The sequence below is a fragment of the Leptolyngbya sp. Heron Island J genome, assembly GCF_000482245.1.
GTDB lineage: Bacteria > Cyanobacteriota > Cyanobacteriia > Phormidesmidales > Phormidesmidaceae > Leptothoe.
Genome location: NZ_AWNH01000013.1, coordinates 1 through 57,671, shown reverse-complemented (window position 1 = coordinate 57,671; position 57,671 = coordinate 1). Strand labels below are relative to the sequence as shown.

The following is a 57,671-nucleotide window of genomic DNA, read 5'->3' as shown; positions in this document are numbered from 1 at the left end:
GGTTACATCGAGGACAGCTGGGCATAATCCTTGGCGATTACACTAACATCTTGAAATTTTTATTTAGCAGGTACGTTAAACTCTCTAGATTCCAACATCTCATAGTCAAATCCCAGGGCAGCATCAAAACGCTGGTTGATTTGCTCTAGATCAGCTTCAGGAATCGCTTTCCATTGCTCACGGGTAGCCCAAGCAATTACAAAAATGACCTCATCGTCATGATTTGGATCTAGCCAGGTAGTTTTATCCAAAAAGCCAGGATAAGACTCCAGAGCCGATGTCCAAATTTCATCATCAACTGCTAGATAACGATCACGTTGAGCAGGCTCTACCCTAAATTTTAGCCATTCAATCACCATAGAGGGCTGAGGATTACGAGTTGCTTCGGCATTGACGGGTGTGCTTGCCCAAACAACAGTCATCCATACCGCTAGCAAACACCACAGAAGTCTCTGAACCATACGGTTAACCGCCCGTCGAATATGTCAATAGTTTGCCAGAATAAGTCTATTGAGACTTGTAATGTTTTGTAGGTAGAATCTAGAACTTTCAGCCTACAGTCGGTTTAGTCGTCTTCAACTATTCACCCATTAAGTAAGCTATGGACTCATCCAATTTATTCCGGCAGCTTTTAATGCTGGGCATTGGCACTACGTCGCTGGTCGCCGAACAACTACGGCAGGTGAGCGAAGATTGGGTGAAGGATGGCAAGCTTAATCCAGAGCAAGCTAAGGGATTTGTAGATGACTTTATGGCGCAATTCAATATTGATCAAGCCGCTATAGACGAACAGCTGCAGCGTCAAATCCGCAATATTATGCAGGACCTGGGGGTTCCCAGACAGACTGAAATGGATGAGCTGCGGGGGCGATTAGACCGACTGGAGCGACAACTGCGGGACTTAGAAAACAAACAGTGGCGCTAAGTAAATGTACGGCCTTCCAGAAAAAGCCTTGAATAATCCGTGTCAGCCTGACAATATGCCACGTATTCCAGCTAATTTTTATGATTCGTAACGTACAATTTTGATGCAGGTTGCGAGTTCATACGTCAGCGCTTGCGTGTCGCACTGGGAGAACGAACTGTGAAAGAAGTTTTGATTAGTCTGGGGGTTTTCACCCTTTGCTGTGTAATAGCACTTGCTACCCAATTGAGAGGTGGTGAAGCTGTTGCCGGTAATTTGACCGCAGACATGGCTACGACCGACACTGCAAAGTCTACGCTAGTGGCTCAAGCAGCGTCTGACTTATCACCCGAGGAAACTACTACTGAAGAACCTACGATTGATATGCCCGACAATATGACGACAACGGACTCTGGCCTCATGTATGAAGACCTTGAGGTTGGAACTGGAGCTCTACCGACCCCTGGTCAGGCAGTCACAGTGCATTACACTGGCACTCTAGAAAACGGTGAGAAGTTTGACAGCAGCCGCGATCGCAACCGTCCCTTTTCCTTTACCATTGGCGTCGGTCAGGTCATCAAAGGCTGGGACGAAGGCGTTGCTACTATGCGTGTGGGTGGGCGTCGTAAGCTGGTTATCCCACCTGAACTAGGCTATGGCACTCGTGGCGCAGGCGGTGTTATTCCTCCAAACGCTACACTCATCTTTGATGTAGAGCTAATTCGCGTCGGCGGCTAGAAGCAGTAGCCCTCAAAACGCCAAATTTAATGAAAGCGGTGTGTTCTGAATCGAGCCCACCGCTTTGTTTTGTGATGACATTGCTATGACAAACCTGTTGTCAACACAACAACCTCAACTACTCCCAACCTCTCTCACTAACTATCAGCCACGGCAACCGTAAGTTCTCCTACCATGCCAGCTTCAGCGTGGCCCGCGATAGAACAATGCAACTCATAGGTTCCTGGCTTTTGAGGAACAAATACCCACTCAGCCTCAGCACCGGGTTTTAGTTCTAACTCATGAATAGCCCCCTTGACTTCCACGTTGCCCGCTTCCACCTTTTGGGTCCAAATCACATCGGCAAAATCCTTAGCGGTGAAATAGTGCTTCACCGGACTGGGGTTATCCAGTAGCAACTTGTAGCGTTTCCCAGCCTCAAAGGTTAAGTTGTCTGGTTCAAACACCAGGGCACCAGAGTTATTGCCCAGGTGTACCTGTTGGATTTCTATGGACTGCTGACTGGGAGCAACCGCCGCCAGAGCCACATCCTCTATCCCCAGACAGATGCCGCAACCCATGAAAAGACTAACGAAAATCGTGGCCAGAGTACTTCTGATCGGCACTACAGTAAATACAGAAGCCAGGTAAACGCACAAGTTTGTCATTATTTCATTACTCCACTGTCTACCTACCTTAGTAACGAGTAATCGTATCCCAAGAGTGTGGCCAAAGTTACATTTCAGCAACCAATGTTATGGGTTATTGATTAATAGGTCAGGCACCTTTCTCGACTGACCTTATACATACGTTTAAGGCCGCCCGGCTGCTGGTTAAGCCATGCTTCAACGGTTGGTACCATTCTCTAGTACACCTTTTGCATTTCAAAAACTTCAAGCCAATTTTCAACCCAAGGTACTGATTGCAAGTGCATCTGCTGGACTAGTCACTGGTATCATCGGCACGATTCGGGCCATCTCCTATGCCAGTCTGATCTTTTCTGGGGCTCTAGCGCTCCAATTACCCATTGGTCTTGGAATCACCATTTTTAGCACGGCCATTACGCTGGCTGTTGTGGCGCTGACGAGCACCCTCCCAGGCATTATCGCCACCCCCCTGGCCGCTCCAACAGCCATCTTAGCAATCATGGCAGCCGGGATTGCTGAGGAGCTTCCTCAGGTAACCACCCAGGAGTTACTGGCCACAGTTCTGGTGATGATCGCCTTGAGTGCTTTGCTGACAGGTGGGCTGTTGCTGTTGTTAGGACTCTATAAACAGGGAGAACGGCTCCGCGTCATTCCTTACCCTGTCATTGGTGGGTTTATGGCCGGAACAGGCTGGTTATTAACCCGAGGATTTGTACAAATCACCACCGATATCCCGCTGACCTGGTCTTCGTTAGACCTCTTGGCAGCTCCCTCGATGCTTTGGTGTTGGTTGCCAGGTGTGGGGTTTGCGATCGCACTGCTGATTGCCTCTCGGCTATGGCAGCAATTTTGGGTCATGCCCATCACCTTGATGGCTTGTGCTGGCGCGTTTTACCTAATGCTAGGGGTAACTGGCATTTCCATGGGTACAGCACGAACCGCCGGTTGGCTATTGGGTCCCTTTCCCCAGGGCGATCAGCTGTGGCAGCCCGTAACTCTAGAGCTTTTTTATCAGGTCCATTGGCTAGCGATTCTGCACCAGAGCGGGGGTATTCTCACCGTTATGCTGATTAGCTTGATCTCACTGATGCTGAGCAATAGCAGTATTGAACTAGTTATAGGACAAGACCTAAATCTAAGCCATGAACTCAAAGCCATCGGGTTGGCCAATGTGGTGTCTAGTCTAGGCGGCGGCATGATGGGGAATCAGGCCTTTCCCAGTACACTACTGGTTCATAATATTGGCGCAACCTATCGACTCACTGGTCTTTTCGCCACGATTCCAGCAATTGCTGTCCTGGCACTGGGTTCTAGCTTTCTCTCCTACTTGCCCAAGGCACTATTGGGTAGCGTCATTTTATATTTAGGCCTTTCACTACTCTGGAAATGGCTATATCAGGCGTACTTTAAGCTACCTCTGTGGGACTACCTGATCGTATGGGTCACCCTAATCGTGATTAATACCCTGGGCTTTTTACAAGGTATCCTCACTGGCTTTGTAATTACAGTCATTCTATTTATGGTTACCTACAGCCAGGTAGATGTAGCCCGTCAGGTGTTCTCAGGTAGCAATACCCGCAGTAACGTTGATCGTAGCCCTGAGGCCCAGGGTATCCTTTCGCAACAAGGTGATCAAATTTACGTTTTAGAACTGCAGGGGTTTTTATTCTTTGGTACAGCAAATTATTTGCTCAACAAAGTTCGCAATCGCGCAAAAGCTCAGTCAGATCAGATCGATACGTCTCAGGCCTTACGATATGTAATCATTGACTTTCGGCAGGTGCACGGTCTAGATTCCTCTGCTGTTTTGACTTTTGACAAGATTTTGAAACTCGCCCATCAACAACACTTTTCATTAGTCCTGACCAATCTTTTACCTGAGTTACAACAAGGGCTAAATCGCGGAATTAATCTTGATTCAGAACTGTGTCACGTATTTACAGACATTGATCGGGGATTGGAATGGTGCGAGCAACAAATTCTATCAGAGGCCATTGACTCAATCCCATCACCTGAGTCCGTTCCTCTTGCCGATCAGCTCATCCAGCTTTTTCTCACAGCAAACCAGGCCAGCCACTTTATCACCTATCTCAGTCCTCAAGCCTACCCTGCCGGACATTACATTTTTCGGCAGGGGGAAGTCCATACCGGTCTCTATTTCATCGAGTCCGGCCAGGTAAGTGTCTTATTAGAGCAAGCGAATGGCCGTCATAAACGACTGCAGACCTGCACCAGTGGACATCTGCTTGGAGAAATGCGTTTTTACAGTAAAGCACCCCTATCAACATCCGTCGTCACCGATATGCCCAGTCAGCTCTATTACCTATCTCAAGAGGCCTTTGAACGTATGCAACAAGACGCTCCCGATCTGGTACATGCACTTGAAGCTTACATTGTCAGAATACTCTGCGACAGCCTACTCCGCCGAGAACAACAGCTCCAGGTCATGCAGTAGAGTTTCACACTCTGCTCAATCTCCCCATTAACAACTTTTTTTACCCACCCCCTTTTTTACCAAACTCCTTTTTACTAACCCCTGATTGATGACCGTTCTCTCTCCTAAGCCTTCTATTGGGGCTCTTCGACTTTCCTCCTGGATACAAGAATTACAACCAGACAGTATTTTTTCTAGTTTCGTTGCAGGCAGTATTACGGGCATCATTGGTGTCATTCGGGCGATTTCATATGCTGCCTTGATTTTCTCCGGTAGCCTGTCCGTTCATCTCAATGTGGGGGTAGGGATTGCCATCTTTAGCTCAGCAGCCATCAGCATTGTGGTGGCTCTGATGAGTTCACTCCCTGGGATGATCGCCACCCCCCTGGCAGCCCCCACCGCAGTTCTGGCGATTCTAGCGGCACAAATAGCCAATAGCCTGGCTGCCGCCGATTCCACAGACCTATTGATGACAGTCGTGACCGCTATTGCCCTAGGTTCTTTGATCACGGGAGCCACCCTTTGGGTATTAGGTGCTGTCCGGGGAGGCAATGCGCTGCAGTTTATCCCATATCCAGTGGTAGGTGGGTTTATGGCTGCCACCGGTTGGCTGCTGGTACGGGGAGCTGTTCAGGTGATGACTGGAGAGCCGCTGACGTTTAGCCATCTGGCGTGGTTTATCAAAGTTGACTCGGCAACGCATTGGGGAGCTGGGTTAGTCATTGCTATTGTTCTGCTAGCAATGACCAAGCGCTTCCAACATTCGCTGATTATGCCGGGTATTTTAATCGCTGCCATCGTTCTCTTTTATGGGGCTGTGTGGCAATCTCACTTACCATTGACAACTGTCCGTGAACAGGGGTGGTTATTGGGGCCTTTTCCGGATGGAAATCTATGGCAGCCGCTAACCCGCGCTAGTTTTGGCTATGTGCATTGGGATGTGATTGCCCAGCACAGTAGCACCCTGGGGTTACTGGTATTTGTGAGTCTGTTGTCACTGGTATTGACGAATGGAGGCATTGAACTCGCCCTGGGTCGAGATCTGGATCTAAACCGAGAGCTACGCACGATTGGTATGGCTAATTTTGTGGCTGGATTAGGCAGTACCATGGCAGGTAATCAGGCACTGCCAAGTACCCTCTTAGTCCATAAGATGGGTGCGGCCAGTCGATTGACTGGCCTGTTTAAGGCTTTACCATGCATCACGGTTTTATTCCTGGGTCCAGCATTTTTGGTCTACTTCCCAAAACCGATCTTGGGGAGCCTCTTGCTGTATTTGGGATTAGATCTACTGTGGCAATGGCTCTACAAGATTTGGTTTCAGCTATCCTGGTACGACTATTTGACCATTGTTGTGGTTTTGGTAGCGATTAACTGGCTAGGGTTTATTTTGGGTATTGCCATTGGTCTGGGTATAACAGCACTGCAGTTTCTTTACACGTGTACTCAGACGAGCCCGATTGAATCGGTTGGATCACTCTACACCTGTGACCCTGATGCCAGGGTGAATTCTGATGTTGTTACGCCTGCTACCTGGCTCGATCAAACCCAAGGTACAGTTGACTGGATTGATTTAAGAGGTTTTTTATTTTTTGGCAATGCAGCCAATTTATTTCAACAACTTCGAGCCCGAATTATACATCCCCCTACTGGTCAAACACCTGATTATTTGGTCTTAAGTTTTCAGTCAGTGCTTGGTCTAGATGCTTCAGCTGTTCTGTGCTTTAGTAAGTTACTGAAGCTGGCTAATGATCAACAGTTAACATTGGTGTTTAGTCAGGTCTCTAAACCTTTTCAACAACAATTGAGCCGTGGCCAGGGAATGAATCTGGATAGCGACTACTGCATGCTGTGCGATACTCAAGTCCAGACGGTTACCTGGTGTTGTGAGCAAAGTAATTTGAGTCCGGCAACCGTCAAATCGGCAATGTCCTAGAAGAGGCGAAGAAGTATCGTCTCATCAGGCAGAGCCAGTGCCCAATCACAATTCTGGAAAAATATCTAAACGCTCTGTCCAGTACTCTAATTGGGGGCTCTCTGGATCAAACTTGGCCCACATTTGCAGCCACATTTTGGCAGCCTTGCGATCTTTTTTCGCCATAGCCAGTTCAACTTGGGATCCCATCAAAGCCCTAAATTCTGAATAGTGGAATCGGTTATGGTCTAAGAGAGGCTGAAGTAAGGCTTCGGCCGCCTCAAAGTTGCGATCGCGAATTTCAAATCGTGCCAGCGATGTACACCCAAACAAATAATCAGGAAACCGCTGATGAACATCGCGAATCAGCGCTTCCCCTTCCTGTTTACGATCCATCAACAGGTAAGCCGCCGCTAAATTATGTAACAAATCTGGAGCATCAGGTTCTACCGCCAGAGCTTTTTGCAACAGTTCTTCTGCCTCCAGCGCGGCTTCTTTAGAGTATTCATGGAGAAGATGTGTGGCCTCAGCCAGCCAAGCAGTAACCTTCTTCGAATGTTTGCCTTCATCCGGCTCATCATAGAGTTCGTAGCCGAGCAATTTAATCTCTTGCCATTCTCCTGTCAGCCACATGCGGATATTTTTTTGACCTAGCAAACCCGCTTTATGCAGACTCATAATTGCCTGGTTGCGTAGCTGATCGGTTCCGTTTTGCCCTAGAGCAAAATCTTGGATAGTGGCGACAAACTCAGAATCCTGACAAACTTCAGCTAGCGCAACCATAAACGGCTGTCCTTCTGGGCCGCCCCGCTCCAGGATCCGGGGTATTTGCTTCATGAACTTAGGATGCTGGTCAAAAAACGTTTGCAGTGTTTTCTGTAATTTCCCTGATTTCTGGGTACGAGTAAGTGAACCAAGAACCTCCTGAAAGTCTTTGACGGCTTGGGGTGGGAGCCAATCGGTAAAGCTAAATGGCCAGGCTCCATGCTGATGGCTAACGGGCAACATTAACTCATTGAGATTTTGCTCAGCAATAGTCATACCAGGGCTGAGTTCCAGGGCAATTTTCCACTGAGCACGGGCGGCTTTGGGTTGATCGAGACGGGCCAGGGCAACAGCGACTAAATGATGAAAGAGGGCATCAATAATTTCGTTATCAGGGTCAGAGGCCTGCCATTGTTCGTAAATCTCTACGACCCCAGCATCATCGCCAAGATAGCTGAGAGCTTCTACTTTTTTAGTCCAAGGATTCCAGGCGTCTGGGTCATCAATGGTTTTAAGCCGATCGGCATAGGATTGGGCAGCGACATTATCACCCAACTGGGCCAGAAATCGCACCAGGTTTGCTAGGGCGTGGATGTTGCCCGGGTCAGTTTCTAGAATGGATTTAGCGGTTGCGATCGCGCGCGCTGCATCGCCCTCAACCCAGTAGTTGAGGCTGAGATTATTGCGAGATGGCAGAAATTCAGGTCGACGTTCTAGCACCTGCAGCTCTGCATCGCGGGCCTTAGCGTATTCTCCCTCCTCCAGATAGGCCTGGGCTTGTTCGTGGAGTATGGCCAGATCCCACCAGTCATCCGGTGCGGGTTCAAAATTAGCTTTTATTTCCTCAGCAAACGTTTCCAGTGCAGGGATAGTCTTTTTAGCTTCTTCGCTATATTCATGATCAGGCTGACAGGCCAGGGCGCGACGAAATGCACGCAGGGCTAGCAGCGGATGGTGATTGACCATATAGGAAGAACCCAACGCATACAAGACATCACTATTGTTGGGTTCAAGTTCTAACCAATGTTCACAGGCACGCTGGTAACCCTGAATATTATCCAGCTCTAAACATACCTCGGTCAGGTAGGCCCAGATACGCTTTTCTTTGGGATAGTCTTGAGCTAACCCGGTCAAAATTTGATAGGCTTCACCCCAGCACTCGTGGACAATGCGTGATTCTGCTTTGCGGAGTTCAGAATCTAAATTTTTGCTGCCAAAGCCTCGAGGAGCAACCGTCAGGGTTTTCTTCTTCTTCTTTTTAGCCATGGTCCTAAAGTGGATGCAATGTTACTGATACAGTAGCGTCCCCCGATGATGAAACTGCACGGTGGTTACTTTTAGCACGCTTTCCAATGAGATTCAAGCAACAGAAATGTTCTATACACACTAAGGTCTGGGAGTCCACACTTGGCGCCGTAACGAAGGCCAAAAACCATATCAGCCATTTCAACGATTTGCCGTTGCGATCATCAGTCCAACTATCCAAAACCCCACATTTTCGTAGGAATACCCTGTTGGTCGAAAACTTAACCTACACTTTACTCACCAAAGGTAGCCTGAGACCAAACTTACTTAACGACTGAGATACTTATGAAGCGCGTCATGTTTGTTTGCAAGAAAAATTCTGCTCGCTCTCAAATGGCCGAAGGTTTTGCCAAAACAATGGGAGCAAGCAAAATCGAAGTTACCAGTTCTGGGTTGGAAGCAAGTCAAGTTCGGCCTGAAGCAATTGCTGCTATGAAAGAAATTGGCATTGACATCAGCAATCAAACCTCCGACGCCCTGGCTGATTTTAAACCTGGAGACTTTGATATTGTCATTTCCCTCTGTGGCTGCGGTATCAGTTTGCCCCCAGAGTGGTTAACTCGTGAATACTTTGATGATTGGCAGTTAGATGACCCTGCCGAACAACCTGACATCTTTCCCCGTGTAAGGGATGAGATTAAAGAGCGAGTGGAGACACTGCTTACAAAGCTAAGTGCCGAAGCGGCTTCCGTGTAAGCCCAATACTAGATTAGCTGCTAGGAGCGCCGTAGTCCCATGCTGATCCAAGCTTTCAAAAGCACGGGTTTCTGTGCAACGCCTCCGCTGATGGCTATTGCAAAAATGGTCGTAGATAGACAAGCAACAAATCTCTCACGTTAGTAGTAAGGCAAACAAACCACACAACGCAATTCCGTCAAACACGCCTGCTCCGCCAATGCTTAAAACGCCTGCTGCCATTCGTTCAATTTTGCGCAGTGCAATAAGTCGGCTCCAATTAAAACGCCTAATATCCCTCCAGAAAACGCCACAGCAGGCGCTTCATTACCGGCAATCAATACCGCACTTAAAGCAGCCGTTAACGGCCCCACTAATGGACTCATCTGAATACCAATGCCAGGAACCACTTGAGCTGAAAAATAGCTGACAATGGTAACAATGACGGTTACAAGTGCGATCTCAACCAAATCAGCCCGCGTTAACTGATAGAGTGCAAGCAAAACTGGAATCAACCCACCACCCACATTCAGAGCCACCACTATCTCCTGTTGTATCCGGTGCAGCGGAATGCCCCAAAATTGTTGTAACCAAAAGTCAGCAAAATCAGAAACTACGGTGATCTCAGTTTTTCGTCTGTAGAGCGGAATATTAATCGTGCTGCCGACGATGACCGCAAAAAATAGCCAAAATGCCGCCGTAGACGAAAACCCCAACTTGGCCACCGCCACTTCCACAATGTCAATCGCTATCCCTAGAAAGATAAGGGGTAAGAGTAGCAAGATAGCCAGAAACAGTACTAATGTGACCGGTAGGTAAACCATTGTTACAGATAGCCTTATAGTCCTGACAAGCTTATGCCCCATTTTTAACCAAGTTGGGGGCCATGCACCACTCAAGCCAGAATTCGCTCCTAGATGCGATGACAGTATGCTGATGGGAGCAGGATTCAGAAGATAGAGTGACAATGATAATTTTGAAGCATTTTCGAGCTATTCTTCTCTTACCGGCAATGGTATTGATTGTGATACCAGCCGGACTACTGTTCTTGAGTCGATCCACAGGGACATTATCGATTGCGTATCTGGCTACCCACCCTTTTTCACTCGTATTGGGTCTAGTGTTCGCTTTTATGGGTAGCGGGTTGGTAATCAGCACGGTTCGCCTGTTCATCAGACATGGAGAAGGAACACTTGCTCCCTGGGATCCTACTCAGAAGTTAGTCAATAGTGGTCCCTATCTGTTTGTGCGTAATCCCATGATCAGCGGCGTTGGTTTAATGCTTTTGGGAGAAGCCTTGATTTTTCGCATCCCTGCGTTGGGATTGTGGACCCTGATATTTTGCATAGCAAATGTTATTTACATTCCACTGTTCGAAGAATCCAGACTCAAACAACAATTTGGTCAAGCTTATCTGGACTACCAGCAAAATGTTCCACGCTGGCTACCATGGTTAACACCCTGGATACCGCCAGTTACAGACCGTGAAACATCATCTTGAAAATCGGTAACTGTCCCACCGATACCGTCCCCTGAGCGAAGTCGAAGCCAACACTCCCAGCCAGCATCTCCTTCGACCTCGCTCAGGGGACACTTACAGATATCGGAATATAGCAATCAACTCTGCCTATAATCTCAAAGCCATTCAAAGGTCTATTTCACAATGACTTCAAACCCCTGATTTTTCAAAGACTCCATCATCTGATCTGATTGCAGAATCTCAGTAGACTCTTTATCAATTACTTCCAGCAGTTCTTGCTTATTATCTATGATGTTTTCTCCCTGGATATTCACGCGATAGCGAATAGGGGAGAGAAAACTCTGAATCCCCAACTTCTGGCATTTCATATGTAATATACTCAATCCCACATGGGGATCAAAGGCCATCTTCGGATTGTCATCCAATGTTTTCAGGTACCCTGTAAACCCAAGAAATGCAATGCGGTAGATCATTTCTTGGGTGAATTTCCCTTGAAAATAGCCACCGTGTACATCGCGTTTCCCGAGCATGCCATCGACAATAAGTAATAGATAGTCCCACCAATTCAACGCTTTTCTACGATTAGCGCGGGTCAACAATCCTTTCGACTCTTGCCCCGTTAGCTGTTCTTTGACTGAGAAGGTCACATCTTTGTAGTCGGTACAGTCAAAGTAGGTAAAGAAATCAGCGATTGTAATCTGAGGAGACTGCTGTGCTTGAGTATTGTCCGTTGCTTGGGGCTGACGAGTCTGTGGACGATCTTGAGACAACTGGGCCAGGGTGTTATACCCTCGCTTTTTGCACCAACTATAGGTAAGGAATAGATGCTCCATCACCTTATAGGGATTACGGGCAATAGCCTCTGCTAGGGGAGAACCCGGAAAAAAATGTTCATCTAAAGCCGTGAGATTAACAATGCCGTAGTCTTTAGGATCGTTGTAGGTGGTCTTGAGAGAAACATTACCTAGCCGATAACCCATGGCTTCTGTGCTGCTTGGAAAGGTGAAATAATTGGCTGTCGCTGATGCAACCCGCAGTGCTAAATCACCTTCACTACTAAAGAGATAGGACTCAGCAAACCGACGTAGGGAAGACGAGAGAAAATTAGCTCGACTGGACACAATGGCCAGAATGGGAATGTCGGGCGAGGTTAAGATTAGCCGCTCTAACCGGAAAACAGACCCAATATCGGCTGGAGGTTTATTGCTAATGGAGCGGGTGTCAAACACATCAGACAAAATACGTACCACATTAGTCACCACAAAGCCTCCCATGCTGTGACCTAGAAATGAGAGTTTTACCTTACGGTGGGTTTGTTTCCAGAATTGAGCAGCTTTTTCAAGTGGGCTGCTTTCATCAGGGTTTTGCTGTTTAATATCAGCAGCTTTTAGGTTTACTAATTCGCGATCAATTTGCCGCAGTAACTCCACTAAATCTAGGACACCAAAATTTTGAGCACGGTAGCGATCGCGAAAATAGACCACCATTCGCAAAATCACCAGAGTAGCAATAATGGCCGCTATCCCTAAAAACAGAGTTAATACTGGCAACAGCAACAGACCCACCAGAGTTTTATCCCAGGTCATCACTTCAAACAGCAATAAAATAAGCGCACCAAAAAAGCCAATAAACATTAGGCCACGAGGCAGGGGAGGCAGAGCTTTACACGCTTCCCCCAGACGTTGAAACTCGATATTTTCGGACGGCCAACGATAGCCAATAAACACCTGGTTACCTTGTCGAGGAATCGCCTGATCGTGCTGGTTAATGTACTGAAAAATATTTTTGTACCAATCCCGTACAGAGCTACGTCCACTGTTGTATCCATGTACAGCAATCATCAACTCAGGGGCAGGGCTCTTGTTTTGAGTGTAGGTATCGTAGAGCGAGCGGGCAATTTCCTGCGCACCTCGCGCCGCATCTTGTAGCTCTGACTCCTGCATCTCTTTGGCAGTTTCAATATTGGGAGGAGCGCTACTCATCACAAAATAGCCCGGAATCGAAGCCTTTTTGCGTTCAGGGGTACCAATCTTAGCCAACCTAACCTGGGCAGCAGCTTGACCGGCATCAATGTCTTGATCCAGGTAGGATTCATGCTCTTGCGATAACGCCTCGCGAAAGATAAATTTCCGCAGGATTACGGGCAATGGCTTAGATTCCATGATGTTCCTCCCTGAACAGGGTTCTAGATATCTAGATAATTTTCGGCTCTCTAATGACAACCATGGAGTTTCGCAGGTATGTTTTGAGGGCCGTTGCTAGATTGATCGATAGGCCATGGCAAGCGCAGACCTTATCTATCAACTACAAATCCCATTTGATATTTTCCGTAGTGCTATGGGTGGGAGCACTGTGCGCTATCAAAATTGCCCTACGCCATAGTCAATTGTGAGAGGGAATTGCGGCCATAAGCAACACCACTGTTAGCCGTTTTTAGAGACGGTCAGTCAATGCAAGCGATCATTCACTGCACTATTGCAACCAAATTTCGTAGATCGACAATAGAATTTCCACCACAATTAAAATTACGATATACCATTCCACCCGGTGGCTGCTGCCTTGCTGCAAAATACCCAAAGCGGTTTCTACACTACGGGAAATCAGGGTGAGTTTTTGCTCCAGAATCAAGAGTCGCTCTCGCAGTTCATACTCATCCTCCAGACGTAAATAAAGGCGGTTCAAATCCGGGAAATCCCAAATTGGGTCGGGTTTGTCCCCCACTTCCACAATGCCCAACATTTTTTGCTGAATTAGTAGCGTCCCACCGATATAACGCAGCAGTTCCTTTTCCTTGGGTGGACGCTCCTTGGGATTTTGGATTGCGGTGGTAAATGGCTTAATTTGAGCAAATAGGTCAGACACCTTCTGCTCGTAATAGTCCAGGACAACGCTTTTGGCTAAAGCTTCCGCCACAATCTGTAAGCGCTCTGCATTGCAGTCCTTAAGCCATAGGGTATTTTGCTCTAAACGCTCTTTGGTCGTGGGATGAAACGCCAACAGCAAATCCTCATATATGTTTTCTGCCGATGGCTCTTTGACCAGAGGTTTTAGCGAGTCCAAATAGGCAACTTCCTCAGCGGCATCTAAGTTGAACACTACGACCACACCGTAGCGCAGCAGCACAGCACAGCCAGATTTACCGGCTCTGACGATCAACGGATTTGTCGACAGTGCCGCTGTTGTCTCCAGGGTTTTCAGAATCAGACGTTCACCCACCAGGTGGGCGCGGGCCATGATCTGATCTTCCGGTGACCAACCTAACGGTACAGGAGATAGCTGAAGTAACGAGTCTGACTGTTGTGAAGTATCGAAATCGGTTGCTGACGTGCTCAGGGAAACCATACAAGGTCCAAGCTTTGAGTAGATACACAGCTTTTATAATACGCCTGGCCAACTATTTCAGCCGCATCCTGTTCCTTGCTCCAACGCCAGCTTCGACCTCTCAGTTAGCTAATAGACACCACAACGCTCCTATCCATCAATACGGTCCAAACATAAAATTTGCGGGGGCAGAAGGCTCATTGATATAGAAAAAATCATGGATCAGTGTCAGCACTTCATCTTGACTCAGAACACCGTCCTGATTGACGTCTAAATTAAGAAATATGGACGATGCATAGATAGGCAGCACATTGAACAATGACAGTAGATGGATCCACTCTCGTTCGCTAATCTGACCATCGTTATCTTGGTCAAAGGCCGCAAAAAGCAGTGTCACTAGGGCAATGACTCGACTGGCATATTGCTTAATATCATCCAAAATTTGCTCGTAGTAAGTGAGCCATTCCTTGAGGGTAATTCGAGCATCATAGTTTTGATCAGCAGCCTTACACAGACAGAGCCAGTCTTGCTGTAAGTGGGTCAAAATTTGCTCGTAATGAGGTGAGGCTTGCAGCCCTTGTCGCAAGTTCGCCAGACGCGTGGCCAGGGCAATAAAATCCCGCTGCTCTAAGATGCCATCGGCGTTGGCATCATACAGGCGAAAGAGCTTGGTTAACTTACGCGTCTGAATATCGGTCAGCATGGGCCAGTGAGCATCAGTCAGTTGATTTTAGACGGCTGAAGCTCATTTGTGGATTTTCCTGGATATCTTAGCGATCGCACCTGGGCAAGCATCATAAGATGAATCAGAGTCCCCACGATTCTAATGCCCCATGACCGCATCCGCATCTAAAACCACTACCAGTCAGCCAGCTGGTGATAATATCACCATTGGCATTCCAGAACGGTTGCTGAAGCATGCAGTGCAGTATACCGACTACAGCGAGGTGAAACGGGATGACCTCACGCCCATGATGCGTCACTATGCTGAGGTTAAAGATGACTATCCCTATGCCTTATTGCTATATCGCGTTGGGGACTTTTTTGAAACATTTTTTCAAGATGCGATCGCAATCGCCCGTGAGCTAGAGCTAGTCCTGACTAGCAAGGATGCCGGTAAAGCCGTCGGTAAAGTTCCCCTAGCTGGCATCCCGCACCATGCCCTGGATCGTTACTGTGCTCTGTTGGTGGAAAAGGGATTTGCGATCGCCATTTGTGACCAGGTGGAAGATCCAGCTCAGGCCCAGGGATTGGTTAAACGAGAAGTCACCCGTGTGATTACCCCCGGCACCATTCTGGCAGAGGGCATGCTGACGGCAAAGCGCAACAACTTTTTAGCCGCTCTGGTGATTGCTGATAAACATTGGGGACTCGCCCATGCGGATGTCTCGACGGGAGAGTTTTTTACGACCCAGGGCACAGCTGTCGATCAGTTAGCCCAGGAACTGATGCGGCTACAGCCTGCCGAGGTGCTAATACCCACCAACGCACCGGATTTAGGAGCTCTGTTGCGACCTGGAGAAACCTCCGACAAACTACCGGAAGGTTTACCTGCACAATTTTGTTATACCTTTCGATCACAAACACCCTTCACCCATGCTGAAGCCAAACAGCGTCTGCTTCAAAGCTATCGCGTACGTTCTTTAGAAGGCTTTGGTTGTGCGCATCTACCTCTGGCCATCAGGGCTGCAGGCGGTCTGTTGAATTATCTCGAAGATACTCAAAAAGAGAGTTTGGCTCCGCTTCAGCCTCTATCTACTTACACTACAACAGAATTTTTGGTCATTGATAACCAGACCCGGCGGAATTTAGAAATCACTCAAACCGTACGGGACGGCATCTTTCACGGCTCACTGCTGTGGGCATTAGATAAAACTACAACCGCCATGGGCAGTCGAGCCCTGCGACGTTGGTTATTACAGCCACTACTGAGCATTGAAAAAATTCAGGAACGCCAGGACACAATTCGTGAACTGGTCGACAACGGTACCCTACGTCAGCAGCTGCAGCTCATCCTGAAACAAATTTATGATTTAGAGCGGCTGGCTGGGCGGGCGGGTTCTGGTACCGCTAACGGTCGCGATCTGGTGGCCATGGCCGAATCCTTTGAAAAGCTGCCAGACCTAGCCACGTTGATGGCCCATGCCCAGTCTCCCCATTTGATCAAGCTACAGGTTGTACCGCCAGAACTAGAGCAAATGGGTCGGAAGCTGCGATCGCACCTGGTCGACAGCCCGCCGCTCTATCTGACCGAAGGTGGCCTGATTCGCGAAGGCGTTAATGCTCACCTCGATGGTTTACGAGACCAGGTCAGCAGCGACCAGCGCTGGATTGCCAGTTTGGAGGTGAGCGAGCGGGAACGGACTGGGATTTCCAACCTGAAGGTGGGCTTTAATAAAGCCTTTGGCTATTACATCAGTATTTCTCGGGCCAAGAGCGCTCAGGCTCCAGATAACTATATTCGCAAGCAAACCCTCACCAACGAAGAGCGCTACATCACACCTGAACTCAAGGAACGAGAGGCTCGCATCCTCAATGCGAAGGATGAGATTAACCAAATAGAGTATGAAATTTTTCTAGAACTCCGTGAGGACGTGGGTCAACATGCTGAACTCATTCGTAAGGTGGCCGTCAATGTAGCCGCAGCAGATGTGCTGGGCGGCCTAGCCGAGCTCGCTATTTATCAAGGATACTGTCGACCTGAATTTGTTCAAGGGCGGACGCTGGCACTTGAAGCGGGTCGCCATCCGGTGGTGGAACAATCGTTGCCTGCGGGATTTTTTGTGCCCAATTCGACGGGGCTGGGATATGGGGAAACACTGGCTGCATCGGTGGACAGTGCTCGCTCTGCAACTCAAAGCTCACCCGATTTGATTATTTTGACAGGACCAAATGCTAGCGGTAAAAGCTGCTATCTACGGCAGGTCGGTCTCATTCAACTGATGGCCCAGGTGGGTAGCTTTGTGCCTGCGAAGAGTGCGGTGTTGGGGGTGTGCGATCGCATCTTTACTCGCGTTGGTGCCGTCGATGACTTGGCCACCGGGCAATCCACTTTCATGGTAGAGATGAACGAAACCGCCAACATTCTCAACCACGCCACCCCCAAGTCCCTGGTGCTACTAGATGAAATCGGTCGTGGCACCGCCACGTTTGATGGTCTCTCCATCGCCTGGGCCGTAGCCGAACACCTGGCCAGCGACATTCAAGCCCGCACGATTTTTGCCACCCACTACCACGAACTTAACGAACTGGCTTCGTTGTTAAAAAATGTGGCCAATTTCCAGGTAACAGTCAAAGAAATGCCCGATCAAATTATCTTTTTACACCAGGTGCAGCCCGGTGGTGCCGACCGCTCCTACGGTATTGAAGCCGGTCGTCTGGCAGGCTTACCTCCCAGCGTTATCAAACGTGCCCAGCAAGTCATGGGTCAGATTGAAAAACACAGCAAAATTGCAGTCGGTCTGCGCCAGGGGCGTCAGCCCAAGAAGAAAACGCCTAAAACACTCAAAGTTGGCGAAACTAGTCCCGACTCGCAGCTCAATATTTTTGGATAACAGTTCTGCAATCCGCTGTTATTACTCGCAGACTACCCACAAACTAAAGGTGGAGAGTTGTTAACAACTAACAACATCTCCACCGCTCTAGCCGAAATTTTGAGCATCAGATGGCCATCGTTAATCAACCAGCTGAATCTTCCCCATACTCAACTCATCAAAAATATGATGCACCTGTTCACGTTGTTTAGGGGTCAAATCCACAATGGAAAGTAAGAAAGAAGACAATCTGACATAGTCTTTGCGCGTTAGCCTATGGGTATTCCAGACCTGTTGCAAAATAATCTCTGGTGATCTTTCTGGCCTTCTAGCGGCAACCATAGAACTGCTCTCTCAATATTGGTTAGGGAACACGGTGTCTGTAATGTCATGATGCCTAGTAGCCCGTCATATTGGTCGCGCATTTGCGCGTAACTTACTCAGCAAAAATGTGAATTGTGCATGAGTAGGCAACGTATAATCACTAACATTAACCACACTGAATATTTACATTGGCACCTGAATAACCCAGGAAACGTGCCCGGAAATTGGATCAAAACTAGACAATAGTTGCAGTTGGCACGGCAACCATGGGAACTTCACGGTGCAAAGACTTAATATAAGCGTCACCATACGTTTTTCAGTACACAGAATCTAGCGTCTGTCTCCTGTGTTTTCCAGGGTTGGGATGCTTGCAGAGGGGCTCCATGAATTACAGACTCCAGCGAGCAGTTACGGATAATCTGCCACAGGTCTTACCATTGGTGCAGGCTTACCACCTGTTTGAAAACATCCAGATGACGGATGAGAGCCGGAATCAGGCTGTAGGTCGCCTGCTCTCCGACTCATCACTGGGGGGTATCTGGCTGATAGTGGTAGACACTGCGATCTCAGGCTATATTGCCCTCACCTTTGGCTACAGTATCGAATTCGGCGGCAAAGATGCCTTTATCGATGAGTTTTACATCCGACCGGAGTTCCGAGGACAGGGTCTCGGCAAACACACCCTAAGTCAGATTCAGCAAGAGGCCAAGCTACTCAATATTCGAGCGCTACACCTGGAAGTAGCACGGCTAAATACCAGAGCCCAGAAACTTTACGCTCAGACGAACTTCCAGACACGCAACAAATATATGTTGATGTCCGCTCGTCTCACATGAGTCATCACTTAAGCCGCTTCAACTGATGGCTTAAACAAAGGCGTTATCCACACAGTCACCACATGGGACAGCAACCCCATCGGCCCCGCAAACAGACATAACGCTAGGGAATGCCGGGTAAACAACTGTTTCTCTTGTCCCTGTAGATAGATCCAGCGTCCCACAAATAGATCCATAACTAAGAAGTGAACCCAGCCTGTGGTCATGACCTTTTCATCCGAAAATAAATCGGCCAGCACCGCCAGAGTAGGATTCGCAAACTCCTCTAGTTTGTCCGGATCAAGACTCGCTACAAAACAATAGACATAAAGCGCCGCCAGCACGACAAATGGGATATAGGAAGCCATGATTTTACGAGTCACTTCCCAGTTGGGCAGTAGCACCATCAGCGCCCAAAATGGCAGCACAAACAGATTGCCAAAGTTAAAAATATATTCAAATACCATCGCCTAACTTGCTCACCAATTCAGAAGCTAATGGCCTTATTGTAAAGCGATGATCTTGGTAAAGGGCTATCAGAGGCTTCTCAGCCATGTCTGCCAAAGCAATCAGCATCCTATCGCTGAGTAGCTCACGCCACCGTAATTGTTCACTATGACCTGTCATACCAGTGGACGACTTATTTTGCTATCAGAGTTTGTTTTTGACTCAACATCTGTCAGGCTGTAACAACGCCCGTATCAGATTTAGATAGATGTCAATGGATGTGGAATTGGCTCCCAGTTTTAGTGAGCTATTGTTAAGTGAGCCGGTACTCAAGGCTTTGGAAGGTTTAGGTTATGAAAGCCCTACACCGATTCAAGCCCAGACCATTCCCCATGTCCTAGCGGGTGCGGACATTATTGGGCAGGCTCAAACAGGCACCGGTAAAACAGCGGCCTTCGCATTACCGCTATTGTCCCGTGTCGATGTCAAGCAGCGTTTACCCCACACTTTAGTCCTCACTCCCACGCGGGAACTAGCCATCCAGGTAGCAGAAGCATTTCAAAGCTATGCCTCCCAGATGAAAGGGTTTCATGTACTGCCTCTTTATGGGGGACAAAGCTACAGCATTCAGCTGCGCCAGCTAGAGCGCTCGGTACACATTGTGGTGGGTACCCCTGGCCGGGTGATGGATCATATGAAACGAGGGACCCTCAATCTGAGCGAGCTGAAGTGCTTGGTGCTTGATGAAGCCGATGAAATGCTTCGCATGGGCTTTATTGACGATGTGGAGTGGGTTTTGGAGCAAACTCCTGATTCTCGTCAGGTGGCGCTGTTTTCGGCCACATTACCAAAGGAAATTCGCCGCATTGCCCAGCGCCACTTAAATGACCCGGTTGAAGTCCTGATCAAGTCCAAAACCTCTACCGCTGATACGATTCGCCAGCGCTACTGGATGGTCAGCGGCTATCACAAACTGGATGCGTTAACTCGCATTTTGGAAACGGAAACCTTTGACGGCATGATTGTATTTGTCAGAACTCGTCTGGCAACGGTGGAGCTGGCGGAGAAACTAGAAGCCCGAGGTTATGAAACTGCACCGCTGAGCGGCGATGTTTCTCAAATGCAGCGGGAACGGACCGTAGACCAGCTGAAATCAGGCAAGCTGGATATAGTTGTTGCCACCGACGTGGCAGCCCGAGGTTTGGATGTGGATCGGATCAGTCACGTCATCAACTATGACATGCCCTACGATACCGAGACCTATGTTCATCGGGTGGGGCGTACAGGTCGGGCCGGACGTAAGGGTGAAGCGATTTTATTTGTCGCTCCCCGAGAGCGACGCTTGCTGTATGCCATTGAGCGAGCAACCAAACAAAAAATCTCCAAAATGGAGCTGCCGACCACTGAAATGGTCAATAACAAGCGCATTGCCCGGTTTAAGCAGCAGATTACTGACACCATCGCCGAGGAAAATTTAGAATTTTTTACGACCCTGATGGAGCAGTATGAGCAGGAACATAATGTCCCTGCTATTGAAATTGCGGCAGCCCTGGCCAAGCTGGTGCAGGGAGAAGAACCACTGCTCCTGGAAGAGCGCAAGCGATCGCGCCCCGAACGCAACAACGACCGGAGAGAACGTTCGCATCAGGCAGAACGCAAAGCATCACCACCTGAACAGGGTATGGGGCGCTATCGGATCGAGGTAGGGCATCGCCATCGGGTGAAACCAGGTCACATTGTGGGTGCGATCGCCAATGAAAGTGGTTTAGAAAGTCGCTACATTGGCCGGATCAATATCTATGACAGCCATAGTACTGTTGACCTACCAGAGGGTATGCCCAAGGAGATCATGCGGCACCTCAAAAAAGTCTCCATTGCGGGTCAACCTTTGCGGATTAGTCGAGTGGAAGGGGACTTAACTGGCAAAGGCAACAGCAAACGCCGTCGGCCCAAAACCAAATCTAAAAAAGATTAGGTAAATAGAGTTAGCCAAATCGTTTTTGATATTCGGCCTCGGTCAAAATATCGTCAGGATGCTCGATCCGGTCCAGGAAAACCTTGCCCTGGAGATGGTCGTACTCATGTTGAAATATCCGAGCCACAAAATCCCGTAGATAGTGCTGGTGTTCATCACCATGACGATCTAAATAACTCACTTCAATCTCACGATAGCGAGGCACAAATCCTCGCTGGCCTGGCACACTCAGGCAGCCCTCCCAACCTTTAACCCGATCGTCGCTGTGGCTCAGGATGTGTGGATTGATCATGGCAACAGGTTCCATGGTCGGGGCGTGAGGATAGCGTGGATTTGGCCGTGAAGCCACAATAAATAGCTGCAGTCCCTCGGCTACTTGGGGGGCCGCTATACCAACGCCATTTTGAGCAGCAGCAGTAGTCAGCAGGTCATCAATTAGACACTGTAGCTGTGGATCGTCCAGGTCATGGATGGGACGGACGGGCGATCGCAATCGTCCATCCCCTAATTGAATAACAGACAGAATAGCCATCTATCGACGTTGCTGAGGTAATGCCTTAGTCTGAACATCTAACGAAACCGGACGCCCTGCGCGATCAATCTCAAGCTCAATCGACTCACCCACACCGACATCCTGCACAACCTGCTGCACCTGCTCAGCTTCAGTAATCGAATTACCATTCATCGCCACAATTACATCACCCACCTCTAGCCCTGCTTCAACAGCGGGTGAATTACGCATAAGCCCCAAAATAATCACCCCTTCATCTGCAGATAACCGTAGGTTACTGCGAGGGTCGCGGTTGATTTGTTGACGCAAATCATTGGTCAGCGTCCGCATTTGAATGCCAAGATAAGCATGTTCTACACGCCCCTTTTCAATCAATTCCTGGGCCAGACGCTGGGCCGAATTAATCGGAATCGCAAACCCCAGGCCCTGAGCGCCACCGATAATCGCTGTATTAATACCAATCACCTCACCCCGCTCATTTAATAGCGGTCCACCTGAGTTGCCTGGATTAATAGCCGCATCCGTCTGAATAAACTGCACTCGCTTATCCGGTACTCGAATCTGTGCACTGGTACGCCCTGTGGCACTAATAATTCCGGCTGTCACAGTATTGTCTAACCCCAAAGGATTACCAATGGCAATAGCCCACTCACCGGGACGTAACTGCTCAGAATTTCCCAGGGTTACTGTCGGTAGGTCTTGGGCCTCAACCTTGATGACTGCTACATCTGTCAGCGGATCTTCCCCAACGACCTGACCGCTAAATTCACGACCATCCCTGAGGGTAACAGTGACCGTATCCGCCCCCTCAACCACATGGGCATTGGTCCAGATCACGCCGTCGGCCTCGACTACAAAACCAGACCCTTGCCCCCGTTCAACCCGAGAGGAAGGCTGCTCCCACATATCCCCAAAAAATTCTCGGAAAAACGGGTCGTTAAACGGTCCAGACTGTCGTGTTACCGTTCGAGATGAATCGATCCGGACCACGGCAGGACCTACCTGATCAGCCACCGAAGCAATAAAGCTACTCCCCGTCAGCAAACGTCCAGACCCCGATGACGGAACTTGCTGGGCCGTCGTCGGCATCAATCTTGCTGTGGTCAGCACTGCCGCCGTTGTACTACAGGCCGCAATAAAACCATAGATAGCTAACGACTTAGCAAACCGCAGGCTGAAAAAGCGTAACTTAGACATGGGCTTAGACATGAAATTTTGTAAGGTACCTGGTGAGGGAAATAGAAGAACTGTTTACCCTAAGGGCGCTCATTGCTTTTATGGTGACGATATCTAGAGATCTTCAAACAAAATCAGGGACCCCCCGGAAAAGCCATTCAAACAACAGCAAACCACTAAAGTGAAAGCCTTGGCAGCAAGCGGTTCTATTCTCCTCGTATCCCTCCATATATCTATATAACCAGCCACAGCCATCTTCAACAATCCGATCTGTGCCAGTTCACCCTAGATCTCAAGACAGTCAGGCGATCACATCCTTTAAATAAGCTTATAACTATGTTCCAGATTCATCTGGTGTGCTCGCTGGATATGTGAGCAACAACAGGTTAGTGTATTAGGGCTCATTAATTTACAAAGCTCTAAGAAGTTATACTTACGCATTTAGATATTCCGGTTTAGCATATGGGTTGATGTCCATGCCGCTAGCCATTTAAGGGACAAAATCGCTGAGTATCACCCGCTTTCAAGCCAGGTGTGCATCCCTTGTCCAGTTTCGTCCGATTGGCAGCTCGTTTAGAGTATAAATCGACTGGCCTTTTGAGATCGTCGCTTAAAAACTTTAGGGCGCTGCTTCATAAATCGCTTGAGTTTTAGCCTTAGCCATGGGGGCTCGATTTAATGTCTAGTTGGGTTTAGTTACCGTATGAAGGGATATATACGCATAGGATCTCTCTAATATTTATTTTTGACTATTAGTTAGTCGACATATGATCCCCAGAACCTGTTCATAGTGCTCCAGATGCAGCACGACCTAAGCTGTGGTCATGTGATTTTTTGCCATTCTTTTCTTTGTGACCTTTACCTGAAACGGACCAGGGAAAGAACTGAGCTTATTACTATTTACTTAGTGCAAAGTACACTCACCTTGAGCCGGAGGGTTAGTTGTGGATAAAGCAGATGGTCTTTGGAATGAAGTACTTGGAAAGCTTCAGGACCAACTCAGTGGCCCTACGTTTGAGACGTGGATTAAACCGACGCGCCTCCAAACTCTCGCTGATAATACGCTGACCATTTCTACCCCCAATCCCTTTGCCAGAAACTGGGTGCAAAAACACTACATCCAGGTGATTTCTGATGTGGCACAAGAACTTTTGGGCCAAGATATCAACGTAGTGGTCACAGTTAGTGAAACTGCTAACAGCGACGTATCCCGAACGGGTGAAGCAGTGGCTTGGCCTTCGCCGCCAACAGCAGAGCGAACCAACAGCAGTAAATCCAATACCCCAGACCTCAACCCCAAAGCTGTTTTTTCGCGGTTTGTTGTAGGTTCCAATAACCGCATGGCCCATGCCGCCGCCCTAGCCGTTGCCGAATCTCCTGGTCGAGAATTCAATCCTTTATTTCTATGTGGCGGTGTGGGACTGGGAAAAACCCATCTGATGCAGTCTATTGGTCACTATCGTCTGGACATTGATACCAGTGCACGTATTGCCTATGTGTCAACCGAGCAGTTTACCAATGACCTGATTACGGCCATTCGGCGTGATAGCATGCAGCGCTTTCGCGAACAGTATCGTGAAGTCGACATCATTATGGTTGACGACATCCAATTTATTGAGGGAAAGGAATATACTCAGGAAGAGTTTTTTCATACCTTCAACACATTGCACGAGGCTGGCAAACAAATTGTCTTAGCTTCCGACCGTCCGCCTAACAAGATTCCAAGGCTCCAGGAAAGGCTCTGTTCACGGTTTTCTATGGGATTAATTGCTGATATTCAGCCCCCTGATTTTGAAACCAGAATGGCGATTCTGCAAAAAAAAGCAGAGTACGAAAATGTAACGCTGAGCCGTGAGGTGACTGAATATATCGCCTCTAGCTATACATCTAACATTCGAGAATTGGAAGGGGCATTAATCCGGGCCATTGCCTATACGTCCATTTCCGGTTTGCCCATGACCATTGAAAATCTAAAGCCTGTCCTGGATGCACCAGCGGGGAAAGTAGATGCCTCTCCCACATCGGTAATTGATATTGTTTCAGAGGTTCTGAGCATTTCGGTGGATGACTTAAAAAGCAACTCTCGCCGCCGTGAAATCAGCCAGGCGCGTCAAATCGCCATGTACCTGATGCGTCGCCATACGGACCTGAGCCTGCCTAAAATCGGCGAAGTCTTTGGGGGCAAAGATCATACAACAGTGCTTTATAGCTGCGACAAGATCGCCCAGCTGGTTAAAAAAGACTTAAATATGGCTCAGACTGTACGCGAACTTAGCGATCGCATCAGCCTGAGCAGTCGTTCCAACTAACAGGAAATCCACACCGAACTGCAAGTGCTACTCATCTGAGTCATGGTTTGCAATGACTGTGGAAATCAGTACTGCAGATCTTGCTTGAGCAGCAACAACCGTCGACTAGCCCATTGCAACTATTAAGTTTGGTACCAAAATCAAGAAGTATACGCTTGTGGAAAACTCTATATAAACTGTGGAAAATTTGGGGATTAGTTGGGGAGAAGGGCACAGGCCGTGTGGAAAAAATTTCCAGGCTTCAACCTTCTGTGGAAAACGTGCTTAGATATCCACACGTTTTCCACAAGCTGAAATAGATTAAATGAACGCAAAGACAAGGAATGTAACGATGTTTTCCACAATTTCCACAGGCCCTACTACTACTATTGTTTAAATTTAAAAGAGAGATAGAGATAGAGAACAGAGCCATAAAAATTGCTCAAAATGAAGACTTTCCATCCTTCTGGTGGGGTGTTACGATTGGCCAGCATTCTTGATAGACCTATGTCACCCATGAAGTTCGTGTGTTCCCAGGGGGATCTCAATACACACCTTTCAATTGTCAGTCGGGCTGTTCCTTCCAGGCCGAATAAACCTGTGCTGGCCAATATTTTGGTAAAGGTGGATGAAGACGCACAGCGTATAACCCTAACCAGCTTTGATGAAACATTGGGGATTCAAACGAGTTTTTCTGCCCATGTGGATGCGGGGGGGATATTGACTGTTCCAGCTAAACTTCTGGGAGATATTGTGTCTAAACTACCGCCGGAAGACTTGGATTTTAGTCAAGCAGGCACGGAGCCCGTAATTACGCTGACCTGTTCAGCGGGGGAGTATCAGGTACGCGGTATAGAGGCTACTGACTATCCCAATTTGCCGCTAGTAGAAGATGGGCAGGTAGCCAGTGTTTCAGCTGAGGCAATTCTAGAAGGTTTACGCGGCGCGTTATTTGCAACTAGCTCTGATGAAACCAAGCAGGTACTAACGGGAGTGCATGTCGTAGCGGAGCCCGAAACGCTTGAGTTTGCCGCCACAGATGGGCATCGCCTGGCAGTGGTCCAGAGCGTGGACGATGCTGGTGTCGACCTGGCCATTGATGTCACTGTCCCCGGCAAAGCATTGCGAGAACTAGAGCGATTACTGCAGTCCTATCAAGGAACGGAACCAATTACCCTAAGATTTGATCCGACCCAGGTTGTGTTTGAGCTAGGTCATCAGCGCATTACTACCCGACTCTTAGAAGGACAGTATCCGAATTATCGTCAGCTGATTCCAAAGCAGTTTGAGCGTCAACTTACGATCGATCGTAAGCAGCTGATGTCAGCACTAGAGCGCATTGGCGTGCTTGCCGATCAGCGTAATAATATCGTTAAGCTATCGATTGCTGGGGCCGATCAAACACTGGCATTGTCCGTTGAAGCTCAAGAAGTGGGCAGTGGCCGTGAGGAAATGTCTGCTCAAGTTACGGGTAATGATCTCGACATTGCCTTTAATGTCAGGTATCTCCTGGAAGGTCTACGTGCCTTACCGAGTTCTGAAATCCAACTACAGTGCAATTCTTCCACCAGCCCAGCAATTCTGACCCCTGTCAGTGGACTGCAAATGACTTATTTGGTGATGCCTGTTCAAATTCGTAGTTAAGCTCGTCGCTAAAATTCAAGAAAAATTTATCTAAGAACTCGCATTGAGAGCCAAGACAGGGCAACCTGGTAATGGCCCAATCGTTAGGTGAGAATTAAGACCATGGATTTGACATTAGCTGCGATCGTATTTGGAACAGTGTTTGTTCTTTTCAGCCGTGATGTGCTGGGAGACTAATTTAGTCAAATATCCTAATTTCTACGGTTAAGGCTTGTGTGGAATTATTGTTTCTCTGGTTGCACACCATTGGTGGTCCCAAAAAAATCAATACGATAACCAGTGATTTTAAGCCCAGTACGTTGTTCTACTTCGTGAATGACAGTACTGGGCAATTCAATATTGATGTCAATAATTTTCTGACTGTCTACACAGTTAACGTGGCTGTGGGCGCTATTTAGGTGGCCGTATAACCTGCCATCTGAGCGCTCAACACACTCAATGATGCCGTGTTCGAACAAGGCTTCCAAATTTTGATATACCGATGTATGACCGATCTTTTTGCCGCGATGATTGAGTTCGTCATAGATTGCGCGTGCGGATAGGTGCTCTTGCAAATCCCAGAGCAGTTCCAAAATGTAGCGACGCTGACGACTCAATCGCATACCTAAAGATTGACAACGTGCAATTGCCTCTGAAAGCGATGAAATTGGAGAGGATGGGGGTTGCATGATGGTCACAAAGCCAGCCGACACCAGGTTTACTCTAGCTTGCTTTTTTTGGTGTTGTCTATTTTCATGGTCAAACGGGTGTCTTTGAAGACCAGGATTTAGCCAGGAACTGGCTCGGACTCGCTGTCGGGATTTATCGCCTGATCAGCACTAAGAAGGTTGCTGAGAGGGGGGCTCTGGTTCAGAATAAGGCGTTGATGCATGAATGTTAAACGCCATTGAGTTGGATTCGACTGCTTGCTTAGACGCTAGGTTTGGTTGGCTGAGACTGATATCGTCAGCCGGTGTCTTCGTCATGGGCGGTTGGGCTAATGCCAGCATGGGTACTGCTAGCGTGTCTGCCGGTGACTGGTCCGTATTCAGGCGCTGAGCTTGGTAATGATCAAATGCCTGGGCAACAGCCTCATGGCGACGGCTTTGATCGCGTCGGATGCTGGCCAGGGTATTGCCTAATCCAGGAGCATTCCAACGTTGAGTATCGGGGTCTAAATAAGCATATGTGCGAGCCCAAATAATGGCATCGCTAGTGTCCATACCTTTTTGTCTAGCTTGCACCAGGCGATCGATATAGCCGCCGCGCTCCAGGGCGGCTCTAGGGGATTGATTGGCTAAATCTAAGCCATTTAGAACTTCGCCTAGACTCATTGTCAAGTCCGCTTGGTCAGCCTGTTGTGCAATTGCTTTACCCTGCTTTTTAAGTCTCTTGAGTTGCTTTTTGTCGGCTTCTTGTGGAGAACTGGCACCATGTTGGTAAGAAAATGTGCCCATATTCCACACGCCGTTACCTGGATCGGTATGGCCATAATAGGCTTTGGTGTGGTTGCCACTGGCGGTACGAGTTCCTTCAGCTTTGCCAATCACCCGAGCTACTAAAGAATCGGAACCACCTTGGTAAATCCAGGTGGGAATCACCGTGTTTTTTCTTGCTTCCACATCTTGTGAAGGCTCATTTGTCGGCGATGACGACGGTCGGGATATGGTCTGATTAGGAGTAAAGGATAGGGCGATGGCGGTGGCTGGTGCAGAACGACTAATGGGTTCAAGTACTCGTGATCTGGGTAGTGCAGCTGCAGGTGGTGGCGTTAACCTCCGTGCAGAGGCCAGAACATGATTGGGTAGATGAGATGCCTGACTACTATGTCTGATGGGGGGCTGGCTGGCGTTGGGGGGAATTGGCAGTGGCGTAAATTCTGCTGCTGTCTCCGAATCTAATTTGGATGCATCTTCGGGTGCAGCTAACGACTGAGCAATGTCAGTGATAGGCTGAGATGTCAGAGGACTCTCATTGTGTCCGTCTAAATCAAACTGTACTCCCATCGCTCGAGCCGGGCGATGATACAAGATTGTAACTAAAAGAGAACATGCAAACAGATGGTGAAGCTTAAAGCGCAGCATAATAGTCGAGACTCCGCAGCCGAAAACACAGGGTAAAGAGATTTTTGTAATGAAATTAGGTCAGTTTAATAGTGTGTGGAGTGAAAATAAGTTGTGTAACAGATGAGTCTGCATTTCCTGGCCTGTATCCTCAGGTGCTGGTTGATAGACAGAGCGCTCTTTAGAAATGGCTCGTTCCAGGATGCCTGTGGAGGGTTCAACAATAATCCAAGTGCCATCAGGCTGACGACGTAATGTTGCAAACTGAACGTGACTACCTCCACCAATACGTTGACCCGCTTTAACTGGACCAAATTTTGGCCGTTGTAAACCACAAAATCTAAATAGATAGGCGGGCACCTCAGGAGTAGAGTAGATGACACATTGATCAAATGTGCTGGGTTCCACTTTGCCTGGGAAAGGGGCTTTTAACGGTTGTCGGTTAAGTTGAATGGAAATGTCTCCTAAACTGCCAACCACGAGGCGATCGGCAATGCGATCGCCAGGCTCTAACTCCCACTGCTGTTGAATGTTGATGACCCGCTTGGGCGGTATTGTTTGAGGTTGACAGCTACTGAGCAATACCCCTAACAAAACCATCCATAAATTAGGCTGGAGCTTACTCAAAGCTGAAACGATAGCCTGCATACTCATTATTTTCGTAGAGAATTACAAGGGTGGTGCCGGGATCAAATGCGAGGGGATAGGCTTCTCTTTCTGCCTCCACTCCCGATCTAACTTTGAGTGTGGGCAACTGACAGTAGGGTTCGCTCACGACCTGCCGCACTCGCGATTTAGCATCGCGTTCGGGAATGGTCAGCAGTTGGGCCAGTTGTTCTCGAGAAAGTTTGGCGTCATCACTGATAACAGTGTTGCATTGGGCTTGGTGGCTAATTGTGTTAGTCGAGGGTAAGAGGGTTTGGAGTTTGTCAAAGTCTAACAATAAAGCGGCCAAAATCATGGTTAAGCTAACGGCAACTAACGGTTTTGGGCCTAAGTTTTGAGAGCGAGGACGATTAGGAATGTTGGTGGGGTAGACCATGGAAAATCTCTCCAAAGATAATGAACATTGAACAGATAAACAAAACTAAAAAAACTACATAAAAATGGTTAGAGACTTAGCAATTATGATGTGGCTGATCCGAACCATGATTTCATCTGTAAAGTCTGGGGCAATGGCACGTCTTGCAGACTGGTTCATCTTCTAAATCAGCAACGGCGAGATATCGGTAGAAGCTTTGATATAGGTGTGAAAGGTCTTGTAGAGATGGCTTATGAAAAGCGGCCCCCAATCACTAAACCAAGGATGATCATGAGTGTGCGATAGCCGCTAACCGGATTGGGTTGAGGACTAAGAATGGCACGGTAGAGGGTAATAAGAATTCCGCCGATGAGCAAAAATGCGACGGGTGTCCACAGCGCTGGGTACAGCAGGAAAAGCTGATTGAGAACGATCCGTGCGATCGCAGCGCCAATGAACCAAATAGCGCTATCAAGTAGGGTGAACTGTGAGCTGCGGGAGCGCTGAGCTGACGCGCTGTAGTGCCGCTGCCATCGCTGAAATACACGATGGACAACCTGGTAAAACCGCTTTAGATCTGTCACTAAACCCGTTGCAGTAGTATTGAATTTGGATCGGTTAGGGATAGCAGTTGGATTGTTAGATGATTGCAGATTTCCGGCTGAATGTTGAAATAATTGCGATCGCATCCCACCCTTTGTCGTCACCCCCTGGTCAGCCTGATGAAAGTTAACCGTGTGGTAGTCCAGATCTAAATATCCAGCTGCATCACGCTGAATTGTTGGGATTTGAATGTCCTGACATTCCGTCAAAAAGCGAGCAATATCATCAACATCCGGCGATGTACCAGGCTGAGTTTGCTGGATGAGAGATATACCTACGGTTCGTAATCGCTGCAGTGCCTGTTGCTGCTGCTGGGCTAACTGTTCAAGGGCACTGAGAGCAGCATCAAACTGCTGCAGGCTAGTCACAGGGGGAGATAAGGGCTGTCCTGAGCGCTGTCGCAGGGTCTCAATAGCCGTTGTTACCTGAGCCAAATCTGGGGAAGGCGCAGTCAGTCGGGACGGACTCCACGGCGTGGCCACTGTCTCCGGTGGAGAGGCTTTTAAGGTTTGTAGCTTCTGCCGAATAGTTTGAAGTTCCATATCTAAATCGTTCATATTGCAGAAGAGGACGGGGAACGGATAGAACATATGATCTATTTATTGATACAAATGTACCATATATGTTGTTTAAATGATCAGATTTCAGGTTGATTTTAGGTGTGAATTTCCTGACTTGAGCTTGGCCTGAAGAGGGCTGGGCTGTTCAGAGGCTTTTTGGTCCAAATAGTCTAAAATTCTGTGTTTTAGCGATTTATTGGATGGGCCGAGAGACTTATTTGCCTTAGTCTTAATGGCGTTGTCTCTCGATCAATGCCTACTATGTTGGAATTTATTACGTTGCCTGATGCACTGCCTCCTGTTGCGCCCTACTCCCATGCTGTCAGGGCAGGAGATTTTCTCTTTGTAACGGGTCAACTGGCTGAAGACGCTGATACGGGCGAAGTGCTGAAGCTGGATATTGAGGCGCAAACGCGTCAGGTGATGGAGAACCTTAAACGTGTCTTAACCCACGCGGGCACCAGTTTTGAAAATGTTGTCATGGTGCGAATATTTGTTACTGATTTTCGCTATTACGAGATTGTTAATCAAGTCTATGCGTCCTACTTTAATCAGGCGCGTCTACCGAGTCGAACGACCGTAGGCATCACTGCTTTGGCGGGGTATGGCGACGTTGAAATCGATCTAATTGTCTATTGTGGTACCTAGGGAGTGGCAATTCCTTGTGGGGCATCCACCATGGGATGAGTTATTTGCTGATCGTTGTAATTTTTTAGTGACCAAGGAAGATTTGTATGCGAATTTCAGTCAGCGTTGTGTGGAACTCTTTGAGTCGGCACTGGCTGTCGGCGATAGGACTGGCCCTAGTGGTGGCTAGTCCGGTGGCTGCTGCACCCAGTCGTATCGATCAGACCGAGCGTTGTGATGTATTGGTGGTAGGGGGCGGTCTAGCAGGAGTGGCCACCGCCTATGAGAGTTTACGGTCTGGGCGGACGGTATGCCTGACGGAGATGACAGATTGGCTGGGGGGGCAGTTAACGTCTCAGGGAACAACGGCTCTGGATGAAGCCAGACGTCAGCGTCAGCTGCTGTTCTATGCCGCTGGCTACCAAGAGCTACGACAGCGAGTTCTGGAACACTATGGGCGTCAAAACCCTGGTGACTGTTGGGTGAGTGCGGTTTGTTTTTTGCCCGCCGATGCCAACGACATTCTGGTGGATATGCTCGATGAAGCTGCTCGTGATGGGAATGGGACGCTGAAGTGGTTCCCGTCGACCGTGGTGAAACAGGTGGATGTTGAGGGTGCGATGATTGTGGATGCGATCGCAATCCAACACAGCCCAGCACCAGGCACCCCACCCCTCAACACTGAAACCCTATCGGCCTACTACGAAGATGCCTACCGCTACGAGGACTCAGAGCGTTTAAGGAAAAAAATTATTCGCTTTCAGCCCAGCGGTCATGAAGGCCCTGTCGACTGGTATGTGGTCGAAGCTACGGAGACTGGCGAAATTATTGCCCTATCCGGTGTCCCCTACCGACTGGGGTTAGACCCCAAGTCATACCTCAATCCGTCGTCGCCAACGTTTACCGGCGATGCCTACTGTACTCAGGGCTTCACCTACACCTTTGCCATGGAGCGTACTGCCACGCCCCAGGACCAGGTGAGACCCGATTACTACGATATCTATGCGCCCTACTTCAGCTTTGAGCGCCCTCGGGAAAACACGAACTACATTGATTTTGTATTTACCTATCGGCGGCTACTGGCCCCAGGGGACCGGCCTGAACGGCGGATTTTTGGAGTAAGCGATATTAAACCCGGCGATATTTCCATGCAGAACTGGACCTGGGGAAATGACTATCGCCCCGGTACCTCCGTCGATAATCTCATCTATTCCCATGAGCAGCTAGAGGCCGCTGGTCAGCTAGACCCAGGAGGCTGGCTGGGCGGTTTGCGAGTCGATACCCTGCGACGGGGTGAAGAGAATGCCTTTAGTTACTATTACTGGCTAGTGGCAGGACTGACGGATTCTCAGCTGGGCTACGGCGTTAAATCTGTGGACGTGCGCCATCGCTTTTTAGAGGGCTTTGATGCACCGATGAATACGGCCCATGGGTTGTCAAAGTATCCCTATATTCGCGAAGGGCGTCGGATTGTCGGGCGACCGGCCTTTGGTCATCCCGATGGATTTATGATCAATGAAATTGATATTTCCCGCGTTGATTATAACGATGAATACTATCAGACTCAGCTGCCAGATAGTATGTATCTGTCGCTGCGGCGGGCGTTAGCGGGATTAGAAACTACCGCCGCGATCGAGACCGAGCAAGCAGCTGCCGAGATTCCGCGTCGGACACGGTCCACCATATTCCCGGACTCTGTAGGGATTGCCCAGTATGCCATTGACTTTCATCCTTGTATGGAATTGGCACCGCCTGAACTGCCGGGCAACACTGAACGAGCGGGGGTCCGACGAGCCCACGGTCAGAGCTACCCAGGCCAAATTCCGCTGCGGTCCTTGATTCCACAGAATATTGATAACTTGCTAGTGGCTGGCAAAAGTATTGCCACTAGTACGATTGCTGCTGCCGCTTATCGCGTACATTCCTTTGAATGGTCCGCAGGCATAGCCGCTGGAGCAACCATTGACTATGCCCTGGACAATCAGTTGCTGCCCTACACCTTGGTGGATGACTTACCCAGGCTAAAGCCAGAACTCTTGGAGCTGCAGCAGCGGCTGCAAACGAGTGGTAACCCCACTGCCTTTCCTAATACGTCAATCTTTAATCTGGATTGGGAGGATTGGCGGGTTTGGTAGTCAGAGATCCCTACACGGCGTGGCTTTGAATAATTTGAGCCAGATCGGGAACGGCGGCTTCAACGTCGTTTTTGACCGACTTGCGTAGTTTTTTATAGGTAGAACTTAAAATAGCGTGCCTAGTGGTTTGTATACGGGCATCTGTCACGCTGAGCAGGCTGTCAGCAGTGCGATCGCTATGCTCGCTCAGGTACTTAACTGGATCGCCCGTAGCCGCACCTTCCTGCCAGATCGGCTCAATTGCTTGGCAGGCATCAGGCAAGATTCGATCAATTGCACCGGGGATATAGCCCGAACCAATGCCTTTGATGACACCATAGGCAGTTTTCATGGCCATGCCGGACAGGCCCCCCTTGGCCGCGACCTGTTGGTCAATCAGCTTGGCGCAGTCAGCCGCAATGTTGGCCCGGACGGTCCGGTCTTGGATTTTCTCGCTCAGTCCCATTAGGCTTTACCTTATAGCAATACAAATTGTTCTAATTCATAAAGAATTATCCACAACACCATTGTTCCAAGGGTTGTGGATCACTCAGACTGCTTTGTCAGATCTTTACATCTGACCTCAAGCTAAAAGGAGGGCAAACAAGCCACACAAAGCAATCCCGTCAAAAACACCTGCACCGCCAATACTTAATATTCCGGAGGCCAGATGTTCGACTTCACGCAAGTGTAATAGATCTGCTCCAATCAACGTTCCCAGGATGCCACCCGCAAATGCCACTTGAGGAGCCGCATCGGCTCCCAGTAACCAGGCACAGATAACGGCGGTCAATGGGGCCACCATCGCATTCATGCGAATCCCATTGCCTGGGACGATCTCGGCAGAAAAATAACTGATGAGGGTAACGATGGCCGTCGTCGTCAGAATGGCCAGGATATGACCTCGCGTTAACTGATATATCGCCAAGATAATTGGGATTAAACCGCCACCTACGTTGAGCGCTACTAGGGTGCGACGACGAGCTGACTCCATCAACCAGGGCATTCCTGCTGGTTGTATCTCTCGCTGATAAAGCGGGATATTGATGGCGCTGCCAATAACGATCGCAACTAGTAATAGCACCGCTAATTGAGGAGCAAAACCTAGTTTGACAACAGCAACCTGCACTATATCGAGGGTGAACCCGGTAATGACCAGTGGCAATAGCAGCACTAAAAACAGAAACAGAAGGACAGGGAAAACAATCATAGTCAGAGTCCCTTGTGATTAAATTCGTCCGCTGTGCCGCCCCATGGTGTAGCTCTGCAGGGAAGAGGCCAAGTGAACGTATTTACAGTGTGGCTTGGATTGTGAGACCGGTGTGGTAGAAAACCCCGTACTCCCTGAGGATCGGTAGTTTGCCAGATTCTCAACTCCCCGAACTGAGCGTTAACGTAGTTTTGTCAGCCGTATAGTACGCTGATAGACCTAGCTGTTTCGTCTTTGGCACTATCACCATGTCTGTTCGCGTTCGGATCGCTCCGAGTCCCACTGGCAATCTTCACATTGGGACAGCCAGAACTGCGGTTTTTAACTGGCTGTTTGCCCGTTCCCAGGGAGGTACCTTTCTGCTGCGAGTGGAGGACACAGACCTGGAGCGCTCCAAGCCTGAATACACTCAGAACATTATGGATGGTCTCCAGTGGCTGGGGCTGAACTGGGATGAAGAGCCAGTTTATCAAACCCAGCGTATGGGGCTGTATCAACCCAAAATTCAGGAACTGTTAGATAACGGACTGGCTTACCGTGCCTATGAAACCCCTGAAGAACTCAATGAAATGCGAGAAAAGCAGAAGGCTCGCAGTGAAGCGCCTCGCTATAACAATCAGCATCGCGATCTGACCCCCGACCAAATAGCAGCCTTTGAAGCTGAGGGGCGTCAGGCTGTGATCCGCTTTAAGATCGACAATGACCGTGACATTACCTGGAACGACATGGTGCGCGGTCCCGTCCAGTGGAAAGGACGTGATTTAGGCGGTGATATGGTGATTGCGCGGGCCTCTTCTAGTACGGAAATTGGTCAGCCGCTCTATAACTTTGTGGTGGTGATTGATGATGCTGATATGGGCATTACCCACGTCATTCGTGGGGAAGACCATGTGGGCAACACCCCAAAGCAAATCTTGCTCTATGAGGCAATGGGGATGCCGGTACCTCAATTTGCTCATACACCGTTGATTTTGAATGAAAAGGGGGCCAAGCTGTCTAAGCGAGATGGTGTCACCTCGATTTCAGACTTTCAGGCCATGGGCTTTACGCCTGAAGCTCTGGCTAACTATATGACCCTGTTGGGGTGGTCTGCCCCGGATGCCCAGGAGATCTTCTCCTTAGATGAGGCGGCTCAACTATTTAGCTTTGAGCGGGTGAATAAGGCTGGCGCTAAATTTGACTGGGATAAGCTGGATTGGATCAACAGTCAGTATCTCCATCAAAAATCCCCGGAGAAGCTACTGGAGCTGATTGTCCCCTATCTTCACGAAGCGGGATATGGGTTTGATCGAGAGGCCGATCGGGATTGGTTGCTCAAGCTAGCGGCATTAAATGGTCCTAGTCTGACTCGGTTAAAGGACTGTGTAGAGCTGAGCCGCTTTTTCTTTACGCCGACGATGGATTTTGCCGATGCAGCGGCAGAGCAGCTTAAAAAAGATGGGGTGGCGACGGCGATGCAGTCCGTCTTGGAGGCGCTGAAGGCTCACGAGGGGCTTACCGAGGCCAGTGATGCTAAGGGACTGATCAACCAGGTGACTAAGGCTCTGGGGGTTAAAAAAGGTTTGATTATGAGATCTCTGCGAGCCGCTCTAATGGGAGATATGCAGGGACCGGACTTGGTGGAGTCTTGGTTAATTTTGCATCAGCGCGGGTTTGATCAAGGTCGTCTGGAAGCTGCGATCGCACTGGCTACCGCCTAATTCCATGGATTTTGGCAAGCTGGCTAGTGAATTTGCGATCGCTCGTTAACATAGTGACTACGTAACGGATTGCTTGTATCTGAGAAATTACGTTACATTTAGTAAACAATGTAGCTAATAAAACCTAATTGACTTAATCAGTTGCCCTTGGCAGTTTTTTTAGTCGACCTACAGGTTTTAGCAGCTTGCTTTAGAACTTGCTTTTCAATCTGCTTAGGCAGTTAGGACTGTTAATTAAAAAGAGGCCACCGAGATATGAAGCTTTCTTGGAGAGTCATTTTGCTCTGGACGTTGCCAGCCCTATTAATTGGGTTTTTCTTCTGGCAGGGTTCCATGGGCGGAGACCCCGCAAATATGAGTCGTAATACGGCGAGTACCCGTATGACCTATGGTCGGTTTTTAGACTATTTAGATGCCGGCCGAGTGACGGCGGTTGACCTCTATGATGGTGGCCGGACAGCCATTATTGAAGCGGTTGATCCACAGCTGGATGATCGGATCATGCGCTGGCGTGTAGATTTGCCAGGCAGTGCTCCTGAACTAGTTGAGCGTCTCCGCGATTCTGACATTAGCCTGGATTCCCACCCACCCCGTAATGATGGTGCGTTCGTTGGCATCCTGGGCAATCTACTATTCCCGTTCTTGCTAATCGCGGGTCTATTTTTCCTATTCCGTCGTTCTAACGGTGGCGTTGGTGGTGGTCCCGGCCAGGCCATGAATTTTGGTAAGTCCAAAGCCCGTTTCATGATGGAAGCTAAGACTGGCATCATGTTTGATGATGTGGCCGGTATTGATGAGGCTAAGGAAGAGCTTCAAGAAGTAGTTACCTTCCTGAAGAAGCCTGAGCGCTTTACGGCTGTAGGTGCTCGTATTCCGAAGGGTGTTTTGCTGGTGGGGCCTCCTGGAACTGGTAAGACACTGCTGGCCAAAGCTATTGCTGGTGAAGCCGGTGTGCCTTTCTTCAGTATCTCCGGTTCTGAATTTGTAGAGATGTTTGTGGGTGTCGGTGCCTCCCGTGTCCGTGACCTGTTTAAGAAAGCCAAGGAGAATGCGCCTTGTATCATCTTTATCGACGAGATTGATGCGGTTGGTCGCTCCCGTGGTTCCGGTATTGGTGGCGGTAATGACGAGCGTGAGCAAACCCTCAACCAGATGCTGACCGAGATGGACGGCTTTGAGGGCAACAGCGGCATCATCGTGATTGCAGCGACTAACCGAGTTGATGTGCTTGACTCTGCATTGCTGCGTCCCGGTCGTTTTGACCGTCAGGTATCGGTTGATCCACCTGATGTTAAGGGGCGGATCGCAGTACTCGAAGTCCATGCCCGCAATAAGAAGCTAGCGGATGAGATTTCATTGGATGCGATCGCACGTCGTACCCCTGGTTTCACTGGTGCTGACCTGGCCAACTTGCTAAACGAGGCCGCTATTTTGACTGCACGCCGTCGTAAAGAAGCCATTACGATGCTGGAAATTGATGATGCCGTAGACCGCGTCATCGCCGGTATGGAAGGCACACCTCTAGTCGATGGTAAGAGCAAGCGTTTAATTGCTTATCACGAAGTTGGTCATGCTCTAATTGGTACCCTGGTTAAGGCCCATGACCCGGTACAAAAAGTAACGCTGATTCCTCGTGGTCAGGCCCAGGGTCTCACCTGGTTTACCCCTAGTGAAGATCAGATGCTGATCTCCCGTGCCCAGCTCTTGGCAAGAATTACGGGTGCTTTGGGAGGCCGCGCCGCTGAGGATATCATCTTTGGTGAGGCTGAAGTGACTACTGGTGCTGGCAACGACCTGCAGCAGGTAACATCCATGGCCCGTCAAATGGTGACCCGCTTTGGCATGTCGTCTGAGCTAGGAGCCCTTGCTCTGGAGAATCCCCAAGGTGAAGTCTTTTTAGGCGGCAGTTGGGGTAACCGCTCTGAATACTCTGAAACCGTATCCCAGCGTATTGATGAGCAGGTACGCAGTATCGTTGAGAAGTGCTACGACGATGCTAAGCAGATGATTGAAGATAATCGTGCCGCTGTAGATCGGGTGGTAGATATTCTGATCGAGAAGGAAACTCTCGATGGGGATGAGTTCCGCCAGATTGTAGCTGAGTACACGACAGTCCCTGAGAAAGAGCGGTTTGTGCCTGTTTTGTAATCACGCACTGACTGTAATGGCCAATTCATTCTGAGAATTTGGTCACCATGTGGTCTCTTATGGCATAAATCTGTGAGTGGTGAGGCAGCTTAGCTGTCTCACCATTTCTACTTTTATGATTTGATGATGGCTGAGAAAAGCGCTTTTAGATCAAGGCTCGCAGGGATTTTCTATGGTTTTGCTCACCCCTGATTCCTCGGATGCTTCTCGTTAACTGTAAGAGCCGGTTATTGCGACTCAGACACTGGTGGTTCGATCGCCATGGAGGTGGCCATTGCGATCGCATCCTCAAAAGACAGTAGCTCTGTGCTGTAGTTCAAGATATAGAGCGTGCCATCCTGCATCCATTCCACGGAGGCAAATCCTCTAGCTTCTGCGGTATAGCCTTGAATCCCGTTGCCTAAGACAATGGGTGTCAGAGGCGTTAAACGATTTTCCTCTGGAGTTGGCCAGGTGTTGGGCTCTGGGATGGTCACAATATTAAAGGCCAGACAACGCTCACCTGAACATTCAGGTGTTGTGCCAACAGTCAGGATATGGATACCAGGATGTATTGGTCGGCTAAACGGATATAGTTCGACATCAGCGGGTATAGATGTGGGCAGGCGGATCTCAAATTTTGAAGTAGCAAGTTCGTCAATCATTGGCTCAAAGACAGGTGCAGGGGCTGCCAAGGCGGGCATCCCCGCGACAATATTCCCCATGCCTAAACCGATAAGCCCAAGCTTCAGAAGTTGATTGCCAGCCATTTTTTTGAAAGACATGATTCCCTATCTCTGGAAAAGACACCTTTTAGCATGGCCTGTGAAATTTCAGCTCACATCACCCAATCGGGTTGGTTCCATACCCCAGATCGAGTGAAGTCACTTGAGGTGACGTAAAGGTTAATCAGAAGTATGCAGGGGCAGCTGTTTGGGTTGAAGCTATTCCGCTTGTTTTTAGGAGCATTTGTTTTATGCCTAGGCTTTATGTCGCCATTACTAACCATGGCTTTGGCCATTCCACTCGTGCTGCATCGGTGTTATTGACATTGCAACAGATCCGTCCAGATGTGGAGATTATTCTGGCAACGACGGCTCCTCAATGGCTATTGCAATCCTATTTGCAACCTGAGCGGGTCACCTATCGGCCAGTAAGTTTTGATATTGGTGTGCTACAAAGCGATAGCTTGACGATGGATAAGGCGGCCACGTTAGAGAAGCTTAAATGGATCCGTGATCATCAAGATGAGATTCTGGCACCTGAGATTGAGTTTATTAAAAATACAGGGGTTGGTCTGATCTTAGGAGATATTCCTCCCCTACTGACCCAGCTAGCTAAGGCGGTAGATCTGCCCTGTTGGATGATGGGTAATTTTGGGTGGGACTTTATTTATCGACCCTGGGGTGGTGAATTTGAGGCAATTGCGGATTGGATTGCGGCTTGTTTTAGGGAGTGCGATCGCATGTTTCGACTCCCTTTTCATGAGGCGATGACGGCTTTTCCCAACATTCTTGATGTGGGGCTGACCGGCGGTACGCCCAAGCTGACGGCCGAGGCGATACGTGAGCGATTTGGGATTACCACCCCCAGCGATCTCACGGTGCTTCTCACCTTTGGCGGTTTGGGTCTGGCGAAAATTCCCTATGAAAAAGCGTTACGGGCCTATCCTGACTGGCAGTTTCTGACCTTTGATCGACAAGCGCCAGAGTTACCCAATCTGATTAAGATTGTCGATCTATCGTTGCGACCTGCGGACATGATGGTGCTGTGCGATCGCGTTGTTTCTAAACCCGGCTATAGCACCTTTGCGGAAGCCTGTCGTTTGGAGCGAGGAGTGGTGACCTTGCCCCGTGAGGGGTTTGCTGAGGCGCAGTTGCTGCTGGATGGTATTCAACGCCATGCCCATCATCAACTCCTAAACAGTGAGGCCTTTTTTGGCGGAGATTGGTCGTTTTTAGAGCAACCGCTGGTACCCCCCAAAGGAGAGAAACTGGCCACGGATGGGAATGCTGCGATCGCGAATGCCATCAGCGATTATTTGAGCTGACTCATCGAAGCAGCGGTGCATGGTATTAAGAGCCGCATCTACGGGTATATGTAGCCAACATCTCCTGCCTCTGACCTCTTAAGCCGCTTGCCACCTATAAACCCCAGTATTGCTGACCTGAGACTTGGTGCACTGGTACCCTTGTGGTAGCTGAGTTCCCGTCAAAATAGCCTGGCTTAAATCTGCGCCAGTTAGTTCAGTTTGGCGTAGGTCAACATAGCTAAGGTCAGCATTGCTCAAGTTGACATCTCTGAGACAGCTCCCTAGTAACCCAGCTTTACTCAGATTGGCCCCGCTGAGGTCAGCCCCTTGCAGATTTACATTGTCTAGATTGGCTTCCCTAAACCGGGCGTTGCGACAATCTGTTTGTGCCATATTGCTATTTTGCAACTGTGCCCGGTCAAGTGTTGCTCCCACTAGGCTCGCCTCCGTCAAAATGGCGTTTTTAAGCTGGGCATGGCTGAGGTTGGCCTGATTGAGAATAGTAAGCTGCAAATTGGCCATCGTAAAATTAGCTGATTTGAGCAATGCTCCCGTCAGCACAGCGCGGTCTAAAATGGCCCTGGCAAAACTTGTTTGACAGCCATTAATATCTTCTAAAAGTGCCTGAGTCAGATTAGCTTCTCGAAAATCTGCTGCCGTTAGATTTGCCTGCCTCAGGTTTGCGTGCTGCAGATCAGCTGTGTAAAAAAGGCTATTTTTTAGGTTGGTATAGCTAAGATTGCACTGACTAAGCTGGGCCATACAGCCATCAACCTCTACTAAGGAGGCCTCGCAAAAGTTACTGTCGGTCAAAATCGCTTCTCTGAGTTGGCTACCCTGCAAATCTGCCATAGCAAAATTAGTGTGCTGGCCCTGCACTTTAACGAGACTGGCATCCCTTAAATTTGCTTCACGCATGTCCACCCCTGGTAATCTGGCACAGTCTAATCTGGCCTGAGATAAATTAGCGGTGTAGAAAATGGCTTGGGAAAGGTCTGCGTGAGATAAAGTAGCTCCCGAGAAATTACTGATGCAGCAGTCTATTTGACTAAGATCAATCCTGGACAGTTTGGCACGGATCAACAGAGCCTCTCTCAGCTGGGGAGCTGCTGTGTCAGGTGCTTGCATCTGCCGCCAATGATTCCATGCGGGCACTCCCTGCATGATGACAATAATGGGGCTTGGAAGCAGCATAAATCACCAGGTAGCTGTATGTTCAAGATGCCCGGCTTGGTAATTGATACAACTTGACTCCGTGAAAACTTTAGGTTGTTTATCACCAACCCAGGTACTCTGGACTAGGCTTGGTTTACGTCCAGCCGTTTTAACTTAAGGGAAATTATAGGATGTAGCTTGGACGTGATATAAGTCCTGCTCTATGCTGAAAAGCATGATGAGTCTTTATTTCAGAGGGCATCACCATGACTCCTACCAAGTCAACATCTGTGCATTATCAGACGGTGCTAACGCTACACACCCGTCCTAAATCCCTACAGCGCTTTACGATGCAAGTACAGGATGCTGTGCGTGAATCTCGGGTGAGAATTGGACTATGTTGCTTGTTTTTACGTCACACTTCAGCAAGTTTGGTGATTCAGGAAAATGCTGATCCTGATGTGCTGGTGGATATGGAAAACTTTTTGGCCAAACTGGTCCCAGAGGGAAACGATTACCATCACAGTGCTGAGGGCCCCGATGATATGCCTGCCCATTTACGGACGGCATTAACCCATACTTCAGAGCAAATTCCCATTATGAATGGTCGGTTGGCATTGGGTACCTGGCAGGGAATTTACCTGTGGGAACACCGTAGCCATGGCTATCGCCGTGATGTTGTGATTCATATTACCGGTGAAGCCTAGGGTGGGCACGACCTACCGATCCATGAGAAATAGTTAGTAGTTAGTAGTGATAAGACAAGCATGACCATTGAGCTGGGGGGAACCCCAACACCGCCACCGGGGTTTCGTTCCGGATTTGTTGGGATTGTGGGACGTCCCAATGTAGGTAAGTCAACGCTAATGAATACGATGGTGGGGCAAAAGATTGCGATCACCTCGCCAGTGGCACAGACGACTCGCAATCGACTCCGTGGTGTGATGACGCTGCCCAAGGCACAGGTGATTTTTGTGGACACTCCTGGGATTCATAAGCCTCACCACGAGCTGGGCAAAGTGCTGGTGAAAAATGCCCGCATTGCGATTAATTCCGTGGATGTGACGTTGTTTGTTGTGGATGGTACTAGTGAGCTGGGCCGTGGCGATCTGTTTATTGCAGATTTGCTGAAACGTAGTGAGGTACCTATTATTTTGGGTATTAACAAAGCTGATCTGCAGTCTGAGACGAAGGCCCAGATGATTGATATTAGCTATCAGGCTTTGGCTGAGGAAAATGGCTGGCCCGTTTGTAAGTTCTCGGCGGTAACAGAGACAGGACTGGATGCTTTGAAGACCAGCTTGATTGAACGGCTTGATGTTGGTCCTTATTACTATCCGCCTGATTTGGTTACAGATCAGCCAGAGCGGTTTATTATGGGCGAGCTGATTCGCGAACAGGTGTTGTTACATACGCGTGAGGAAGTGCCTCATTCCGTAGCGGTAGCGATTGAGCGGGTAGAAGAAACTCCTACGATTACGAATGTTCTGGCTACGGTTTTTGTGGAACGCAATTCTCAAAAGGGGATTTTGATTGGCAAAAAGGGTTCGATGATGAAGGTAATCAACACCGCTGCCCGTGAGCAAATGCAAAAGCTGATTGCGGGTAAGGTGTATCTAGAGGTGTTTGTGAAGGTGCAGTCGCGGTGGCGACAGTCGCGATCGCACCTGGCAGAACTTGGTTATCGTGTTGAAGAATAATTCTCTTCTCAACGTTATGAATTTGGTTTTGCCAGATTTCTAAAGAGAGTATACTGCGGCTCAAACAACAGTTTTACTGTACCGGTTGGGCCATTACGATGCTTTGCAATAATAACTTCTGCGAGACCTCGATCAGGCGTATCCGGATCGTAATACTCTTCTCGATACAGCATCATAATCAAATCTGCATCCTGTTCTATACTGCCACTTTCACGAAGATCAGACATCATCGGACGCTTATTAGTTCTTGATTCTACGCCACGACTGAGCTGGGAGAGAGAAATAATTGGAACGTTTAATTCTCGGGCGAGACCTTTTAACGAACGAGTGATTTTTGAAAGTTCTTGCACACGGTTATCGCTGCTGCCCTCCATCAGCTGGAGGTAGTCGATCAGGATTAAACCTAATGCTCCGCCATTTTCTGCTTTGAGTCGGCGACACTTAGAGCGCATCTCTGTGACTGAGATATTGGGAGTATCATCGATAAAAATAGGAATCTGCGAAAGAGAGCTGATGGCGTGACCCAGGGGTTCCCACTCATGCTGACCGATGCGTCCTGTGCGTAGGCGTCCGCTTTCAATTCTGGCTTCTGCTGACAGCAGACGATACACCAGCTGCTGTTTTGACATCTCTAAGCTAAAGATAGCAATCGGCTGCTTATGCCCGCCAGCGATATTGCGAGCTACGTTCAAAACGAAGCTGGTTTTGCCCATTGCTGGTCTCCCAGCGGCGATGATCAGGTCAGACCGCTGAAAACCCTGGGTCATGGCGTCGAGATCATAGAAACCACAGGACAAACCGGGTAGCACCATGCCCATGGAGCGCTGTTCAATATCATCAAAGGTTTCGGTGAGGATATCTGATGTAGCGGTAAGACCTTGCTGGGGTCGTTCCTGAGTAATGCCAAAGATTTTTTGCTCAGAGTGATCCAGGACGGTTTCTAACGGGCTCTCAGTTTCGTAGCCGAGCTGGGCAATTTCGCCGCCAATTTGGATAAGCTTACGGCGGGTATATTTGTCCATCACCAGTTTGGCGTACTGGTCAATATTGGCAGCACTGATGGTACGGTCAAACAGCTGGGCCAGCCGAGCCTGACCCCCGGCTTTTTCCAGTAGGTTATGGTCTTTGAGCCAGGAGGCTAAAGTGGTTAGATCGGTGGGTTTTCCCTTGGCCTGTAGTTCAATGGCTGCCCGGTATATTTCGCGATGACCCGCAATATAAAACGCCTCGGGGACCAAGATTTCGGTGACGCGCCCGATGGCTTCCGGGTCTAGCAAGATGCCTCCTAAAATAGCTTCTTCAGCATCAATGTTCTGAGGGGGGAGACGATCAAATTCTGCTTGAAATTTGTGTTCTTGAGCCATGATGACCTTCAGGCAACAGGATAATGGGGCTAGGGAGTGGCAGGTGGTATAAAAATTTTGGCGTTGCGGATCCTCGGGATGATTTTGTCTTGACGATATCGGTGTCTAGCGTTGCTCACCGATCGATTCATCCTCTAAATCAGCAGCGGTCAAATGTTTGAAGCGTATGCTAGGTAGCCAGGTTGCACTGATACCGCTCCCGACAATGAGTGGTTTAATAATCCAAATATAGCGTTAAGGATAAGATGATGACGCTACATGTAGATAAAAGTGTAAATGCTCCCTGGGGAACGCTGATAAAACTAAAATAGTTCATTTGTATTATATCGTCTCAAAGTTGTTATGATTCAGTGTGCCAGACGGTCAATATGATCCTGTAAAAACTTGGCCACCCTTAAGTATTGCTGGAGGAATGGTGAAGGATGGAAACTCACAAAAAAGCCCCAGAGTTGGCGAGAAACCCAGGGCTAGTTTGAGTTATGAGGGTGTCATTTGGAGGCATAGAGTTTTGATGCCTGCAGCTGTATGGCTGATTTAGGCAACTCGAAGCCGCAGCTCAGCTGTGACTTCACTATGAAGCTTGACTAGGACGGTGTACTCGCCCAGTTTGTTGATGGGGGGCACTTCAATGTCGCGCTTATCGATGTCTTTGCTGGTGTTGGTCTTGATCAGTTCGGCGACTTCGTCTGCGGTGACGGTACCAAAAATGGCGTCGTTTTCGCCGACTTCTTTCTTGATGGTGAAGAGACCGATGGTTGCGATCGCAGTCTTCATCGCTTCCGCATCATTTTTAATCTGCTCTAGACGCTGACGCTCTTCTTCGCGACGACGTTCCACCTGCTTGAGCACACCGGGAGTGGCCCGGTAGCCCAACCCGCGAGGCAGCAAATAATTGCGAGCATAGCCAGGTGCTACTTCGACGAGGTCGCCTTCCTTACCCAGCTTGCTAATGTCTTGACTTAGAACTAACTGAACCCGTTTTGCCATAGTAGTTTTGCTCAGGCCCAGATAAATCGTTCTTTGAATACGTTTTGGACACAGTCCTAAACGTGAAAACGGTTTATGCGGCCCAGTCTCCTTCTTTGACCCATATAAAACTTGTGCAGTCTAACATTCTATAGAATCAGGCCCATTCAAGGCAACTTTAAATCTGTGACGGGACAACCGTGACACGGGTATGAGTACCTATGGGTTTGCTTTATTCCAAGAAAAGATATTCTGGGGCAGATAGAGCTAATGTTTGATTTTCTGTTTGTATCAAAGCTGCTCAGATAAGAATCACCCGATCGGGTGATAGCGATGGGTGTGGTTAGACTTTCACTCCCAGAACTAGGCTTTAGACGGGTTGGCCAGCTATGGACTAACTGACTAGTTTTGGAGAATCATTAATATGAATACGAATCAGCGTAGTTCTCGACTTATCCGTCGATTGATGATGGAGGGCATCGTTGTAGTAGTCGGTTTGGGGATGTTGCCGACCACACCAGTGATGGCCTATGAACCCGTAGCCCCATGGCAAGTTGCTCAGAGTTCTCTCTATTCCTCAGCCGCAGGGCGATTTGAAATTGCATTTCCGACCCCTCCTGAACTGACCGTTGAAGATGATGATATAGAAGGTGAACCTATTGAGATTCATCTCTTTGAGAGGGTTGACAATACTGGTCAGTATATGGTGGCGTACTCTGATTTACCGGCTGCTTTTCTAGACCAAGGGGCTGATACTGTGCTCGACTACCTGAGAGACTCATTCGAAGATCTTAATCCAGATGATTTAAAGGCATTAGAAGTGGATGTTAACCTGGCCGGGCATCCAGGCCGACGCTATCGCTGGAGTCATGAGCAAGTTACGCTGGATATGCGATTGTACCTGGTTGAGGAACGTGCTTATTTGCTGCTAGCGATCGACGATGATGAGACAGATGTCAATCGGTTTATTAGTTCGTTTGCGTTGTTGTAAGCGGCCAGATGTCGTGGGGGTACGTCTTGTTAGAGCATTTGCATAGTTGGTGGCGTCGCTACTTTAATGGGTCAACTCAATCACCTAGTGTGCTGAATGTTTACAAGCAGTGGCGACGACGCTTTTTTCATCAGCGTCTGAGATTACTGATTTGGCTATTTTCATTTGTGCTCATCAGTTTTGTTTTGTTGGAATCTTGGATCTTGTTCTGGGGTCCCGAGCGGAGTCAACAATATAATTTTGTTGTTGATGCTGTGGTTGGACTTGTCTTTGCGATTGCCCTGGGATTACAGACGCTCTCCTGGGGTAAGCGTCATCCAGGAGTGATCTTTTGGGGCATGTCATCCGGGCTAACGCTAACGCTGTTGGTGGCTGCAGTCATTGCCGGTAATCTAGATGATGCAGATGTGATCTTTTGGACCATGGTGTTTTTAGCCCAGTCCACCGTGGTACCTGTGCGGTGGCAGCTGCATTTGCGATCGCAACTCACGCTGCTAATTCCCTTAATGTTGCTACTCATAGTGGCCTTTTTAAGGGCAGAAGATGCAACAGAACGCTCTAACCTGGTGTTAGGCTCTGTCGCTGCCTATATCTATCTCCTGTGGGTTTGTGTTGTAGCTGATCTGTCCGTCTATCTCTACGAGCGGTTGCGTTACAAAGAGTTTGAGGCTCGTCAAGAAATCCAGACATTTTTGCATGCGGTTTCCCATGATTTGCGTAATCCAGTCACGGGGACTCAGCTGTTACTCAAAAGCTTGCTCACGCAGCCTGGTGACACGATTCCGATGCCACGGTCGCTGTTAGAGCAAATGTTAGCAGGTGGCGAACGACAGCTGGTTTTAATTAACAGCCTTTTAGAAGCCCACAATAACAATCTTCAAGGTCTGGTTTTACAACGGCAGCAAGTAGCGCTCCATCCTCTAGTCGAGGCAGTTTGTCAAGAATTAGCGCCGCACCTAAGAGAATCTAATATTACAGTAGAAAATCAGCTATCAAAAGAGCTACCAACAATTTCTGGTGATCATACTCAGCTGTGGAGAGTCTTTCATAACCTGATCATCAATGCTCTAAACCATAATCCGCCAGGTATTGTAATTTGGATAAAGGCATCGATCCAGTCTGTTCCTCAATCTCATATACGCTGCTCTGTGGGAGATAACGGTGTGGGGATGACAGCTGAACAATGTGCACAAATTTTTAGCTTATATTCCCAAGGCCATCGCCGTCGTCATTTAAGTATTGGTCTAGGGCTGCACATTGCCCAGCAAATTATTGAGGCCCACGGTGGCATGATTGGTGTTGACTCTAATCTGGGCCAGGGCAGTACCTTTTGGTTTACGCTACCGTTAGTCAACCCATCCTTTTCTCAAGGCTAGTACAGCGGCTTGCACGCGGTCATTGACAACGAGTTTATTCATGATTCCCTTGACATAGGTTTTAACCGTATTAGTGCTGAGAAATAACTTCTCTCCAATTTCTGGGTTACTGTACCCTTCAACGATTAACTTAAGCACTTCAAGTTCGCGATTCGATAACGGATGATCGGGAATGGGAGTCGATGGGGGCTGCGTCAAACAGGTCATCACCTGTTGGGCAATCTGAGGGTCTAGATAAATGCCGCCAGTAGCGGCTACTTCAATGGCTTGCATCAAGGTGTCTATATTCGTACCTTTAATACAGTAGGCATCTGCCCCGCTAGAGAGGGCCGCGATTACCTCGGTGCGATCGGTATGGGAGGTGAAGATGACAACCCGAATGTTAGGTGATGATTGTTTAATCTGTTGAGTGGCCGCGATGCCATCAAGCCGGGGCATGCCCACATCCATGAGTACCACACTGGGTTGCTGAGATATAGCCATCATCACCCCTTGATAACCATCACTAGCTTCACCAATCACGGTGACAGTATTTTTTTGTGCTAGGGAGTGGGTAAGGCCCAAACGCATCATGGGGTCATCTTCAACAATTAAAACTGTGAGCGGCATAAAAATCTATAACATTGACTAAGAGAATTCTTAGCATTCTTGCTTTGCGCCTGATTATCTAGTATAGAGCAGGGTTGTCGTTGTACCGAAATAACGATTGTATAAACCAAGGCTGGATAATTGTGGAGAGAACAATGGCATAGGATGCGATGACGCGAACGCGAACTTATCAATTGACACCGCATCTGTCATCTCTAGTGTGCTCACCTGCCAGGGCTCTGAATTATCGATTGTCGTTGTATGCATGTGCTGCCACTGTGCAAGCTGCCACTGTGCTAATTTCATCTGAAAAACGTTAATAGAAACCAGCCATAATAGGGTGATGGCGAGGCCACCTGATATTTTGATAGCAGGGGAGGTAGCTAAGGCCATACAGCAGTGTGTCTGTGTAGTATGTCCTCAATGTATAAATGGCCCGATGACTTAGCATCACCCAACTAGATCACCCAATCGGGTGATGTCTTAAAACCTATCCTTCATACCGCGAATACGACCAAAAACGCGGGCCGGTTCTTTTATTTTGGCGATGGTTTGCAGTGCGGGCTGATCCCAGCGTAAAAAGGGATTTGTTTTTTTCTCAATGCCAAGTAGCGAAGGGACTGTGGCTCTTTGATGCTGGCGAGCAGCTTGGACCTGTCGGTAACGGTCTTGTAGGTCTGGGTTCTGGCTGTCTACAGTTACTGCGAATTTGAGATTGTTCAGGGTATATTCATGGGCGCACCAAACTCGGGTATTGTCTGGCAGCTGCCGCAGTTTGCTCAGGGAAGCGACCATTTGCGCTGGGGTGCCTTCAAACAGTCGTCCGCAGCCACCAGCGAATAGGGTATCGCCGCAGAATAATTCGCCTGGTTCGTCAGCGGCAACCGGGGGAAAGTAATAGGCAATGTGGCCTCTAGTGTGACCAGGTACAAAGAAGACTTGGCCAGTGCGGTCACCAAATGTGACGTTATCGCCTTCATTTAGGAAGATTGTTTGGCCAGGGATGCGATCGCGATCAGCTGCGCTAGCGTAAACCATTGTGCTAGGAAATTTGGCCAGCAGTGCCCGATTTCCCCCCACATGGTCGCCGTGGTGATGGGTGTTGAAAATAGCGGTGAGTTCAGCCCCCAATTCCTCAAGCTTCTTTAGGACAGTCGGCGCTTCAGTTGGATCAACAACGGCTGCTCTAGGTCCGTCCTGAAGCAAAAAAATATAATTATCTGACCAAGCATTAAGGCGATGGATTTGCATAGTGAAATGGGGACTTAGGTGATCTTTTGTATAGAGGAGCTATGGAGCTGTAGACGTTTACTATAAGGTTAAGGCTGTTTAGATAAATAAACGATTCATCTTTTTTGGAAGTGTTTTCCCTAACCTTAACAAAGGCTAAACGCAAGACGTAGAAGCACCTTTAGGAAGGGTGTAACATCTTATGTGAATAACATAGCCTGGTCTATTTTCGGCATTTTCCTTAACGATGCAAAGCATTTTAGTGAGATTTGGATAAGATGCATTGGGCGACATGGTTAAGGTATTACTAATTTTAGATATTTCAATGTTTATTGCAGTACAGCCCTCTCATTGAACTTAAATTTTATTTAAAACTACCTTGGAATTACGAATGAATAAGCTATCCTCCAAGCTCCAGCGTTATTTTCTTGATGCAAATACTGTAGAGGATCATCCCATTGGGATAGAAGAATTATTCTTCTTGATGGGTAAGCGCACCTTCGGTTGTTTGTTTGTGCTTTTCATTCTGCCATTGTTAGCTTTGGTGAGCATACAACCATCAATCAAATATTCAGTACTTTTAATATTGTGCTTAGGTGCTCCATTGAGAGTAATGATACTGCTTTTAGCATTGCAGCTAGCTTTTGGTTTTAGACAACCTTGGCTCCCTTATCCTTTTCGACGTTTCAAGTTGAAACGGTCTAAGCTACAGGAGATCGTTAAGTTATGGATTCCCTGGCTTCAGAAGCTTGAATTGTTTTCAAAGCCTCGTCTTACATTGGTATCCGAAAGTTTGCCAGGAAGGATATTAATAGGACTTGCAATGATACTAATGATACTTCTGTCCATCACTCCTGTTCCAGGTATTGATGGGTTAACTTTGATAGGAGCTTTTGTCACTAGTTTCGGTTTAATAAATCGCGATGGGTTAATTAGCTTAGGTGGTTTAATTCTTGGTGCGTTTGGAGGACTATTAACAGCTAGGCTTCTATTATTCGGGTTCGAATCTTGGCCAACTGTGATGCCAATGCAACTATACATATTGATCCTAAAGTTTATTTCCCTGATTGCATTGGCGGCCACAATACTCGTTTTTGTATTATTGTTGATAACAATTTTTCGAAAAGACTAATTCGATGATTATTGTATTTACAGTGTTATCATTTTTCCATATTATCTGTGGGTATGCCGTAATTCTAGAAGCTATGTGAGCTACCAGGGATAGTTAACCTAAAACCAATGGCTTATTGAGTACGCTCTTTATATGAAGAGATAAATTAGATATGGTTTCAAGAGTAAGGATATGGATATGAAACTATTGGAATTATAGACACACATATCCTTACTCCTGTAGGACTACTATAAATTATTATTTTTTTACGGTTTGATCGAATTGGTGTTGACTTCATTTCACCTAACCAGTAATTCAGCTATTGGCTCTAATAACTGAGTTACTGATCAATTCTTAAAGCTGTGATAGCTGTCGTTCTCGCATATATAAAAAGAGGGGGAGAGAACAGGATAAGCCGATGCTAAAGGTGCAACCTAGATAGAGCCATAGCCAACGACGAGATACGTTTAGACGACTCAGTTCAAACCAAGTAAAACAGAAAAAGACTAGACAGGAGATGGCGAGATCAATGGTGAGTGCGATCGCAACCGGATTGGCTAATGCTTGTCTGAAAAACTCTGGGGCTGAAGCATTGCCTGAGAATAGGAACTGATCGAGAAATATCCAGGGCAGGATGCTACCAATAATGGTGAGTATCAGATAGAGTTTGCTGCGTAGCGATGTGCCGGATTGATAGGCAGAAATAGTGCTCATCGTGAGCCTCCATGGGTGTGATTGCACCGATTATGGCTTACCCACATAATAGGAACAATTACCTCTGAGGTAATCGTATTATTGAAGCTCTGGAGCTGATGGCAGAAGCGGCGTTTACAACTTTGTTGAAATCCTGGCGGAAGCAGCGTGGCTTTAGTCAGTTAGCACTAGCGTTGGCTAGTGATGTGTCTCAGCGGCATCTGAGTTTTTTGGAATCGGGTCGTTCCCAGCCCAGTCGAGAGATGATTTTGCGACTGGGAACAGTTTTAGAAATACCGTTTCGCGATCAAAATACGTTGCTAACGGCAGCAGGGTTTGCCCCTGTTTTTGTAGAGAGCGACTTATCTGCACCGGAGCTAGCACCGATTCGGCAGGCGCTAGATTTTATGCTGCATCAGCAGGAGCCTTATCCAGCGATAGTAATGGATCGCTATTGGAATCAGTTGGAGAGTAACCAAGCGGCGCAGCGTTTGTGGGCATATCTGATTAAACCGGAGCAACTGATGAACTGTTGCTCGGCCAGTGGGCAGGTAAATTTAATGAAGGCCATGCTCCATCCTGATGGGTTGAGACCAATAGTGACCAATTGGAAAACTGTTGCTGCCGTGTCGATCCGTCGGGTGCATCGTGAGGCAGTGGCCGCTGGAGAAAATAGTCTTTCGGAGCTTCTGTTCCAGGAAATGTTGCAACTCCCCGATGTCAAAACGCTTTGGCAATCCAATGATTATGAAGCTTGGCAGGTGCCGTTGTTAACGGTCAAGTTCGAGAAAGCAGGCACTACCCTGGCATTCTTTTCCACTCTGGCTACGTTAGGGACACCCTATGACATTACATTGCAAGAGTTACGAATTGAGTGTCTATTTCCAGCCGATGAAATCACAGCAGAGAAGATGCATGGGTTGGCAAAGGCACAGATAAATGAATAACCTAGGCGATGCTGATTCTCTGCTAAATCAGTAACGGAATCACTGGAATAGTGACCAATTATCATGTTGGCCCATCATGGGTGCCATTTCTTTTTAGAGTGGATATAATTGTTGCTGAGCTGCTCATGGAGGTGGAGCCGCTAAAGGATTGATCGCAAGTGTCAGAACATAGGCTGTTTGACACTTTTGAAGAATATTTAAGGAACGTTACTGCTTGAAGGTGCGGCAACATATGCTCTGAGCTCGGCACTCGGCATAAAGCGATCATGATTGAGAGTTAGCTGAGAGTTTGAGTTTGAAATCTTATCCATTTTGTTGAGCACCGCTTACTTCAGCGATAGCTTATGTTGCCATATTTTTGGAAAGCCTTTGGAGGGTGGTATCTGCTGCCTATCCAATTTTAACTGTTGTCAATAATTTGGAGGTTTAGTGTATGTTTGAGCGGTTCACAGAAAAATCCCGTGCCATTATTGTTCAGGCTCAAGATGAGGCTAGAAGAATGGGACACAACTTTGTTGGCACAGAGCAGATACTGTTAGGAATGCTGGCAGATAGTGAAAATGCAGCTGCCAATGTTCTCTCAGAACAAGCGATAACCCTGGAAGACGCACGTTACGAAGTTGAACAGATCATTGGTCTTGGGACAGGATTTACAGATACGCAAATTCCGTTCACCCCTCGGGCAAAACGTGTTCTAGAAATCGGTTTTGCAGAAGCTAAAAAGCTAGGTGATGAGCATATTGAGCCCAATCATATATTGCTGGGCATTATCCTTGAAAATGAAGGCGTTGCAGCTGTAGTTGTTAAAAAGTTGGCTAATTCCTCAGATGGTCTGGTTGAAAGTATCTACAGTCAGCTTTCTGAGTCAGATTGATAACTGTGGAGCAGTCATCACTACCAGAGTGGCATAACTGATGGACATATGGTCCTTTGGTATCTGTTTCGTTGCTCGTGATGAGGCACGGCACTGGTTCCGTTTAATGGGAGATATGGCTGAAATATATACAGAGTCAGGATTGTAGCGATCCTTTTGGTCGAAGTATCCCCCAAATGCCAAACCAGTGCCCATCTTAAATGTCAAGAAATCACAACGAATAAACCAAAATTTCTTATTCTGTAGCTTGCAATACGATTTGATAGGTTGTAAAACTTAAATAGCTTCAAATGCGTATTGTTAAATACTTAATTGTCTCAAGTTTTGTGGTGAGGCATCACATTTTATTTGTCGATCTTTTTGACTGCTTAGACAAACGCTTCGGTTCTTGAGTTGATAGTCCATCTTGGCGTTACCAACGCTGTTCATGTCATGCATAGTCTGACTTATTTTTGGTTGCTTACTATCTGGTAACACTCAAGCTAGCACCTTGCTAGCCTTCTGCCTATGTCTACTTTGATTGGTTCAAGCTTTGTTGCGCTACATAGTCAGCACACTCTCCAATACGCTGACTGGTTAGCAGTTTATACTCTCGCAAAGGATGAAGGTGTCGGCGAACACCTTGATTCCTATGATTGTGAAAATTTTCTAGGGTTGGCCGTTTATTTGTTTATCACCACTCAATCTCAAGGAACTCGCGAACAACTTTCTCGGCTGTTACCTAAGTTTGGTAGCGCAATTGTTTTGCCATTACTTAAAATTTTGTATAGAAAAGAGATTTTTGTTGAGCAAAATATCCCGATGCTGGCGCAACAAAGCTTGAATGAAATGGCTCCTTATCCCTTAATGATTGGGCTTAATCAGGTATTAGACCTGAATCTTCAGGATGCTTTGAAAACGGTTGCACTGCAAATGGTACAACAGCTACTGCAGTCGTGTGAACCGTCTGTTTATGTAGTTTTATCTCAGCTCCTTTCAGAGACTAATCGTCACTTGGTATCTGAATTTTCAATGTCCCAGCTGCTTGATCATGCGTCAAGTAGGGGCAGGTGTCAGCATGATGAGCGCGGTGCCAATATCGCTGTGCTCAAGCGTAAAGTCGTTCAGTGTGTGTAGCAGCGTCATCGCTTGTTAACACCGTGCTTTATGCAAAAACTCAGTTGTGTGTTTTCCAACGGGATCATTATCGCTCCCTGATGCTTTGTTGGCAAAGCTCTTCAATACAACGCAGATCACCTCAAAATGTTTTGGTGTAAGAAACTTCAGGAGTAACCATGAGAATTTTTAACCACGATATTAGGCTCAGTACCCATGACCATGCAGCCGGTACAACTCTCTTTTCTGGTCGAGTGCTGGCCTTGACTGATCCAGAGGATAAAATTCAGATAACGCCTGAATTAGCGTCGGAGTGGGCGTTCATTGTGGAGCACTACGCACAAGTTGGACTGTCTCACAGTCATAACGTTATTTGGTCGTGTTCTCTAGATGAAATCAATCGACATAGTGAGTATGAGCCCTCATTTTATTTCTTTGGAGATGCGGTCAACTCACACTATCAGTATCGTCAGTTCTTTGCTCAGCTCAATCCTCAGTGGTGTGAAGTTGTTGAATTTATCAATTCCAAAAATAACTTTATTCAGTTAGCAGACGACTTAGGCGTAGCTGTTCCTAAGACGTTACGATTTACTAATTTATCAGCGGCGAGAGCAGCAGCAGACATGCCATTTCCTTGCTATGTCAAGCCTGCCATATCAGATCATGGTGCGGGGATCACGCGCTGCGCTGATCAGTCTGCTTTAGACAAGGCGTTTGCACAACTGGCTCCAGAGGCCGCACTGCAAATTCAAGCAGAAGTCCAAGCCTCTGCCTTTTTGAATTTGCAGTATCGAGTGACTGCTGATGGTGTGCAACCTCTGCTAGTGTCAGAGCAAATTTTAGAAGGCTGTGTCCATCAAGGTAACCGTTATCCGTCTCAACACGAGCCATGGGAGAGTATTGAGCCCCTAGCAACGTGGTTAGGTGAACATGGCATGCAAGGGATCTTTGCTGTTGATGTTGCCGTTGTGCCAACACCCGACGGCGTGCAGTATTTGGCGATTGAATGCAACCCACGTTTTAACGGTTCATCTTATCCAACCCTTGTTGCTCATAGGATGGAGATTCCTTGTTGGAGTAGCGTGACCTACAAAACGCCTTTGCGATCGCTTCAAAATGTTGATCTAACTGATATTACGTTTGATCCAGACCAAGGCCGAGGTATCATTCTGATTAACTGGGGCACGATTAAAGTTGGTAAAATCAGTGTGCTATTAGCTGGAACGGCTGTGGAACAGTTTGCCCTAGACCAAGAGTTAAAGGCCCGATTACATGGGGACTTTAAGGTGAAGCCTTCACCAAAGGTGGCCAGACAGTTAGTGCTCCAGAGATAAATAGGTCTTTTTTTGAGTTCAATAGATAGTTAGACTAAAGCCCTGGTGACTGCTGGGGCTTTTTTGCTGTTCCTTGACGCTCTTAAGCTGTCATGTATCTAACAGAATTATCACCACCACAGCTGCCCAATTTTATCCGTCCAGGTATCGCGTCAAGCCAAACTTAATAGCGGCTCGGAGCTTTGGCCCCATTTGGGTGTAATAAAAAACCCCTACCGATATGGTAGAGGCTTAAAGTGTATGTATTAAGAAGAGAGGCAATACTTGAGTGCAAGTGTCTAATAACCTAAACGTCATACACGCGAGCTTCAGAAGCATCGGGATTCTCGGCACAGTAGCGAACAAAGGCTATTGTTGGATTTACCTTTTGGTGACTAGCTTTAGCCGTTTGCAGTTCTTCGACGGTTTCCCAGGCAAGGGCTACCTCAATGCTTTCGGTCCCGTGCATCTCAGTGAGGCGACGGGCATGTTCGAGTGCAGCTTGGAGCTGCGTTTCAAATGCTGATTTCGATGATGGCGTCTGTAGTGGTGTAGAGATTGTAGGAGCTGTCGTGGGCTCAATAGTGGTGTAAGCCATGGTAAGAAATATTTTTGGGGTGAATTTATTCGTAGCTCGCACACTCGCCCGTAATTTTAGCGGCTATAAAGGCATAAATAAAGATAAGTTTCATCTATAATCGGCTAACTTTCTTTACCTATCTACTTGGAGTAAGTCTCGATGGTAGATTGGCGCTTCTCCATCTATGGAAAAGCCGCTACCGATATGGCAGCGGCCCTAGAGTGTGTGTTGTTGGAGAGAGTCTGAGTAGGAAAAGGGTGCCCTGAGAATGAAGCTTTCACAGATTACGGAGTCTGCACCGGGCCCCCAAGCTTGTCAGCCCGAGTACCTCAACAGCTCAGTAATCTGTTAGCGGATGGACTTAGTACGAGAATCGAGTGCATCTAGGCGAGCTTCCTGGATGTTATCGACAGCTTTAGTACGAGCATCCAACGCTTCTAAACGAGCGGATTGAATATTCTCAACGGCTTTGGTTTGGTTGTTAAGGTGCTCCAGACGTAGCTTATGGACGGAGTTCTTAGTGCGAGCGTCTAGCTCATCTAAGCGAGTTGCTTGAATGTTGTCGATAGCCTTAGTACTCTGGAAAGTAAATTTATTGCCATATCGTAGATGGGTTCGATAGGCTGAATTAACGTCTCCACCCCCGATCAATTCGCAAATGAACAAACGTCATCTTGAGTTAAGCGCCACTGACCGCAGCGACCTAGAAGCCCTTTTGAGCAAAGGTCAACTGGGGGCACGGCAATTCAAACGAGCGACTGGTCTGCTGGAGTTGG

52 protein-coding genes and 2 pseudogenes (1 of these 54 running past the window's edge) are annotated in these 57,671 nt (G+C 48.0%); 25 read left to right on the top strand and 29 right to left on the bottom strand.

Annotated features, from left to right (window positions below):
- Together N836_RS43520 and N836_RS43515 are read right to left on the bottom strand one after the other, a co-directional pair.
- Positions 1–25, bottom strand: the 5' end (the start) of a protein-coding gene (locus tag N836_RS43520; protein ID WP_023070878.1) for a hypothetical protein. It extends 320 nt beyond the left edge of the window; the window shows 25 of its 345 coding nt (coding positions 1–25); the start codon lies at positions 23–25; its stop codon lies off the left edge, out of view.
- 34 nt (positions 26–59) lie between these two features.
- Positions 60–461, bottom strand: coding sequence for a TIGR03792 family protein (locus tag N836_RS43515; protein WP_235071028.1), 402 nt, complete (start codon positions 459–461; stop codon positions 60–62).
- 140 nt (positions 462–601) lie between these two features.
- Here N836_RS43515 and N836_RS43510 point away from each other — a divergent pair, with 140 nt between their 5' ends.
- Positions 602–925, top strand: a complete 324-nt coding sequence (locus tag N836_RS43510) for a phasin family protein (protein WP_031291614.1) — start codon at positions 602–604, stop codon at positions 923–925.
- Positions 926–1,084: 159 nt separating this feature from the next.
- A complete protein-coding gene (locus N836_RS43505) occupies positions 1,085–1,642 on the top strand; it encodes an FKBP-type peptidyl-prolyl cis-trans isomerase (RefSeq protein ID WP_023070875.1) in 558 nt (185 codons plus the stop codon).
- A gap of 137 nt (positions 1,643–1,779) precedes the next feature.
- Here the strand turns inward: N836_RS43505 and N836_RS43500 are convergent, their stop codons facing one another.
- Entirely contained in the window at positions 1,780–2,289 is a 510-nt protein-coding gene (locus tag N836_RS43500) for a cupredoxin domain-containing protein (protein WP_235071027.1), read from the bottom strand.
- A gap of 172 nt (positions 2,290–2,461) precedes the next feature.
- Here N836_RS43500 and N836_RS43495 point away from each other — a divergent pair, with 172 nt between their 5' ends.
- A complete protein-coding gene (locus N836_RS43495) occupies positions 2,462–4,723 on the top strand; it encodes an SLC26A/SulP transporter family protein (protein WP_023070873.1) in 2,262 nt (753 codons plus the stop codon).
- A gap of 88 nt (positions 4,724–4,811) precedes the next feature.
- Positions 4,812–6,638, top strand: a complete 1,827-nt coding sequence (locus N836_RS43490; RefSeq protein WP_023070872.1) for a SulP family inorganic anion transporter — start codon at positions 4,812–4,814, stop codon at positions 6,636–6,638.
- Positions 6,639–6,683: 45 nt separating this feature from the next.
- Here the strand turns inward: N836_RS43490 and N836_RS43485 are convergent, their stop codons facing one another.
- Positions 6,684–8,648: a tetratricopeptide repeat protein gene (locus tag N836_RS43485; protein WP_023070871.1), complete on the bottom strand. Its 1,965-nt coding sequence runs from the start codon at positions 8,646–8,648 to the stop codon at positions 6,684–6,686.
- A gap of 324 nt (positions 8,649–8,972) precedes the next feature.
- On the opposite strand from N836_RS43485, the gene arsC reads away from it, so the two are divergent.
- Positions 8,973–9,383: an arsenate reductase, glutathione/glutaredoxin type gene (arsC, locus tag N836_RS43480; protein ID WP_023070870.1), complete on the top strand. Its 411-nt coding sequence runs from the start codon at positions 8,973–8,975 to the stop codon at positions 9,381–9,383.
- A gap of 135 nt (positions 9,384–9,518) precedes the next feature.
- Here arsC and N836_RS43475 read toward each other — a convergent pair.
- A pseudogene (locus N836_RS43475) lies at positions 9,519–10,186 on the bottom strand (DUF1614 domain-containing protein).
- Positions 10,187–10,329: 143 nt separating this feature from the next.
- Between N836_RS43475 and N836_RS0137055 the strand changes: the two are divergent.
- A complete protein-coding gene (locus N836_RS0137055) occupies positions 10,330–10,863 on the top strand; it encodes a methyltransferase family protein (protein WP_023070868.1) in 534 nt (177 codons plus the stop codon).
- 152 nt (positions 10,864–11,015) lie between these two features.
- Here the strand turns inward: N836_RS0137055 and N836_RS43470 are convergent, their stop codons facing one another.
- The 3 genes from N836_RS43470 to N836_RS43460 all read right to left on the bottom strand — a co-directional run bounded on the left by N836_RS43470 (position 11,016) and on the right by N836_RS43460 (position 14,866).
- Positions 11,016–13,004 carry an alpha/beta hydrolase gene (locus tag N836_RS43470; RefSeq protein ID WP_023070867.1) on the bottom strand — a complete coding sequence of 663 codons (1,989 nt, stop codon included), beginning with the start codon at positions 13,002–13,004 and terminating at the stop codon, positions 11,016–11,018.
- A gap of 310 nt (positions 13,005–13,314) precedes the next feature.
- Positions 13,315–14,184: an RMD1 family protein gene (locus N836_RS43465; protein WP_023070866.1), complete on the bottom strand. Its 870-nt coding sequence runs from the start codon at positions 14,182–14,184 to the stop codon at positions 13,315–13,317.
- Positions 14,185–14,320: 136 nt separating this feature from the next.
- A complete protein-coding gene (locus tag N836_RS43460; RefSeq protein WP_023070865.1) occupies positions 14,321–14,866 on the bottom strand; it encodes an EF-hand domain-containing protein in 546 nt (181 codons plus the stop codon).
- Positions 14,867–14,996: 130 nt separating this feature from the next.
- Between N836_RS43460 and mutS the strand changes: the two genes are divergently transcribed.
- Entirely contained in the window at positions 14,997–17,717 is a 2,721-nt protein-coding gene (mutS, locus tag N836_RS43455; RefSeq protein WP_023070864.1) for a DNA mismatch repair protein MutS, read from the top strand.
- A gap of 120 nt (positions 17,718–17,837) precedes the next feature.
- Here the strand turns inward: mutS and N836_RS43450 are convergent, their stop codons facing one another.
- Complete coding sequence (locus N836_RS43450; protein ID WP_023070863.1) at positions 17,838–18,038, bottom strand: hypothetical protein; 201 nt, start codon at positions 18,036–18,038, stop codon at positions 17,838–17,840.
- Between the two features lie 365 nt (positions 18,039–18,403).
- On the opposite strand from N836_RS43450, the gene N836_RS43445 reads away from it, so the two are divergent.
- The gene (locus tag N836_RS43445; protein ID WP_023070862.1) at positions 18,404–18,856 is read left to right on the top strand and encodes a GNAT family N-acetyltransferase; all 453 of its coding nucleotides are present in this window, start codon (positions 18,404–18,406) and stop codon (positions 18,854–18,856) included.
- Positions 18,857–18,864: 8 nt separating this feature from the next.
- Here the strand turns inward: N836_RS43445 and N836_RS43440 are convergent, their stop codons facing one another.
- The gene (locus N836_RS43440) at positions 18,865–19,302 is read right to left on the bottom strand and encodes an ABA4-like family protein (RefSeq protein WP_023070861.1); all 438 of its coding nucleotides are present in this window, start codon (positions 19,300–19,302) and stop codon (positions 18,865–18,867) included.
- Between the two features lie 248 nt (positions 19,303–19,550).
- On the opposite strand from N836_RS43440, the gene N836_RS43435 reads away from it, so the two are divergent.
- Positions 19,551–21,257, top strand: a complete 1,707-nt coding sequence (locus N836_RS43435) for a DEAD/DEAH box helicase (protein ID WP_036052321.1) — start codon at positions 19,551–19,553, stop codon at positions 21,255–21,257.
- A 10-nt stretch (positions 21,258–21,267) separates the two neighbouring features.
- On the opposite strand, the gene def is transcribed toward N836_RS43435, so the two are convergent.
- Both def and N836_RS43425 read right to left on the bottom strand, forming a co-directional pair.
- Positions 21,268–21,789, bottom strand: coding sequence for a peptide deformylase (def, locus tag N836_RS43430; RefSeq protein WP_023070858.1), 522 nt, complete (start codon positions 21,787–21,789; stop codon positions 21,268–21,270).
- A complete protein-coding gene (locus N836_RS43425; protein WP_235071026.1) occupies positions 21,790–22,965 on the bottom strand; it encodes an HhoA/HhoB/HtrA family serine endopeptidase in 1,176 nt (391 codons plus the stop codon).
- 923 nt (positions 22,966–23,888) lie between these two features.
- Between N836_RS43425 and dnaA the strand changes: the two genes are divergently transcribed.
- On the top strand, positions 23,889–25,253 hold the full coding sequence (dnaA, locus tag N836_RS43420) for a chromosomal replication initiator protein DnaA (RefSeq protein ID WP_023070856.1): 1,365 nt from the start codon (positions 23,889–23,891) through the stop codon (positions 25,251–25,253).
- Between the two features lie 495 nt (positions 25,254–25,748).
- The gene (dnaN, locus tag N836_RS43415; protein ID WP_031291604.1) at positions 25,749–26,876 is read left to right on the top strand and encodes a DNA polymerase III subunit beta; all 1,128 of its coding nucleotides are present in this window, start codon (positions 25,749–25,751) and stop codon (positions 26,874–26,876) included.
- A gap of 221 nt (positions 26,877–27,097) precedes the next feature.
- On the opposite strand, the gene N836_RS43410 is transcribed toward dnaN, so the two are convergent.
- From N836_RS43410 to N836_RS43390, 5 genes are all read right to left on the bottom strand, one after another.
- Positions 27,098–27,544 carry a Fur family transcriptional regulator gene (locus N836_RS43410; RefSeq protein WP_031291602.1) on the bottom strand — a complete coding sequence of 149 codons (447 nt, stop codon included), beginning with the start codon at positions 27,542–27,544 and terminating at the stop codon, positions 27,098–27,100.
- Positions 27,545–27,694: 150 nt separating this feature from the next.
- Positions 27,695–28,939 carry a hypothetical protein gene (locus N836_RS72825; RefSeq protein ID WP_023070853.1) on the bottom strand — a complete coding sequence of 415 codons (1,245 nt, stop codon included), beginning with the start codon at positions 28,937–28,939 and terminating at the stop codon, positions 27,695–27,697.
- A 60-nt stretch (positions 28,940–28,999) separates the two neighbouring features.
- A complete protein-coding gene (locus N836_RS43400; protein ID WP_051394507.1) occupies positions 29,000–29,572 on the bottom strand; it encodes a hypothetical protein in 573 nt (190 codons plus the stop codon).
- The gene (locus N836_RS43395) at positions 29,538–29,960 is read right to left on the bottom strand and encodes a hypothetical protein (protein WP_023070851.1); all 423 of its coding nucleotides are present in this window, start codon (positions 29,958–29,960) and stop codon (positions 29,538–29,540) included. Before N836_RS43395 ends, N836_RS43400 begins: the two co-directional genes overlap by 35 nt.
- Positions 29,961–30,190: 230 nt before the next feature.
- Positions 30,191–31,084, bottom strand: a complete 894-nt coding sequence (locus N836_RS43390) for a hypothetical protein (protein WP_152532050.1) — start codon at positions 31,082–31,084, stop codon at positions 30,191–30,193.
- Between the two features lie 279 nt (positions 31,085–31,363).
- Here N836_RS43390 and N836_RS43385 point away from each other — a divergent pair, with 279 nt between their 5' ends.
- Positions 31,364–31,750 (top strand): RidA family protein, encoded by a 387-nt coding sequence (locus N836_RS43385; protein WP_031291598.1) that lies wholly within the window; start codon positions 31,364–31,366, stop codon positions 31,748–31,750.
- Between the two features lie 86 nt (positions 31,751–31,836).
- Complete coding sequence (locus N836_RS43380) at positions 31,837–33,864, top strand: FAD-dependent oxidoreductase (protein WP_023070847.1); 2,028 nt, start codon at positions 31,837–31,839, stop codon at positions 33,862–33,864.
- Positions 33,865–33,874: 10 nt separating this feature from the next.
- On the opposite strand, the gene N836_RS43375 is transcribed toward N836_RS43380, so the two are convergent.
- Positions 33,875–34,309 carry a DUF6918 family protein gene (locus N836_RS43375; RefSeq protein WP_023070846.1) on the bottom strand — a complete coding sequence of 145 codons (435 nt, stop codon included), beginning with the start codon at positions 34,307–34,309 and terminating at the stop codon, positions 33,875–33,877.
- A gap of 117 nt (positions 34,310–34,426) precedes the next feature.
- Positions 34,427–35,053 (bottom strand): DUF1614 domain-containing protein, encoded by a 627-nt coding sequence (locus tag N836_RS43370; protein WP_023070845.1) that lies wholly within the window; start codon positions 35,051–35,053, stop codon positions 34,427–34,429.
- 248 nt (positions 35,054–35,301) lie between these two features.
- On the opposite strand from N836_RS43370, the gene gltX reads away from it, so the two are divergent.
- Both gltX and ftsH2 read left to right on the top strand, forming a co-directional pair.
- A complete protein-coding gene (gene gltX, locus N836_RS43365) occupies positions 35,302–36,753 on the top strand; it encodes a glutamate--tRNA ligase (protein WP_023070844.1) in 1,452 nt (483 codons plus the stop codon).
- Positions 36,754–37,008: 255 nt separating this feature from the next.
- The gene (gene ftsH2, locus N836_RS43360; protein WP_023070843.1) at positions 37,009–38,901 is read left to right on the top strand and encodes an ATP-dependent zinc metalloprotease FtsH2; all 1,893 of its coding nucleotides are present in this window, start codon (positions 37,009–37,011) and stop codon (positions 38,899–38,901) included.
- Positions 38,902–39,128: 227 nt separating this feature from the next.
- Here ftsH2 and N836_RS43355 read toward each other — a convergent pair whose 3' ends face one another.
- Positions 39,129–39,665 (bottom strand): hypothetical protein, encoded by a 537-nt coding sequence (locus N836_RS43355; protein WP_152532049.1) that lies wholly within the window; start codon positions 39,663–39,665, stop codon positions 39,129–39,131.
- 191 nt (positions 39,666–39,856) lie between these two features.
- On the opposite strand from N836_RS43355, the gene N836_RS43350 reads away from it, so the two are divergent.
- Positions 39,857–40,930 (top strand): glycosyl transferase, encoded by a 1,074-nt coding sequence (locus N836_RS43350; RefSeq protein ID WP_023070841.1) that lies wholly within the window; start codon positions 39,857–39,859, stop codon positions 40,928–40,930.
- A gap of 78 nt (positions 40,931–41,008) precedes the next feature.
- Here the strand turns inward: N836_RS43350 and N836_RS43345 are convergent, their stop codons facing one another.
- Positions 41,009–42,106 (bottom strand): pentapeptide repeat-containing protein, encoded by a 1,098-nt coding sequence (locus N836_RS43345; RefSeq protein WP_023070840.1) that lies wholly within the window; start codon positions 42,104–42,106, stop codon positions 41,009–41,011.
- Positions 42,107–42,333: 227 nt separating this feature from the next.
- On the opposite strand from N836_RS43345, the gene N836_RS43340 reads away from it, so the two are divergent.
- The gene (locus N836_RS43340) at positions 42,334–42,774 is read left to right on the top strand and encodes a secondary thiamine-phosphate synthase enzyme YjbQ (RefSeq protein WP_023070839.1); all 441 of its coding nucleotides are present in this window, start codon (positions 42,334–42,336) and stop codon (positions 42,772–42,774) included.
- A 60-nt stretch (positions 42,775–42,834) separates the two neighbouring features.
- Entirely contained in the window at positions 42,835–43,767 is a 933-nt protein-coding gene (gene era / locus N836_RS43335) for a GTPase Era (RefSeq protein WP_023070838.1), read from the top strand.
- 14 nt (positions 43,768–43,781) lie between these two features.
- On the opposite strand, the gene dnaB is transcribed toward era, so the two are convergent.
- Positions 43,782–45,131, bottom strand: coding sequence for a replicative DNA helicase (dnaB, locus tag N836_RS43330; RefSeq protein WP_023070837.1), 1,350 nt, complete (start codon positions 45,129–45,131; stop codon positions 43,782–43,784).
- Positions 45,132–45,665: 534 nt separating this feature from the next.
- Positions 45,666–46,118, bottom strand: coding sequence for a 50S ribosomal protein L9 (rplI, locus tag N836_RS43325; RefSeq protein ID WP_023070836.1), 453 nt, complete (start codon positions 46,116–46,118; stop codon positions 45,666–45,668).
- A gap of 403 nt (positions 46,119–46,521) precedes the next feature.
- Here rplI and N836_RS43320 point away from each other — a divergent pair, with 403 nt between their 5' ends.
- Together N836_RS43320 and N836_RS72820 are read left to right on the top strand one after the other, a co-directional pair.
- On the top strand, positions 46,522–47,088 hold the full coding sequence (locus tag N836_RS43320) for a hypothetical protein (RefSeq protein ID WP_152532048.1): 567 nt from the start codon (positions 46,522–46,524) through the stop codon (positions 47,086–47,088).
- An 8-nt stretch (positions 47,089–47,096) separates the two neighbouring features.
- Positions 47,097–48,464 (top strand): sensor histidine kinase, encoded by a 1,368-nt coding sequence (locus tag N836_RS72820; RefSeq protein WP_023070834.1) that lies wholly within the window; start codon positions 47,097–47,099, stop codon positions 48,462–48,464.
- On the opposite strand, the gene N836_RS43315 is transcribed toward N836_RS72820, so the two are convergent.
- From N836_RS43315 to gloB, 3 genes are all read right to left on the bottom strand, one after another.
- The gene (locus N836_RS43315; RefSeq protein ID WP_023070833.1) at positions 48,435–49,073 is read right to left on the bottom strand and encodes a response regulator; all 639 of its coding nucleotides are present in this window, start codon (positions 49,071–49,073) and stop codon (positions 48,435–48,437) included. The genes N836_RS72820 and N836_RS43315 overlap by 30 nt on opposite strands.
- Positions 49,074–49,127: 54 nt before the next feature.
- Positions 49,128–49,445: a hypothetical protein gene (locus N836_RS43310; protein WP_023070832.1), complete on the bottom strand. Its 318-nt coding sequence runs from the start codon at positions 49,443–49,445 to the stop codon at positions 49,128–49,130.
- Positions 49,446–49,535: 90 nt separating this feature from the next.
- On the bottom strand, positions 49,536–50,303 hold the full coding sequence (gene gloB, locus N836_RS43305; RefSeq protein ID WP_023070831.1) for a hydroxyacylglutathione hydrolase: 768 nt from the start codon (positions 50,301–50,303) through the stop codon (positions 49,536–49,538).
- A 370-nt stretch (positions 50,304–50,673) separates the two neighbouring features.
- On the opposite strand from gloB, the gene N836_RS43300 reads away from it, so the two are divergent.
- Positions 50,674–51,414, top strand: a complete 741-nt coding sequence (locus tag N836_RS43300) for an exopolysaccharide biosynthesis protein (RefSeq protein WP_023070830.1) — start codon at positions 50,674–50,676, stop codon at positions 51,412–51,414.
- A gap of 333 nt (positions 51,415–51,747) precedes the next feature.
- Here the strand turns inward: N836_RS43300 and N836_RS43295 are convergent, their stop codons facing one another.
- Entirely contained in the window at positions 51,748–52,107 is a 360-nt protein-coding gene (locus tag N836_RS43295) for a DUF2834 domain-containing protein (RefSeq protein WP_023070829.1), read from the bottom strand.
- 98 nt (positions 52,108–52,205) lie between these two features.
- On the opposite strand from N836_RS43295, the gene N836_RS43290 reads away from it, so the two are divergent.
- The 4 genes from N836_RS43290 to N836_RS43275 all read left to right on the top strand — a co-directional run bounded on the left by N836_RS43290 (position 52,206) and on the right by N836_RS43275 (position 56,336).
- Positions 52,206–53,033, top strand: a complete 828-nt coding sequence (locus tag N836_RS43290; RefSeq protein WP_023070828.1) for a helix-turn-helix domain-containing protein — start codon at positions 52,206–52,208, stop codon at positions 53,031–53,033.
- Between the two features lie 433 nt (positions 53,034–53,466).
- Entirely contained in the window at positions 53,467–53,907 is a 441-nt protein-coding gene (locus tag N836_RS43285; protein ID WP_023070827.1) for a Clp protease N-terminal domain-containing protein, read from the top strand.
- A 507-nt stretch (positions 53,908–54,414) separates the two neighbouring features.
- Entirely contained in the window at positions 54,415–55,023 is a 609-nt protein-coding gene (locus tag N836_RS43280) for a hypothetical protein (protein ID WP_023070826.1), read from the top strand.
- Positions 55,024–55,181: 158 nt separating this feature from the next.
- Positions 55,182–56,336 carry a hypothetical protein gene (locus N836_RS43275; RefSeq protein ID WP_023070825.1) on the top strand — a complete coding sequence of 385 codons (1,155 nt, stop codon included), beginning with the start codon at positions 55,182–55,184 and terminating at the stop codon, positions 56,334–56,336.
- Between the two features lie 286 nt (positions 56,337–56,622).
- On the opposite strand, the gene N836_RS43270 is transcribed toward N836_RS43275, so the two are convergent.
- Together N836_RS43270 and N836_RS43265 are read right to left on the bottom strand one after the other, a co-directional pair.
- Positions 56,623–56,913, bottom strand: a complete 291-nt coding sequence (locus N836_RS43270; protein WP_023070824.1) for a Calvin cycle protein CP12 — start codon at positions 56,911–56,913, stop codon at positions 56,623–56,625.
- A 330-nt stretch (positions 56,914–57,243) separates the two neighbouring features.
- Positions 57,244–57,471, bottom strand: a pseudogene (locus tag N836_RS43265) (hypothetical protein); the annotation flags it as partial.
- Positions 57,472–57,671: the final 200 nt, after the last annotated feature.

Coding starts and splice junctions, on each gene's coding strand:
- N836_RS43515 (WP_235071028.1), bottom strand. CDS start 461: ATGGTTCAGAGACTTCTGTGGTGTTTGCTAGCGGTATGGATGACTGTT.
- N836_RS43510 (WP_031291614.1), top strand. CDS start 602: ATGGACTCATCCAATTTATTCCGGCAGCTTTTAATGCTGGGCATTGGC.
- N836_RS43500 (WP_235071027.1), bottom strand. CDS start 2,289: ATGACAAACTTGTGCGTTTACCTGGCTTCTGTATTTACTGTAGTGCCG.
- N836_RS43495 (WP_023070873.1), top strand. CDS start 2,462: ATGCTTCAACGGTTGGTACCATTCTCTAGTACACCTTTTGCATTTCAA.
- N836_RS43490 (WP_023070872.1), top strand. CDS start 4,812: ATGACCGTTCTCTCTCCTAAGCCTTCTATTGGGGCTCTTCGACTTTCC.
- N836_RS43485 (WP_023070871.1), bottom strand. CDS start 8,648: ATGGCTAAAAAGAAGAAGAAGAAAACCCTGACGGTTGCTCCTCGAGGC.
- arsC (WP_023070870.1), top strand. CDS start 8,973: ATGAAGCGCGTCATGTTTGTTTGCAAGAAAAATTCTGCTCGCTCTCAA.
- N836_RS0137055 (WP_023070868.1), top strand. CDS start 10,330: ATGATAATTTTGAAGCATTTTCGAGCTATTCTTCTCTTACCGGCAATG.
- N836_RS43470 (WP_023070867.1), bottom strand. CDS start 13,004: ATGGAATCTAAGCCATTGCCCGTAATCCTGCGGAAATTTATCTTTCGC.
- N836_RS43465 (WP_023070866.1), bottom strand. CDS start 14,184: ATGGTTTCCCTGAGCACGTCAGCAACCGATTTCGATACTTCACAACAG.
- N836_RS43460 (WP_023070865.1), bottom strand. CDS start 14,866: ATGCTGACCGATATTCAGACGCGTAAGTTAACCAAGCTCTTTCGCCTG.
- mutS (WP_023070864.1), top strand. CDS start 14,997: ATGACCGCATCCGCATCTAAAACCACTACCAGTCAGCCAGCTGGTGAT.
- N836_RS43450 (WP_023070863.1), bottom strand. CDS start 18,038: ATGGTTGCCGCTAGAAGGCCAGAAAGATCACCAGAGATTATTTTGCAA.
- N836_RS43445 (WP_023070862.1), top strand. CDS start 18,404: ATGAATTACAGACTCCAGCGAGCAGTTACGGATAATCTGCCACAGGTC.
- N836_RS43440 (WP_023070861.1), bottom strand. CDS start 19,302: ATGGTATTTGAATATATTTTTAACTTTGGCAATCTGTTTGTGCTGCCA.
- N836_RS43435 (WP_036052321.1), top strand. CDS start 19,551: ATGTCAATGGATGTGGAATTGGCTCCCAGTTTTAGTGAGCTATTGTTA.
- def (WP_023070858.1), bottom strand. CDS start 21,789: ATGGCTATTCTGTCTGTTATTCAATTAGGGGATGGACGATTGCGATCG.
- N836_RS43425 (WP_235071026.1), bottom strand. CDS start 22,965: ATGTCTAAGTTACGCTTTTTCAGCCTGCGGTTTGCTAAGTCGTTAGCT.
- dnaN (WP_031291604.1), top strand. CDS start 25,749: ATGAAGTTCGTGTGTTCCCAGGGGGATCTCAATACACACCTTTCAATT.
- N836_RS43410 (WP_031291602.1), bottom strand. CDS start 27,544: ATGCAACCCCCATCCTCTCCAATTTCATCGCTTTCAGAGGCAATTGCA.
- N836_RS72825 (WP_023070853.1), bottom strand. CDS start 28,939: ATGCTGCGCTTTAAGCTTCACCATCTGTTTGCATGTTCTCTTTTAGTT.
- N836_RS43400 (WP_051394507.1), bottom strand. CDS start 29,572: ATGAGTATGCAGGCTATCGTTTCAGCTTTGAGTAAGCTCCAGCCTAAT.
- N836_RS43395 (WP_023070851.1), bottom strand. CDS start 29,960: ATGGTCTACCCCACCAACATTCCTAATCGTCCTCGCTCTCAAAACTTA.
- N836_RS43390 (WP_152532050.1), bottom strand. CDS start 31,084: ATGGAACTTCAAACTATTCGGCAGAAGCTACAAACCTTAAAAGCCTCT.
- N836_RS43385 (WP_031291598.1), top strand. CDS start 31,364: ATGTTGGAATTTATTACGTTGCCTGATGCACTGCCTCCTGTTGCGCCC.
- N836_RS43380 (WP_023070847.1), top strand. CDS start 31,837: ATGCGAATTTCAGTCAGCGTTGTGTGGAACTCTTTGAGTCGGCACTGG.
- N836_RS43375 (WP_023070846.1), bottom strand. CDS start 34,309: ATGGGACTGAGCGAGAAAATCCAAGACCGGACCGTCCGGGCCAACATT.
- N836_RS43370 (WP_023070845.1), bottom strand. CDS start 35,053: ATGATTGTTTTCCCTGTCCTTCTGTTTCTGTTTTTAGTGCTGCTATTG.
- gltX (WP_023070844.1), top strand. CDS start 35,302: ATGTCTGTTCGCGTTCGGATCGCTCCGAGTCCCACTGGCAATCTTCAC.
- ftsH2 (WP_023070843.1), top strand. CDS start 37,009: ATGAAGCTTTCTTGGAGAGTCATTTTGCTCTGGACGTTGCCAGCCCTA.
- N836_RS43355 (WP_152532049.1), bottom strand. CDS start 39,665: ATGTCTTTCAAAAAAATGGCTGGCAATCAACTTCTGAAGCTTGGGCTT.
- N836_RS43350 (WP_023070841.1), top strand. CDS start 39,857: ATGCCTAGGCTTTATGTCGCCATTACTAACCATGGCTTTGGCCATTCC.
- N836_RS43345 (WP_023070840.1), bottom strand. CDS start 42,106: ATGCTGCTTCCAAGCCCCATTATTGTCATCATGCAGGGAGTGCCCGCA.
- N836_RS43340 (WP_023070839.1), top strand. CDS start 42,334: ATGACTCCTACCAAGTCAACATCTGTGCATTATCAGACGGTGCTAACG.
- era (WP_023070838.1), top strand. CDS start 42,835: ATGACCATTGAGCTGGGGGGAACCCCAACACCGCCACCGGGGTTTCGT.
- dnaB (WP_023070837.1), bottom strand. CDS start 45,131: ATGGCTCAAGAACACAAATTTCAAGCAGAATTTGATCGTCTCCCCCCT.
- rplI (WP_023070836.1), bottom strand. CDS start 46,118: ATGGCAAAACGGGTTCAGTTAGTTCTAAGTCAAGACATTAGCAAGCTG.
- N836_RS43320 (WP_152532048.1), top strand. CDS start 46,522: ATGAATACGAATCAGCGTAGTTCTCGACTTATCCGTCGATTGATGATG.
- N836_RS72820 (WP_023070834.1), top strand. CDS start 47,097: ATGTCGTGGGGGTACGTCTTGTTAGAGCATTTGCATAGTTGGTGGCGT.
- N836_RS43315 (WP_023070833.1), bottom strand. CDS start 49,073: ATGCCGCTCACAGTTTTAATTGTTGAAGATGACCCCATGATGCGTTTG.
- N836_RS43310 (WP_023070832.1), bottom strand. CDS start 49,445: ATGGCCTTAGCTACCTCCCCTGCTATCAAAATATCAGGTGGCCTCGCC.
- gloB (WP_023070831.1), bottom strand. CDS start 50,303: ATGCAAATCCATCGCCTTAATGCTTGGTCAGATAATTATATTTTTTTG.
- N836_RS43300 (WP_023070830.1), top strand. CDS start 50,674: ATGAATAAGCTATCCTCCAAGCTCCAGCGTTATTTTCTTGATGCAAAT.
- N836_RS43295 (WP_023070829.1), bottom strand. CDS start 52,107: ATGAGCACTATTTCTGCCTATCAATCCGGCACATCGCTACGCAGCAAA.
- N836_RS43290 (WP_023070828.1), top strand. CDS start 52,206: ATGGCAGAAGCGGCGTTTACAACTTTGTTGAAATCCTGGCGGAAGCAG.
- N836_RS43285 (WP_023070827.1), top strand. CDS start 53,467: ATGTTTGAGCGGTTCACAGAAAAATCCCGTGCCATTATTGTTCAGGCT.
- N836_RS43280 (WP_023070826.1), top strand. CDS start 54,415: ATGTCTACTTTGATTGGTTCAAGCTTTGTTGCGCTACATAGTCAGCAC.
- N836_RS43275 (WP_023070825.1), top strand. CDS start 55,182: ATGAGAATTTTTAACCACGATATTAGGCTCAGTACCCATGACCATGCA.
- N836_RS43270 (WP_023070824.1), bottom strand. CDS start 56,913: ATGGCTTACACCACTATTGAGCCCACGACAGCTCCTACAATCTCTACA.